General features: G+C 71.2%; 43 protein-coding genes, 1 tRNA gene and 1 pseudogene (1 of these 45 only partly in view). 19 read left to right on the forward strand and 26 right to left on the reverse strand.

Going from position 1 to position 57,671, the window contains the following annotated elements; all coding sequences use genetic code 11:
* Window positions 1–220 precede the first annotated feature (220 nt).
* From ACZ6KY_RS03655 to ACZ6KY_RS03670, 4 genes are all read left to right on the forward strand, one after another.
* Complete coding sequence (locus ACZ6KY_RS03655; protein ID WP_469308663.1) at window positions 221–652, forward strand: hypothetical protein; 432 nt, start codon at window positions 221–223, stop codon at window positions 650–652.
* A 194-nt stretch (window positions 653–846) separates the two neighbouring features.
* A tRNA-Met gene (locus ACZ6KY_RS03660) sits at window positions 847–920 on the forward strand.
* A gap of 146 nt (window positions 921–1,066) precedes the next feature.
* Window positions 1,067–1,273: a hypothetical protein gene (locus ACZ6KY_RS03665; RefSeq protein ID WP_469308664.1), complete on the forward strand. Its 207-nt coding sequence runs from the start codon at window positions 1,067–1,069 to the stop codon at window positions 1,271–1,273.
* Entirely contained in the window at window positions 1,219–1,659 is a 441-nt protein-coding gene (locus ACZ6KY_RS03670; RefSeq protein ID WP_469308665.1) for a uridine kinase family protein, read from the forward strand. The genes ACZ6KY_RS03665 and ACZ6KY_RS03670 overlap by 55 nt, the downstream gene beginning before the upstream one ends.
* 71 nt (window positions 1,660–1,730) lie before the next feature.
* Here ACZ6KY_RS03670 and ACZ6KY_RS03675 read toward each other — a convergent pair whose 3' ends face one another.
* The gene (locus tag ACZ6KY_RS03675) at window positions 1,731–4,736 is read right to left on the reverse strand and encodes an AfsR/SARP family transcriptional regulator (RefSeq protein ID WP_469308666.1); all 3,006 of its coding nucleotides are present in this window, start codon (window positions 4,734–4,736) and stop codon (window positions 1,731–1,733) included.
* 327 nt (window positions 4,737–5,063) lie between these two features.
* Here ACZ6KY_RS03675 and ACZ6KY_RS03680 point away from each other — a divergent pair, with 327 nt between their 5' ends.
* Together ACZ6KY_RS03680 and ACZ6KY_RS03685 are read left to right on the forward strand one after the other, a co-directional pair.
* Window positions 5,064–5,867, forward strand: coding sequence for an IclR family transcriptional regulator (locus ACZ6KY_RS03680; RefSeq protein WP_469308667.1), 804 nt, complete (start codon window positions 5,064–5,066; stop codon window positions 5,865–5,867).
* A 364-nt stretch (window positions 5,868–6,231) separates the two neighbouring features.
* On the forward strand, window positions 6,232–6,684 hold the full coding sequence (locus ACZ6KY_RS03685) for a flavodoxin family protein (protein ID WP_469308668.1): 453 nt from the start codon (window positions 6,232–6,234) through the stop codon (window positions 6,682–6,684).
* Window positions 6,685–6,733: 49 nt separating this feature from the next.
* Here the strand turns inward: ACZ6KY_RS03685 and ACZ6KY_RS03690 are convergent, their stop codons facing one another.
* On the reverse strand, window positions 6,734–8,386 hold the full coding sequence (locus ACZ6KY_RS03690; protein ID WP_469308669.1) for an FAD-dependent monooxygenase: 1,653 nt from the start codon (window positions 8,384–8,386) through the stop codon (window positions 6,734–6,736).
* Between the two features lie 217 nt (window positions 8,387–8,603).
* Between ACZ6KY_RS03690 and ACZ6KY_RS03695 the strand changes: the two genes are divergently transcribed.
* Window positions 8,604–9,200: a DUF3159 domain-containing protein gene (locus ACZ6KY_RS03695; protein ID WP_469308670.1), complete on the forward strand. Its 597-nt coding sequence runs from the start codon at window positions 8,604–8,606 to the stop codon at window positions 9,198–9,200.
* Window positions 9,201–9,287: 87 nt separating this feature from the next.
* Here ACZ6KY_RS03695 and ACZ6KY_RS03700 read toward each other — a convergent pair whose 3' ends face one another.
* Window positions 9,288–10,466, reverse strand: coding sequence for a PP2C family protein-serine/threonine phosphatase (locus ACZ6KY_RS03700; RefSeq protein WP_469308671.1), 1,179 nt, complete (start codon window positions 10,464–10,466; stop codon window positions 9,288–9,290).
* A 167-nt stretch (window positions 10,467–10,633) separates the two neighbouring features.
* Window positions 10,634–11,089, reverse strand: coding sequence for a hypothetical protein (locus ACZ6KY_RS03705; protein WP_469308672.1), 456 nt, complete (start codon window positions 11,087–11,089; stop codon window positions 10,634–10,636).
* Window positions 11,090–11,298: 209 nt separating this feature from the next.
* Here ACZ6KY_RS03705 and ACZ6KY_RS03710 point away from each other — a divergent pair, with 209 nt between their 5' ends.
* Window positions 11,299–11,946: a TetR/AcrR family transcriptional regulator gene (locus tag ACZ6KY_RS03710; protein ID WP_469308967.1), complete on the forward strand. Its 648-nt coding sequence runs from the start codon at window positions 11,299–11,301 to the stop codon at window positions 11,944–11,946.
* 193 nt (window positions 11,947–12,139) lie between these two features.
* Here the strand turns inward: ACZ6KY_RS03710 and ACZ6KY_RS03715 are convergent, their stop codons facing one another.
* The 9 genes from ACZ6KY_RS03715 to ACZ6KY_RS03755 all read right to left on the reverse strand — a co-directional run bounded on the left by ACZ6KY_RS03715 (window position 12,140) and on the right by ACZ6KY_RS03755 (window position 26,506).
* Window positions 12,140–13,702, reverse strand: a complete 1,563-nt coding sequence (locus ACZ6KY_RS03715) for an MFS transporter (protein ID WP_469308673.1) — start codon at window positions 13,700–13,702, stop codon at window positions 12,140–12,142.
* A 348-nt stretch (window positions 13,703–14,050) separates the two neighbouring features.
* A complete protein-coding gene (locus ACZ6KY_RS03720) occupies window positions 14,051–14,773 on the reverse strand; it encodes an FAD binding domain-containing protein (protein ID WP_469308674.1) in 723 nt (240 codons plus the stop codon).
* Window positions 14,774–15,026: 253 nt separating this feature from the next.
* Window positions 15,027–15,860 carry an ABC transporter ATP-binding protein gene (locus tag ACZ6KY_RS03725; RefSeq protein ID WP_469308968.1) on the reverse strand — a complete coding sequence of 278 codons (834 nt, stop codon included), beginning with the start codon at window positions 15,858–15,860 and terminating at the stop codon, window positions 15,027–15,029.
* A gap of 268 nt (window positions 15,861–16,128) precedes the next feature.
* The gene (locus tag ACZ6KY_RS03730) at window positions 16,129–16,863 is read right to left on the reverse strand and encodes a hypothetical protein (protein ID WP_469308675.1); all 735 of its coding nucleotides are present in this window, start codon (window positions 16,861–16,863) and stop codon (window positions 16,129–16,131) included.
* 302 nt (window positions 16,864–17,165) lie between these two features.
* The gene (locus tag ACZ6KY_RS03735; RefSeq protein ID WP_469308676.1) at window positions 17,166–17,603 is read right to left on the reverse strand and encodes a hypothetical protein; all 438 of its coding nucleotides are present in this window, start codon (window positions 17,601–17,603) and stop codon (window positions 17,166–17,168) included.
* A gap of 174 nt (window positions 17,604–17,777) precedes the next feature.
* Window positions 17,778–19,103: a crotonyl-CoA carboxylase/reductase gene (gene ccrA, locus ACZ6KY_RS03740; protein ID WP_469308677.1), complete on the reverse strand. Its 1,326-nt coding sequence runs from the start codon at window positions 19,101–19,103 to the stop codon at window positions 17,778–17,780.
* 434 nt (window positions 19,104–19,537) lie between these two features.
* Window positions 19,538–20,587: an alpha/beta hydrolase gene (locus tag ACZ6KY_RS03745; protein ID WP_469308678.1), complete on the reverse strand. Its 1,050-nt coding sequence runs from the start codon at window positions 20,585–20,587 to the stop codon at window positions 19,538–19,540.
* A gap of 130 nt (window positions 20,588–20,717) precedes the next feature.
* Complete coding sequence (locus tag ACZ6KY_RS03750; protein ID WP_469308679.1) at window positions 20,718–24,743, reverse strand: beta-ketoacyl synthase N-terminal-like domain-containing protein; 4,026 nt, start codon at window positions 24,741–24,743, stop codon at window positions 20,718–20,720.
* Complete coding sequence (locus ACZ6KY_RS03755; protein WP_469308680.1) at window positions 24,740–26,506, reverse strand: fatty acyl-AMP ligase; 1,767 nt, start codon at window positions 26,504–26,506, stop codon at window positions 24,740–24,742. Before ACZ6KY_RS03755 ends, ACZ6KY_RS03750 begins: the two co-directional genes overlap by 4 nt.
* A 256-nt stretch (window positions 26,507–26,762) precedes the next feature.
* Here ACZ6KY_RS03755 and ACZ6KY_RS03760 point away from each other — a divergent pair, with 256 nt between their 5' ends.
* The 4 genes from ACZ6KY_RS03760 to ACZ6KY_RS03775 all read left to right on the forward strand — a co-directional run bounded on the left by ACZ6KY_RS03760 (window position 26,763) and on the right by ACZ6KY_RS03775 (window position 31,968).
* Window positions 26,763–28,250: an MFS transporter gene (locus ACZ6KY_RS03760; protein ID WP_469308681.1), complete on the forward strand. Its 1,488-nt coding sequence runs from the start codon at window positions 26,763–26,765 to the stop codon at window positions 28,248–28,250.
* A gap of 276 nt (window positions 28,251–28,526) precedes the next feature.
* Window positions 28,527–29,792: a lipase family protein gene (locus ACZ6KY_RS03765; RefSeq protein WP_469308969.1), complete on the forward strand. Its 1,266-nt coding sequence runs from the start codon at window positions 28,527–28,529 to the stop codon at window positions 29,790–29,792.
* Window positions 29,793–29,969: 177 nt separating this feature from the next.
* Window positions 29,970–31,220 (forward strand): PucR family transcriptional regulator, encoded by a 1,251-nt coding sequence (locus ACZ6KY_RS03770; protein ID WP_469308682.1) that lies wholly within the window; start codon window positions 29,970–29,972, stop codon window positions 31,218–31,220.
* Window positions 31,221–31,539: 319 nt separating this feature from the next.
* Window positions 31,540–31,968 (forward strand): lipocalin-like domain-containing protein, encoded by a 429-nt coding sequence (locus ACZ6KY_RS03775; protein ID WP_469308683.1) that lies wholly within the window; start codon window positions 31,540–31,542, stop codon window positions 31,966–31,968.
* Between the two features lie 422 nt (window positions 31,969–32,390).
* Here the strand turns inward: ACZ6KY_RS03775 and ACZ6KY_RS03780 are convergent.
* Window positions 32,391–32,616: pseudogene (locus ACZ6KY_RS03780) on the reverse strand (pyridoxamine 5'-phosphate oxidase family protein); the annotation flags it as partial.
* Window positions 32,617–32,816: 200 nt separating this feature from the next.
* Here ACZ6KY_RS03780 and gcvH point away from each other — a divergent pair.
* The gene (gene gcvH / locus ACZ6KY_RS03785) at window positions 32,817–33,200 is read left to right on the forward strand and encodes a glycine cleavage system protein GcvH (RefSeq protein WP_469308684.1); all 384 of its coding nucleotides are present in this window, start codon (window positions 32,817–32,819) and stop codon (window positions 33,198–33,200) included.
* Between the two features lie 239 nt (window positions 33,201–33,439).
* Here the strand turns inward: gcvH and lpdA are convergent, their stop codons facing one another.
* Both lpdA and katG read right to left on the reverse strand, forming a co-directional pair.
* Window positions 33,440–34,840 carry a dihydrolipoyl dehydrogenase gene (lpdA, locus tag ACZ6KY_RS03790; protein ID WP_469308685.1) on the reverse strand — a complete coding sequence of 467 codons (1,401 nt, stop codon included), beginning with the start codon at window positions 34,838–34,840 and terminating at the stop codon, window positions 33,440–33,442.
* A 137-nt stretch (window positions 34,841–34,977) separates the two neighbouring features.
* On the reverse strand, window positions 34,978–37,200 hold the full coding sequence (katG, locus tag ACZ6KY_RS03795) for a catalase/peroxidase HPI (protein ID WP_469308686.1): 2,223 nt from the start codon (window positions 37,198–37,200) through the stop codon (window positions 34,978–34,980).
* Window positions 37,201–37,795: 595 nt separating this feature from the next.
* Between katG and ACZ6KY_RS03800 the strand changes: the two genes are divergently transcribed.
* Window positions 37,796–38,206 (forward strand): Fur family transcriptional regulator, encoded by a 411-nt coding sequence (locus tag ACZ6KY_RS03800; RefSeq protein ID WP_469308687.1) that lies wholly within the window; start codon window positions 37,796–37,798, stop codon window positions 38,204–38,206.
* A gap of 207 nt (window positions 38,207–38,413) precedes the next feature.
* Window positions 38,414–38,905 carry a GNAT family N-acetyltransferase gene (locus ACZ6KY_RS03805; protein ID WP_469308970.1) on the forward strand — a complete coding sequence of 164 codons (492 nt, stop codon included), beginning with the start codon at window positions 38,414–38,416 and terminating at the stop codon, window positions 38,903–38,905.
* Here ACZ6KY_RS03805 and ligA read toward each other — a convergent pair.
* A complete protein-coding gene (gene ligA, locus ACZ6KY_RS03810) occupies window positions 38,893–40,977 on the reverse strand; it encodes an NAD-dependent DNA ligase LigA (RefSeq protein WP_469308688.1) in 2,085 nt (694 codons plus the stop codon). The genes ACZ6KY_RS03805 and ligA overlap by 13 nt on opposite strands.
* Window positions 40,978–41,125: 148 nt before the next feature.
* Between ligA and ACZ6KY_RS03815 the strand changes: the two genes are divergently transcribed.
* Together ACZ6KY_RS03815 and ACZ6KY_RS03820 are read left to right on the forward strand one after the other, a co-directional pair.
* Complete coding sequence (locus ACZ6KY_RS03815) at window positions 41,126–44,881, forward strand: S8 family peptidase (RefSeq protein ID WP_469308689.1); 3,756 nt, start codon at window positions 41,126–41,128, stop codon at window positions 44,879–44,881.
* A gap of 88 nt (window positions 44,882–44,969) precedes the next feature.
* Complete coding sequence (locus tag ACZ6KY_RS03820) at window positions 44,970–45,944, forward strand: helix-turn-helix domain-containing protein (RefSeq protein WP_469308690.1); 975 nt, start codon at window positions 44,970–44,972, stop codon at window positions 45,942–45,944.
* A 27-nt stretch (window positions 45,945–45,971) separates the two neighbouring features.
* Here ACZ6KY_RS03820 and ACZ6KY_RS03825 read toward each other — a convergent pair whose 3' ends face one another.
* From ACZ6KY_RS03825 to ACZ6KY_RS03835, 3 genes are all read right to left on the reverse strand, one after another.
* A complete protein-coding gene (locus ACZ6KY_RS03825; RefSeq protein ID WP_469308971.1) occupies window positions 45,972–46,346 on the reverse strand; it encodes an ArsR/SmtB family transcription factor in 375 nt (124 codons plus the stop codon).
* A 250-nt stretch (window positions 46,347–46,596) separates the two neighbouring features.
* On the reverse strand, window positions 46,597–46,971 hold the full coding sequence (locus ACZ6KY_RS03830; RefSeq protein ID WP_365877111.1) for a hypothetical protein: 375 nt from the start codon (window positions 46,969–46,971) through the stop codon (window positions 46,597–46,599).
* 226 nt (window positions 46,972–47,197) lie between these two features.
* A complete protein-coding gene (locus tag ACZ6KY_RS03835; RefSeq protein ID WP_469308691.1) occupies window positions 47,198–49,201 on the reverse strand; it encodes an acetoacetate--CoA ligase in 2,004 nt (667 codons plus the stop codon).
* Window positions 49,202–49,380: 179 nt separating this feature from the next.
* Between ACZ6KY_RS03835 and ACZ6KY_RS03840 the strand changes: the two genes are divergently transcribed.
* The gene (locus ACZ6KY_RS03840) at window positions 49,381–50,592 is read left to right on the forward strand and encodes an RNA-guided endonuclease InsQ/TnpB family protein (RefSeq protein ID WP_469308692.1); all 1,212 of its coding nucleotides are present in this window, start codon (window positions 49,381–49,383) and stop codon (window positions 50,590–50,592) included.
* A 47-nt stretch (window positions 50,593–50,639) separates the two neighbouring features.
* On the opposite strand, the gene ACZ6KY_RS03845 is transcribed toward ACZ6KY_RS03840, so the two are convergent.
* The 6 genes from ACZ6KY_RS03845 to ACZ6KY_RS03870 all read right to left on the reverse strand — a co-directional run bounded on the left by ACZ6KY_RS03845 (window position 50,640) and on the right by ACZ6KY_RS03870 (window position 57,469).
* A complete protein-coding gene (locus tag ACZ6KY_RS03845; RefSeq protein WP_469308693.1) occupies window positions 50,640–51,221 on the reverse strand; it encodes an RBBP9/YdeN family alpha/beta hydrolase in 582 nt (193 codons plus the stop codon).
* On the reverse strand, window positions 51,218–52,504 hold the full coding sequence (locus ACZ6KY_RS03850; protein WP_469308694.1) for an MFS transporter: 1,287 nt from the start codon (window positions 52,502–52,504) through the stop codon (window positions 51,218–51,220). Before ACZ6KY_RS03850 ends, ACZ6KY_RS03845 begins: the two co-directional genes overlap by 4 nt.
* Window positions 52,505–52,602: 98 nt before the next feature.
* On the reverse strand, window positions 52,603–53,511 hold the full coding sequence (locus ACZ6KY_RS03855) for a TauD/TfdA dioxygenase family protein (RefSeq protein WP_469308695.1): 909 nt from the start codon (window positions 53,509–53,511) through the stop codon (window positions 52,603–52,605).
* Between the two features lie 50 nt (window positions 53,512–53,561).
* Entirely contained in the window at window positions 53,562–54,536 is a 975-nt protein-coding gene (locus tag ACZ6KY_RS03860; RefSeq protein ID WP_469308696.1) for a quinone oxidoreductase family protein, read from the reverse strand.
* Between the two features lie 500 nt (window positions 54,537–55,036).
* A complete protein-coding gene (locus ACZ6KY_RS03865; protein ID WP_469308697.1) occupies window positions 55,037–56,089 on the reverse strand; it encodes a beta-keto acid cleavage family enzyme in 1,053 nt (350 codons plus the stop codon).
* Between the two features lie 378 nt (window positions 56,090–56,467).
* The gene (locus tag ACZ6KY_RS03870; RefSeq protein WP_469308698.1) at window positions 56,468–57,469 is read right to left on the reverse strand and encodes an AraC family transcriptional regulator; all 1,002 of its coding nucleotides are present in this window, start codon (window positions 57,467–57,469) and stop codon (window positions 56,468–56,470) included.
* A 158-nt stretch (window positions 57,470–57,627) separates the two neighbouring features.
* On the opposite strand from ACZ6KY_RS03870, the gene ACZ6KY_RS03875 reads away from it, so the two are divergent.
* A protein-coding gene (locus tag ACZ6KY_RS03875) for a TauD/TfdA family dioxygenase (protein WP_469308699.1) crosses the window boundary here: on the forward strand, window positions 57,628–57,671 show its start. The gene runs 1,036 nt beyond the window's last position; the window shows 44 of its 1,080 coding nt (coding positions 1–44); the start codon lies at window positions 57,628–57,630; the stop codon falls past the right edge of the window.

A 57,671-nucleotide genomic window follows, 5' to 3' on the forward strand; every position in this document is an offset into this window, starting at 1 on the left:
GCGTGGAGAGGGGCGGAAAGGGGGAAAGGGGAGGGCGGCGAGGGTGCACGGACCCCGGGGTCCACCGGGCCCCCCCCCCCTCCCCCCCCCCCCCCCCCCCCCCCCCCCCCCCCCCTCGGCCGTCTCACGGGCGGCAATCTCGACCGGCGGTGTGCGCCGATTCACAGCATGCTGGTGGGAGACGCGATCATGTCGTCCACATTGGGGAAGGCGAAGCTCCATGGACGCATCAGAGCAGGCACCGGATGACCGGCCCCTCGACCTGTACCTCGAAATGCTCCGCCTGCGTATGGCTCCGGCGGACTACGCGCTCTTGCTGCGCATGGTCGAGCCCGTACTCGAAGCGATCAGGGAGGAGAGGGCGGGAGCGATCGAACTGTGCCTGGACGGCGCGGAACCCGACAGCGTCCCGCAGGAGGTCCGTGACGAGGCGTCCCTCGTGGTCGCCGTAGCCGTCACGGGACGACTGGACAACCGGATCGTCGAGCTGGAGACCGAGGAGATCGGTGTCGTCCGGGTCGTCACGGATTCGGGCACCGCCGAAGATCCCGAGCGGTGCAAGGAGATCGCCGAGTTCATCGGGGAGCGCCACCGTCAGGACGAGGAACTGCGCGGAATCGCCGAGGTCAGCGGTCTGCCCACCGACGTGTGACACCCCTCGGAGCGCTCCGGTCTGCCCCGCACAGCCGGGGACCGGCCGGGCCGGAGCGTCGTGGACGCGAGCCCCCGCGAGCTGCCGTGCCCCGCCGCGGGCCGGCCGCACCCGGCGTACCCCTCTCGTTCGCCCGTCTGTGGGCGATCATGGTCATGGGACCGGAAAACATGACGTAGAGTTGAGTTCAACGACGCGGGGTGGAGCAGCTCGGTAGCTCGCTGGGCTCATAACCCAGAGGTCGCAGGTTCAAATCCTGTCCCCGCTACTCGAAGATCGAGGGGCCGACATCACGATGTCGGCCCCTCGGTCGTTTTTGTGCGGTGAGTGCCTGTCGGGCCCCGTGAGCCGAGTGAGCGTCCCGGTCCGCCCACCGGGCAGCGGCTGAGCGCACGGTGCCGACACAATCATCCGATGACGAAGATCCACAGTGCCGCCGAGCGTGTTCTGGCCGCCGCCCGCTCCCGCGTTCGCCAAGGGTTCGTACTGATCGCCGTCGACGGCATGGGCGGTTCGGGCAAGTCGACCCTGGCGTCGTCCGTGGCCGGCTCGGGGAGGCCGCGGTCGTGCACGGCGACGACTTCTACCGTCCGATGGACGTGGACGAACGCGCCGGACTGACGCCCGCCGAGGGCTACGACCGCTACTTCGACTGGCAACGGCTGCGCGACGACGTCCTCACCCCGCTCACCTGCGGCCGCGACGCGCTGTACCGGCGCTACGACTGGTCGACCGGGGCTCTGGCGGTGGACGGGGTATGTGCCGTGGCCCGAGACCGCATCGTCCTCGTCGAGGGTGTCTACACCGCTCGGCCCGAACTCGCCGGCCACTACGACCTGGTCGTCTACGTCGACACCCCGCCCGACGAATCCATGCGCCGGCTCCGCGCCCGCGGTGACGACCACGGCCCCGTCGACCGGGAGGCCCGTTGGCGCCTGGCCGAGGAGCACTACCTGACCACGACCCGCCCCTGGGAAAGGGCAGATCTTGTGGTCCCCGGACACTGACACCGGCCGGGCTTCGAGCGATGCCCTCGTCAGGGGCCCGGCGTGCTGTCTGCCGGCTCCGGGTCCAGGCCTCAGGCGAGGGCCGAGCCCGGCCGGTGGTGTGACCAGGCGCTGCCGGGACGGGCCTGCCCGCCCGTGGCGCGGATGTGGGGGAGACGGAGCCGGGGGAGCAGGCCGGTCCGCAGCGGATCGGTGTCGGCGAGGCCGAGCCGGTCGGCGATGGTCAGAGCCCGCGCCCACGCTCCGTGGGCGGCGCGGGGAGCGGAGCAGGCGTGATGGATGTCGCCGAGGCAGACGAGGCTCGCGGCCTCGCTGTGGAACTCGCCGGTCCGGTGGAACAGGGCGACGGCCCGCTGGTAGCAGTCGACGGCCTGGGCGTACTGGGCGAGATGGTGGTGGATGTAGCCGAGGCTGTCCCAGGTGTGCGCCTGCCCGTTGAGATCACCCGTCTCCTCGGCCAGGACCAGTGCCTGCCGGCAGTGGACAAGTGCCTTCTGCTGATAGCCGAGTTGAGCGTGCAGCCACCCGATGTGGTTGAGGGCGGCGGACTGCCCGGCCCGGTCGTCGGCCGCCCGGTAGTGCGTGAGGCTGTGGTGGGCGTGCGCGAGGGCCTGCTGGTGGAGCTGCTGCGCGGCGCTCATCCGGGCCAGGTGCTGATGGGTACGGGCCTGTCCGGCGTGGTGGCCGAGCGCGCCGAACAGCTGGAGGGCGAGCAGGTAGTGGGTGCGGGCCTCGTCGCGCCGGGTCAGCCGGTCGTGCGCCAGGCCGAGTCCGCGGTGCGCGTCCGCCTGGCCCGCCGTGTCGCCCTGCCGTCGGGCGGCGTCCAGTGCGGCGGTCTGCACGTCGGCCAGCGTCCGCGAGTGTCCGTGCCGGTCGAGGAAGGTGGTGAGGGCCGAGGCGAGTCTCGAGGTGTGCGCGTCGAAGCCCTCTGCCGCGGCCCGGTGCACGACGGCCAGGAGTACCGGGAGCTCGCCGCTGAACCATTCCTGGGCCTGCTGATGATCCGTCAATTCCAGTGGCTGAGAACCTGGTTGGGGGTTCGGAAGCGGCACCGGGCGGGGCTGCGGGGTCAGCAGTACGTCCGCCCGGTGGGCCGTGTGCGCATAGTGGTCCAGCATCCGGAGCGTGGCGTCGTGCCGGACGGCCTCACTGTCGTGCGTGGCGACCAGTTCGGCGGCGTAGGCGCGCAGCAGGTCGTGGAAGGAGTACCGGCGTGCGGCGGTCTCGGTCAGCAGGTGCCCGCGCACCAGTTCCGTGAGCAGCGGACGTATCTCGGCCGGTCGCGCACCGGCCAGCGCGGCGGCCGCCGAGAGTCCCGTGTCGGGTCCGGGGTGCAGCCCGATGAGCCGGAACACCCGGGCGGCCTCGGGGCGCAGCGCGTGGTACGACCAGGAGAACACGGCCCGTATCTGGCTGGCCGGCTCCCCGCCGTCGAGGGCGTCGAGCCGGCTGTCGGCCAGCCGCAGTTCCTGGGCGAGCCGGGCGAGCGGCAGCCGGGGATCGGCGGCGGCCCGCGCGGCCACGACGGCGAGCGCGAGGGGCAGTCCGGCGCACCGGTCGACGATCTCCCGTACGGCCGACGGCTCGGCCTCGGTGCGGTCGGCGCCCAGCCGGGTGGTCAGCAGGTCCATTGCCTCGTCGGTGGTGAGCAGTCCCAGGGGGAGGAGGTGGGCGCCCTCGGCGGCGGCCAGTCCCGTGAGCAGGTTGCGGCTGGTCACGAGCGCCATGCAGCCGGGTGAGCCGGGCAGCAGGGGGCGGATCTGCTCGGCGTCCCGGGCGTTGTCGAGTACGACGAGGACGCGCCGCCCGGTGAGCAGGCTGCGGTAGAGGCCCGCCTGCGCGTCGAGGCCGACCGGAATGCGGCTCGGCGGCACGCCGAACGCGTCGAGGAAGCCGCGCACGGCTTCCGCCGGTCCCATGGCCGGTCCGCCCGGGGCGAATCCGCGCAGGTTCACGTACAACTGCCCGTCGGGGAAGGCGCCTTGTGCGGTGCGCGCCCAGTGCACGGCCAGCGCCGTCTTGCCCACGCCCGCGGTACCGGACACGGCGCAGATCACCACGGCCCTCGGTGGTCCGGCCGCCGCCGCGAGGAGTCCGTCGAGGTGTGCGAGTTCGTCCTGGCGGCCGGTGAAGCCTCGTACGCCCATGGGCAGTTGGGACGGCAACTCGCCCAGCCCGGCTGTCGCGGTGGGCGGTGACGGAGGTGCCGACGGCGCGGGGGGCGACGGGGTGAAGGACAGCGCGATGGTGGTGTCGTCCGCCGCGCTGGTGGCCGTCGGCCATGCCGGGGGAGGGGTGAGGCTGCCGCGCAGGATGGCCTGATGGACGTCCTGGAGGCCGGACGAGGGGTCGGACCCGAGCTCCTCGGTCAGCCGTCGGCGCAGAGCGGCGTAACAGTCGAGGGCCTCCGCGCCGCGTCCCGCCGCGTGCAGCGCGCGCATCAGGACCTCGCTGAGCGGTTCCACCAGCGGATACTCGCCGAGCAGATCGCCGAGCGGGCCGATCACGGTCACCGGGTCACCGGCCCGCAGCGTCAGCCGGGCCCATCCGACGGCGGCGTCCACATGCTGCCGTCGCCATGCCTCACGCACCCGTGCCGCCCACTGGCCGCTCAGCCCGGCGAGCGGTTCACCGTGCCAGAGCCCGAGGGCCTCCCGCAGCAGGGACGCCCGGCCGTGGTCGGACCGTCCCACCTCCCGGGCCCGGCCGACGAGATGCCGGAAGCGCAGGATGTCCACCTGGTCCGGGCCCGCCTCCAGAACGTATCCGCCGGAGCGCCGCACCAGCCTGAACCGTACGTCGTCCACCTCGCCGAGTTGCTCGCAGAGCCGGCGGATCCGGGCGATGTGCGCGTGCAGGGCCCGCCGCGCGCCGTCCGGGGGTTCCGTGCCCCAGACCCTTGTGATCAGTACGTCGGTGGCCACGGGCAGCGCGGTGTCGACGGCCAGTGCCGCCAGCACGGCACGTCGTTGCGGCGGACCCACTTCCCTCGCGTGTCCGTGCTCCGCGAATTCCACCGGGCCCAGCAGCCGTAATTCCACCACGATGTCCGCACCCCCGTGCAGATCGCCCTTCACCGTCGCGCATCCGCAAGTCTGGGCGACAAGCTATCGACAACGTTGCGACCCACGCTCGGAGGCCACGCTGGTGGCGCGGCGGAATCGCATATGCCCGCGACCGCCGCGGTGCGGGAAAGGCGCGTTCAGGAGCGAAGTGCCGCGCGGAAAGCGGGAGTTGGGCCCAGACCTATGGTGCACGGACCCCGATCCCACGGTACCGCGGGCTGGCACGTCGGACGGACCGCTCCGGGCATGACCGGCCCGGGGCGGCCGGGTGCGCGTGTCGCACGGATGGCTGCCGCCGGACCGCACACGGGGAAGTGATCGGGGGAGTGTGACGAGGCGATGGACACGCACGAGAGGCAACGCGCGGAGACAGCCGGCACGCGGGGTTCGGACAGGTATCCGGCACGGCATGCTGACCGGCCGGCGGAGCCGGTCGCCGTGCCGTCCGCGGACACCGGCGGCCGGAGCGTACTGGAGGGCGCCTTCGCGTTGCTGGGAGCGCTGGAGCGGGCTCAGGTCGCGGGTCTGACCCGGCTCGCGGCGGACTGCGGTCTGCCCAAGACCACCGCCTACCGGCTGCTGGAACAACTGGTGGACCTGGGAGCGGTGGAGCGGTGCGCAGGCGGATACCGGATGGGGCCGAGGCTGTTCCGGCTCGGCCAGCGGTGGCAGCCGCATCCCGGGCTCAGGGCGGCCACCTGGGAGTCGGCCCGCCGCCTGGCACGGGTGACCGGTGCGATGGTCGGGGTCAACGTGCTGCGGGAGGGGCAGACGCTGGTCCTGGACTGGACCGCGGGCGCCCCCGACGCCGTACGTGATCAGCTGCGCCTCGACGTGGTGTGGCCGTGGTTCACCGCGGCGGGCAAGGTTCTGGTCGCCGGGGCGCAGTCCCGGTTGCCGCTGGGCCCGCAGCCGGCCACCTGGCAGCGGGAGGCGGCCGTGATCCGGGAGGAGGGTGTCGCCTTCGACCGGGAGGAGTTGGTGACGGGTGTGTGCTGTGTGGCCGTGCCGCTGAAGGGACCGGGCGGAGCCACGGTGGCGGCGCTGTCCGTCGTCACCGATGCGGGACAGCGGCTGGACCGCCTCGCCGATGCGGTTCAGCGGGCGGGAAGGACGATCAGCGCGGGGCTGCGGGGCCGCTGAGGTGAAGGCCCGGGCTCTCGGGTCACACCGAAGAGGCACAAAAAAGCACCGCCTCCGGTAGACCGGAGGCGGTGCCTGTGGAGCGCCGGGCAGGCCTTGCACCTGCATTTCCCCGCAGGAAGCGGGGCGTCTTTCCTTGGACCACCAACGCCGGGCTCGGCACCGAGTGATCGGTGCGGGCTCAAGATCGAGCATATCAGCTTTCCAGGGGGTCCCGCGCCGGCCTCGCCGGGCCGAAACGCACAGGTGAAAGGGAGTGCCTCACGCGCGACACGGGGGATTCGAGGGAGCCTCCCCCAGCGGGCCGTGGGCGCGTCCCGGTGGTGCTTGCGGTGGTGGCGGGCGGCGCGGCAGGGTGCGGGGTGTGCCTACTCTGCTGATCGTGCATCACACGCCCTCGCCCAACTGCCAGGCCATGTTCGAAGCCGTGGTCTCCGGCGCGACGGCGCCCGAGATCGAGGGCGTCCGGGTGGTGAGGCGGGCCGCGCTGGAGGCGACCGCCTCGGATGTGCTCGCCGCCGACGGCTATGTGCTCGGCACCCCGGCGAACCTCGGCTACATGGCGGGCGCGCTGAAGCATTTCTTCGACCAGGTCTACTACCCGTGCCTGGACACGACGGCCGCGCGCCCCTTCGGCTACTACGTGCACGGCGGAAACGACGTCACCGGGGCGGTGCGCGGCGTCGAGGCGATCACGACGGGCCTCGGCTGGCGCCGCGCGGCCGAGGCCGTGAAGGTGACCGGCGAGCCGGGCAAGGCCGACATCGAGGCGTGCTGGGAGCTCGGAGCGACCCTCGCCGCCCAACTGATGGACTGATCCGGGTGTGTCGCGACAGCCGTGCCGCGGACGCCGTGACGCGGTCCCGCTAGCCGCCGGAGTTCGAGGCGTTCGGCGCGAACGTGCGGGCGAGGTGGGCCGTCAGTCGCGCCGCCGTCGGCGGGGAGAGCCGGGCGCCGATGTACCCGTCCGGGCGGACCAGGAAGGCCGTCACCCCGTCGGCGACCGCGTAGAGACGGGCGAACTCGCCGAGCGCGTCGACGTACGCCGGTGGGCCGGAGGTGTCCGTGGAGGTACCGGCGGGCCGGATCACACAGGTGTCGACGCGTCCCCCGGAGAACTCGTCGGCCGCGTCGGCGAGTTGCCCGTCATGCCCGCCGTCTCCGTACAGCAGCAGCACGTGCCCGCGGTCGCGCAGGAGGTCGTACAGGCGCAGGGGAAAGGCGGCGATGTGCGCGGAGAGTCCACCGCAGTCGGGTGCCCGGTCGCCCGGCTGGGGTCCCGGTCCCTCGGACGCGGGGTCCACGAGCGGGCTGCCGCGGTAGCCGACGAGGAGTTGGGCCTCGCGCAGCATCATGGTCCGCGGGTCGATCCGGTCGGCCTGAACGCCCTGGGCGGCGTGCCGGACCGTGCGCTCGACGACTTCCTCACCGACCGGCCGCCGCTCGGCGTCGTAACTCGCCGCCAGGTCGCGGTGCGCGCCGCCCCCGATGGACAGGGCGAGTTTCCAGGCCAGGTTCCAGGCGTCCTGGACACCGGTGTTCATGCCCTGGGCGCCGGTCGGGGGGTGGATGTGCGCGGCGTCCCCGGCGACGAACACGCGGCCGTCGCCGTACCGGTCGACGATCCGGTGGCTGATGCGGAACACCGAGGACCAGCGCAGGGCCGAGGCGGTCGTGGGCTGCGGGGACAGCCGGTCCAGCACGGCCTGGAGGTCGGAGAGCGCGGGCGCGTGTCCGCTCTCCAGGCCGTGGACGACACCGTCGGCCGGATCGGCCGGGCCGTCCCGCCGCCCCGCCGTGGAGAGTTCGGGCGGGACCATCATCGACATCCGGTACCGTCCCCGGCCCGGAAGCGGGATGCACACCAGCAGGTCGTCCACCTCACCGTCGGCGTCCCGGTGCATGGCGCGGACGCCGTACCCCGGAGGCAGGTCCCAGTCCACCTCGACGTCGCCGAGCATGTACTCCTCCGGGAACGCGCTGCCCTCGAAGGTGAGGCCCAACTGCTTGCGCACCACGCTGTGCGCACCGTCGCAGCCCACCAAGTAGCGTGCCCTGACCTCCTCCTGAGCCCCGGACGCCGACCGCAGCGCGACCGTCACGCCGTCGGAGTCCTGACTGAACGAGACCAGTTCCGTGCCCCGTTCGACGCCGGTGCCGAACCGCGCGAGGAACCCGTCGAGGATGCGCTCGGTCTCGTACTGAGGCAACGCGGCGAAGCCGTACGGCACTTCGGGCGGCAGGACGAGGTCGATCCGGGCCTGTTCGACGCCGTTGACGTAGGCCAGCTGCCCGTACATCGGTACCGCCGCCTCCAGGGCCGTGCGAGCGAGTCCCATGTGGTCCCAGATCTCCAGCGTGCGCGGCTGGATGCCCACCGCCTTCGCGTACGGGAGCCGTGCCGCGAGCCGGTCGACGATCCGGCAGCGCACCCCGCGTCTGCGCAGCTCCGCGGCGGCGGTGAGGCCCACCGGACCCGCGCCCGCGACCACCACGTCGGTTCCGAAGGTGCGCGCCACGGGAGCCTCCCTGCGTACGCCCCCTGCGCCGAGTCGATCTCCTCCCATCGTGGCCCCGTGCCGAGCGGCCCCGCTACTCGAGCACGGGCACGAGTGGCCCGCACGCGACCGGGCGCGACGGCACACCGGATGCGAACAGGGCAGGTGGAAGCCACGATGGTCGAGACGGGCGGGGCACCTGGTCTCACCCCTGTACCGCCCCCACGGGAGGCGCGCAGTGGCAGGCACCGAACCGGGCGGACGAACGGGCAGCATCTTCTTCGCGTTCGCGCCGTGGATCGTCTTCGATGTCGTGGCGAGCCCCAGCACCTGGAAGTACGCGGCGCTGGCCGCTCTGCTGGCGTCGGTCGTGCTGAACGTCGATGACATCCGCCACGGCCGGCCGAAGATCCTGGAGGTCACGGGCATCGTCTTCTTCGCCGTTCTCAGCGTGCTCGCGCTCGCCGTGGACCGGCACGAGCTCATCTGGCTGGAGACCTACGCGCAGGTCCTGGCGAACGGTGTGATCGCCGTCGTGGCCCTCGTCTCCCTCGCGTTCGATCCGTTCACGGCTCAGTACGCCCGTGAGTCGACGCCGCGCGAGTACTGGGACTCGCCCGCGTTCCGGCACGTCAACCGCGTCCTCACGGCGGTCTGGGGCGGCGTATTCGTGGTCATCGCCGTACTCGGCCTCGTCGCCGTCCACACCGAGGGTTCCTCGGACTGGCTGAACTGGGTGATCCCGGTGGCCCTCCTGGTCCTCGCCGTCCGGTTCACCGAGCGCTACCCGGACGAGTACACCGCACGGCACGGCACCGGGCGGGCCACTGTCTGAAGGCCACGGAGGCCCGGGCAGGCCACATCTCTCCTTGCCGGGTGTGAAGTTCCTTCAGCTGCGAAGTGCCTTCGGCGCCGCGCTGCTTCAGCGTTGGGCGGGAGGCGGCGATCCGTCGGCGTGGAGCCGGTGGTGGCCGTCCAGGGGACGGTGGGGGAGGTGGAGGTGGTGGGACGCGGTGCGCTCGATGACCAGGAAGGCCGCGTCGTCACCGGGTTGGTCGCCGACGTGACGTACGAGGTCGTCGTGGATCAGGCGCAGCAGGACCTCGGGGCTGGAGGCGGGAAAGGTGGCGACCCGCTCGGCCAGGGGGTAGAAGGTTCCTTCCGGGGAGCGTGCCTCGATCACGCCGTCGGTGTACAGCAGCAGGAAGTCGCCGGCCGCGAAGGTGAACGGGTCGGTGTGGTGGCTGGCGGCGGGCAGCTCGCACATGCCCAGCGGGAGCACGGAGTGCCGTGCGTGCAGGACGGTGACCTGGTGATCGCGCAGGAGCAGGGGCGGTGGGTGGCCGCAGTTGATCATCTCGACCTGCGTGCCGTCGTCCGGGATGTCGAGAACGAGCGCGGTGACGAAGTGCTCGCCCGGATCGTGTTCGGTGTCGGCCACCTCGTCCAGGTCCCGGCACACGCTCACCTCCAGGGCCGCGGTCAGTTCCGGCAGGGTGGCGTACCGGTGGGCGCCCTCACGGAAGGCGCCGAGCACCACCGAGGCCTCGCCGATGGCGGCCAGCCCCTTGCCCCGTACGTCGCCGATGATGACGCGGGTGGACGAGTCGGCGGCGCGGGTGACCGCGAACAGGTCGCCGCCGATCTGGGTGTCGTCCTCGGCGGCCAGATACAGCCAGGCCACGCGCAGCGGGCCGATCCGGCGCGGCGGGGGCCGCAGCAGAACCAGCTGCGCGGTCTCGGCGACCGAGCGCGCCCGCACCAGCTCCCGGGCCCGCCGCTCCCGTACATGGCACACGAACACCACCAGCGCGGAGAGCACCACCAGGGCGATCAGCTGCGCGATGTGATTGGTGGTGCCGAGTCCGCCGTGCAGGATGCCGATGACCACCTGGGCGGCCACGGCCAGCAATCCCACCAGGGCCGTCAGGGCGGGGCCCGCGAGCGAGGCGGTGAGGGTCGGCGCGATGACGAGCAGCGGGCCCAGGTGGACGTCGGTGGGGGAGCGGATGTCCACCACGGTGATCACGACGATCAGCGCGAGCGGGATCGCCACCAGACCGCGGCCCGACGGTTGCTCCACGAGACGGTCCACTGACATGCGCCGGTTACCCACACGCCCCATTTTGTACCTGTTTCTGTGGCGGTGGGCTTCCGCGCGACGTCCACCGTCGACGAGTCCGACGCCGGCGTTGGTCCCCGGGTGACCCCGAGCGGCTTCGGGCCAGGTCCGTCAGTCCGCGATGCCGGGCCCGCGACGGGCGGGCGTCAGTTCCACAGCGGGTAGCTGACCGTGTGCGCGTATCCCTCCGGCCGGTCGTGGGGGTACACCAGCGTCATCTGCGAGTAGTGCTGCAGTTGCGGCTTCTTCTTCCACTGCTGCGGGTGGTCCAGCAGGACGACGACCGGGTACGCGTGGAACTTGCCCGCCGCGCAGTACGGCTTGCAGTCGTTGACCATGTTGACGCCCTCGGCGACCGCGGAGTCCTGGTTCCAGTGCGACCAGTGGAGGGACACGAGACGGCTGTTGCCGTCGCCGCAGGCCAGGATGAAGTTGGCGGGGCGCACATCCGGGTGCCAGAGGCAGTCCACGAGTACGGGGGTCGCCTGCCGCTGCTTCGCGGCGTGCGAGGCCGCGGGGGCGGCGGACGCGGTCCCCATCACTGCTGCGAGCGACGCGGCCGCGCAGACGGTGATCGCGGTCCGGATTGGGTTTCTGCGCATATCAGCTCCGTGCGGGACGCTCTGTCATGTGGCCGTCAGCGTTGCGGCTCTGTCTCGACGCTACGGCTTTGATGTGTGATGTTCCACTCGTACGGATTAACGACACCATTTCGTGAGAAGTACCCAACATCGGAACGCGCCGGCACACGCAGGTCAGCCCGGTATTCCGCCCGGTCTCCCGCGTGCCACCGCTCTAGAATTCGTCCGTGATGCATAGATCCGGGCCGCAGCGTGGGCGCAGGCCGGGAAGCCAGGACACCCGGGCCGCGATCCTGGACGTCGCGCGGCGCCGCTTCCTGGAGCACGGCTATCACGCGGTGACCCTGCGGTCCGTCGCCGGTGAGGCCGGGGTCGATCTCGCGCTGATCAGCTACTACTTCGGGTCCAAGAAGGGGCTGTTCGGCGCCGCTCTGGCGCTGGGCGCGAACCCGGCCGAAGTCCTCGCGAGAGTCGTGGAGGAAGGGGACCCCAGCACGTTCCCCGAACGCGTCGTCCGCCAGGTCGTCGCGGTCTGGGACGATCCCGTGACGGGCCCGCCCCTGCTCGCGATGCTGAAGTCCGCGATCGACGACGACTCTCTCGGCGGACTGGTCAAAGAGGCGCTCGAGCGCGAGATCGTGGACCGGATCGCGACCCTCGTGCCGGGACGGGAGGCCCGGCAGCGGGCCGCCTCGTTCGCCACCGTGGTCGCCGGGCTGATCGCCACCCGCTATCTGCTGCGCCTGGAACCGATCGTTTCCATGACGACCGACGAATTGGTCCGCTTCGTGAGCCCGCAGCTGCGGCAGGCACTGCGCGGCCCCGGACACCCGACGCCGAACGCCCGACCCGCGGGGCGACCTGCGCCGCGCACCTGACCGGCAGGGCGACCAGCGTCGTACTCCTGACCGATGGGCGACCTGCGCCGCACCGCTGACCGGCGGAGCGCCCGGTGCCGCACTCCTTGCTCCGCTGCCAGGGTTCCGGCACGGGTTCCGGCACGCGTATCGCGGGGCCCTGGCACACCGAAGGCCGGCGCCTCGCTCAGTGCGAGGCGCCGGCCCGGAGATCTCAGAGGTACGAGGACTGCTCCTCCGCGTCGGCCGCACGCGGCACCTCGTCGGCGTCGGCGGGCACCTCCGGCCGCGGAGCCGAACGCAGCAGCACGGTGACGGCGACGGCGGCGAGTACGGCGGCCGCGGCGGCGCCCAGGAGAGCGAGGTGCATACCGTCGATGAAGGCGCTCGTCGCCCGGCCGGAGACCGGGCCGCCGATGGCGTGGGCGGCGGCCAGCGAGGAGCGCGCGGCGTCCGCCACGTGGGTCGGCAGACCGGGCAGACTCAGGTGGTCGCGGTACGCGGCACTGAGCAGGCTGCCGAGGACGGCGATCCCCAGAGCGCCGCCGAGCTCACGCGCCAGGTCGTTCACGGCGGAACCGACGTTCTGCAGCGAGCGCGGCAGGGCGTCCGTGATGGACGTCGTGGCCGGTGTCATGGCCAGGCCCATCCCCGCGCCCAGCGGCACGAGACCGGTCGCGACGATCCAGTACGGGCTGGACGCGTCGAGCCGTGAGAGGACCCCCATGCCCGCCGCGACACCGGCCAGGCCCGCGACCCAGGGCCCCCGGAAGCCGAACCGGCTGACCAGCAGAGGGGCGGCACGGGAGACCGGCACCATGGTCGCGGCCATGGGCAGCATGGAGGTGGCCGCCATCAGGGCGCTGTCGCCCCGCACCAGTTGCAGGTACTGCATCATCACGAAGATGAACCCGAAGAACACGAAGAACTGAAGCATGATCGACAGGGAGCCCGCGGCGAAGTGGCGGTTGCGGAACAGCCGGGGGTCAAGCAGCGGGTTCTCGCGGCGCAGCTCGAAGAGGACGAATCCCGTCAGCACCGCCAGGCCCAGCCCGATCCCCGCGAGCGTGACCGGGTCGGCCCACCCGCGCGTCGGCGCCTCGATGACCGAGTAGACGAGCGCGACCAGGCCGACCACGGCGAGGAGGGCGCCTCCGACGTCGAGCCGCGGCTGCTTCGGTTCCGCGGACTCGGGCACGAACAGCAGCGTCCCGATCAGGGCGATCAGGGCCAGAGCGACGTTCAGCAGGAACACCGAGCGCCACGACCAGCCCTCCAGCAGGGCTCCGGTGGCGAACAGGCCCACCAGGGCGCTGGCTCCGGCGACCGCGGCCCAGACGCTGACCGCCCGCGCCCGCTGAGCACGCGGGAACGTGCTGGTGATCGTCGACAGGGTGGCCGGCATGACCAGCGCCGCGCCCACGCCGAGGACGCCCCGCAGGGCGATGAGCGTCGAGGGTTCGGTCGTCAGCGCGGCGGCGGCCGACCCGGCGCCGAAGATCGCCAGTCCCGCCAGCAGGGCCCGCCTGCGGCCGAAACGGTCACCCAGGGCGCCGGCCGGCAGCAGCAGGGACGCGAAGACGAGGCTGTAGGAGTCGATGATCCAGGACAGCTGCGTCTGCGTCGCGTGCGTCTCGCGGGCGAGATCGGGCAGCGCCACATTGAGCGAGGCCATCGCGGCGACCACCGTGCCGAGGGCGACGCAGGTGACCACCAGGATCAGATTGTGACGTGCGGCCGGTGCGGAACCGGCGGCAGGGGCGCGCGTGGAGGCCATGGTGCTCTGTCCTTCGTCCGAGCGGTCCGGGGGGATCCCGGTGCCTGGTCCCAGAGTCGGGAGTCCGCCGTACGATTTCCACGTTGATGAATTAGCAGTACGGTCCGCCGGCCGGCTCCGAGGATTGGTGTTCGTACGCCGCCCCCCGGGACCCAGCCATGCGAAGGTGCCGGTCAGCGGACCGGAGGGCCTGATACGGCGGCCCACCGGGGACGAGCGCGCCGACGCCCCCGCCCCCGGATCGGTACAACTGACCGGCACGTGTTGAATTCCTGGTCCCCCTGCTCGAAGAGTTCGGGGGAGCGCGGGCCGGACCTCGCGTTCACGGCGCGGTCCGGACGAGGGCGCCTAAGCGCCGGCGGGGCGCGCCATGAGGTCGGTGACCTGTCGGCCGACGAACTCCCATGCCGCGGCCGGAAGGCGGCCGAATGAAGCGCTCCGCAGGGTGCGCAGATCCTCTTCGACATCGCTGTGGCACACGGTGCTCTCGCTGAACACCTCGTCGTCGGCGCGGACGGCGACACGAAGACGGGTCCGCCCGCCGTCGGCGGAGTGCAGGGCGGCGGCGATGACGAGAGGCGATGGACCGCCCGGCTCGCCCGCGGCCTTGTGGTAACTGCTGGCGATCGGTGCGCGCCAGCGCAGACTCAGCAGCAGACGGCGCTTGGCCAGCACCTCGGCCAGGTCGGTCTCGGAGACGCCTTCGGGTTCCAGGATCACCGCTCGGGCGTCCAGGACGAGTGCCGCGGGCAGCAGACAACGCAGCGTGCTGCCGACGATGTTGCCGCCCACCGTGGCCGTCCGGCGTACCGCTCCGGTCCCCACGGTGGCGGCCGCCCGGCGCAGCACCTCGGGCACGCGGTCGTCGATACGGTTCAACACCACGGCCGCGCCCAGGGTTTCGTGCCCGATCGCGTTGGCCTCCGGGAGGTCGCGCAGCGACATGGCGTGGTCGGGGAAGCCGTCCCGTTGCCAGGTGGCCCACACCAGCGTGGCGCCGCCTATCGGCACCGCCCCGTCGGTCATGCACTCCTGCGCTTCGGACACGGACGTGGGCAGACGCAACAGCACGGCAGCCGACCTGCTTTCCTGGTGACTTGGCGGCGGGGTACTCGGTGTCTGGGCCAAATGACCGTCGACAGGCGCATTTTCGCCGTTGAGGCGGGGGCGCGTACAGGGCACACTTCTTCAACTGGTGCGCCCCGCTGGCCGGATGCGTTCACGATGAGGGCTTTGCCGGGGCCCGTGCCTGCTGTCGGCAGTCACCGAGCGACAGTCGCCCGCCACCTCCCCTTCCCGCGCGACGCCTTGCTTCGTGCCGCTGTCAACTGCCTTGGTGGCGGCCGGAGTAGGCCGCCCATCGCCCCTCGTGCCGGACCACGGTGATACGGCGTCCGAAGCAGTCCGTCATCCAGGAATCGGTCAGCGTGTCCTCGACCGGACCGCGTGCGAGGACGCGTCCCTCGCGGAGGAGCAGGGTGTGGCTGACGGCCGGGGACAGCTCCTCCAGGTGGTGGGTGACCGTCACGGTGGCCAGTTCCGGGCGGCTCTCGGCCAGCCGCTGCATGGCCTCGACCAGGTCCTCGCGGGAGGGCAGGTCCAGGGCGTTGAACGGCTCGTCGAGCAGCAGCAGGGCCGGCTCGGCCATCAGCGCCCTGGCGATCAGGACGCGGGCCCGCTGCCCGCCCGAACAGACCCCGTACGGCCGGTCGGCCAGCTCCTTGATATCCAGTTCGGCGAGCAGTTCGTGACCGCGCCGGCGCACCTCGTCGTCGTACTTCCGCCACAGCGGTTGCACGGTGCCGGTATGGCCCGTCAGGACGACGGTGTGGGCGTCGATGTCCCGCGGCACGCGCAGGGCCGTGCTCACATGGCCGATGCGGGCACGCAGTTCGCGCACGTCGACCCGGCCGAGCCGGGCTCCGAGCACCTCGACGCTCCCGGTCGTGGGGTGCATCAGCGCGCCCAGCAGGCGCAGGAGGGTCGTCTTGCCCCCGCCGTTGGCTCCGAGCAGGGCCCAGTGCTCACCGGCCCGGACCGTCCAGTCGATCTCCGAGAGGATCGCCTGGCCGCTCGTGTGGCGGTGGACGTGCACATCGCGGAGCGCGACGACCGCCTCCCGGTCACGCATGTCCTCCTCGGCCCGCACCTCGGCCATGTCAGGGCTCCCCTCGATCGTCGGCACACCCAGCACGTCAGGTGTGGCAGGCATCTTGCTGCCCGTGCGTCCGCTTCGTGGACGGCGGCACGGGCTCTTGAGCGGTGGGCGGAGCGGCCCGCTTTCAGGCGGCGCCGGGTGGCCGTGTCCGCAAGGCGCTGATGGGTGAACGGCGCCGCATGACGGCTCTGCGTGAGGACGGCGATGGGCGAGCGGCACCGCATGACAGCGATGGGTGACGGTCGCGGCGGGATGCTGGTGGTGACGGTCACTGGAGGATATTGACGGCGCGGGCCACCACCAGCACCACGGTCACCAGAGAGACCGTGGACTGGAGCATCATCAGCATCTTGGCCCAGCGGGACAGCGGCATCACGTCGGTCGGGCTGAACGCGGTGGAGTTGGTGAAGGAGAGGTACAGGTAGTCCAGGAACGCCGGTTCCCAGTCCGGGGGCGCGGATTCGGGGCTCTGCATCTGCACGAAGAGGAAGTCGGGGAACTGGTGATGGCCCATCATCCGGTCCGCCGGTCCGCCCCGGTCCCACTCCCAGTACCACAGGGCGAACACGATGACGTTCGTCAGCCAGATGTTGCCGCCGGTCAGCAGCAACGTAGCGGCGTCCGACCCTTCGGTGCCGTGCACCAGGCCCGTCACCAGCTGGGCCGCCGCCCAGCCGTTGGCCAGGCTGATCAAGCAGATCAGCGCCAGGCCCAACCACCGCAACCGCTTGTTCCGGGGCTCGACCCGCCGGGGGTTCGCGGCGATCAGACCGATCAGCAGGACCAGTTCCAGGACCGGCAGCGCCCAGGAGGGCAGCAAGGTCAGCCGTTCCGGCAGTCTCAGCTGGAGGGTGACCGCCACCAGGATCGCGGCGGTCACCGCCCAGCGCGGCTCGCCGTGCGTCACCCTCCGCCAGGCGGGTGCCACTTCACGCTCGCCGGACTCCAGGAGCCGCTCGATCCTGACGAGCCGGCCCTCGGTGTCGTTCGATCTGTCGTTCATGGAGGTGATTGTCGCGCGTCACATGTTGATCAAGAAACGAGTCGGTGCGGTGACTTGTCGCGATGAGTGGCCAACGGCTGCTGACCTGCGCGAATGACCTTTCTGCTGTTTCGTGCTCGTGGCTGGTCAGGCCGACCGGCCGGCGGCAACCTGGCGGGTGACACGGCGGGACGGGAAGCGGGGGATGACCGGGCCGGCCATCCCCCGGATCGCCGCACGGCCGACCGGAGCGTGCGCCGGTCGGCCGTGCGGTCCTGTCCGGCTGAAAGCCTCAAGAGGTGGTGGGCGTCGCCCACGCTTCCTCAGGTGCGGGCGGCCGCGGCGGCGACGATCCAGTTCCGGAACTCGACGGCGTAGTGCCGCAGGTGGTGGTCCAGGACCTCGTCCGGGCAGGTGACGGGGAAGTAGACCGTCAGGTTCGCGGTGAAGCCGTCGGCGGTGTCGCCGAACTGGATCAGCGCCCGCCCGACGACGGTGCCGTCGGCCAGGAAGAGGTTCGAGGACATCTTGCGCGGGAACTCCGACTCCGGGAGGAGCTCGTCAGCGTCCTCGGCCCAGGCCGGCTCGGCCGTTCCCCAGCCGCCCATGTAGAAGTCGGCGACGTGCGGGCCGATGTTCTCCACCACGCGCGATCCGCCGTCCTCGGCACCCATCGCATAGTGCTCAGGGCGCGCCGCGAGGAGCACGCTCTCGTCGTCGCCCGCGAACGCCTCGTCCATCCAGTGGTTTTCCAGCGCCACCGCGTTGTGGGTCGGACCCTGTCCGTACGGTGCCTCGTGAACGGCGGCATCACCGCGGACGAGAGCCGCGTCAGCCCGTTTTTCGGGAGCTGTGCCCCGCGACGACCCGGACGCCACCATGCCCCAGGACCCGGGCCTCCGCGGCCGTCGGTGAACCGCCGCTGCTTCGCCTGGTCAGGAGCGGGTGAGCAAGGGGGCGACGGCGTCGCCGCCGAGTTGTTCGCGCCGCTGGGGATCGCTGACCCCAAGACCGGTGGTGGGTGCCAACGCGAGGACGCCGACCTTCCCCGCGTGGCGGTTGCGCTGGACCAGCCGTGCCGCCTCCGCGGTCTCCGTCAGCGGATACGTTACGGAAAGAGCCGACCGTAGCTTTCCGAGCGTCAACAGCCGGTTGACCTCGGCCTGTTCCTCCAGGTTGGCGCCGTGGCTGCCGATGATCCGCTTGAGGCGCATCCACAGGTATCGGTTGTCGAACTCGTGCACATAGCCCGTGCTCGACCCGCAGGTGACCACCGTTCCGCCGCGTCTGACCACGAACACCGACACCCCGAACGTGGCACGTCCCACGTGTTCGAAGACGATGTGGGGGTCCTCGCCGACAGCGCTCCTGATGAGTCGGCCCAGGCGTTTGCCCACCGTGGTGGGGTCCGCCGGCTCGTTGCCGGTCAGGCCGATCTCCTCGCGGTTGATGACGACGTGACACCCCAGGGCGCGGGCCCGCTCCGCCTTCTCCTCGCTGCTGACCACGCCGACCGCGATGCCGCCGCCTCCCCGCACCAACTGCGAGGCGTACGCGCCCAGGCCACCGGCGGCGCCCCAGATGAGCACGACATCGCCCTGTTTCATACGGGCGCCGCGGTCGCTGACCAGCATGCGGTACGCCGTGCCCGCGCACAGCGGGTTGGCGGCGGCCTCCTCCCAGGTCAGATGCGCCGGCTTGGGCAGCACCTGACTCGCACGGGCGACACAGTAGTGCCCGAGGCCGCCGAAGTTCGTCTCGAAACCCCAGGCCAGCTGCCCCGCGCCGAGCATGCCGTCGGCGTGAGTCGCCGGGTCCTCGTCGTCCACGTACGCCGTGGTGATCACGACCTCGTCGCCGGCCTTCCACCGGCGCACCCCGGACCCCGCGCGGACGACGACCCCGGCCGCGTCCGAGCCGAGGACGTGGAACGGCTGGTCGTGCCGTGCCGCCCAGCGGTCGCTCGTCGCGTAGTGCTTGAGGAACGTGAATGTCGGGATCGGCTCGAACATGGCGGACCACACCGTGTTGTAGTTGATGCCGCTGGCCAGCACTGCCACCAGAACCTCGTTCGGCGCCAGTTCGGGCATCGGGACGCTGCCGACGTGGATCGACTTGCGGACGTCCTTGTCGGCGACGCCGTTGAAGCCCGCGATCTCCTCGACCCGCAGGTGCGCCGCGGTGTATTCCGCGGGCACGGGTAACCGCTCCAGCTCCTGGGGGGTGGCACCTGCCACGACTGCCTGGGCGAGCGGGTCCATGAGTTGCTCCCTTGTCTCTGGCTTCTTCGGTGTCTCCGCGCGGGCACGGCCGCGGATCGCGAGGGCGTGGCCGGCGGATCACGCCTCTGGGGGCGCAGGGGGTGAGAGAGGTTCTAAGGGTGCGGCGCAATTCCTGCCGCCTACAAGGGAATTGCGTGCTATTCCCCTCGACCGCCCATCGCGGGCTGACGTCTCATCACTTACGGACAGCGTCGTGGGTCGGTGCCGTCGGGTTGTCAGCCGGGTGAGGACCGATCGTTCCGGGCTGCGTGGCCGCCGCGCGGAACCGGAGGTGGCCGGCTCCGTGGTGTCCCGCTCACTCGCGGCGAGGGCCGTCGACGGACGGCCTCTCGCGCGGGTGGGCGGGCGGAGGCCGGTCCGCTGAGCGCGTGGACCGGCTTCACGTCGCCCCCTCGGCCCTCCGGCCGGCGGCGTCAGCCGGGCAGCCCCAGCCCTGCCGCCAGCGTCGGCCAGGAGGCGGTGAACTCCTGCTGCCAGGACGACCACGCGTGCGAGCCGCCGGTGTAGAAGTGGACCTGCGCCGGTATGCCGAGGTCGGCGAGGTGGTCGGTGAACCGGTGGGCCTGGTTCCACAAGGTGCCCTCCAGGATCGCGCCCTGCAGATTGCCGAAGTCGGTGCTCGGCACCCCGGAGCCCTGGGAGATGTACAGACGGGTTCCCGCCAGCCCCGCCGCCTGCGCGTAGGGGTTGTGTTCGTTCCAGATGTTCCGGTTGAGCAGGTAACTGCCCCACAGGGCGAGCGGTACTTCCAGTTCCCGGGCGACGATCGCGTTCACCACCGTCGGCATCCCGATCGACGTCGTGTCGAGCACGCCGCTGTACGAGGCGGCGGCCCCGAACGTGCCGGGGTGGCGGGCGGCGAACGCCAGCGCTCCGTAGCCGCCGGTCGAGACGCCCGCGACGGCCCGGGTGGAACCGGCCCGGTAGTTCGCCTGCAGGAGCTGCATGACCTCCTCCACCTGGAACGTCTCGTAGTCCCTGGTGGAACCGATGCCGTAGTTCCACCAGTTGGTCGGGATGCCCGTGGGTCCCGACGACGGCATCACGGTGATGACGTCCTTGTCGGCGAGGAATCCCTCGACGTCGGTCTCCCGGGTCCAGGACGTGTAGTCGTCGTGCGCTCCCTGGAGCAGGTACAGGACGGGCCAGGTCCGGGTGGGTTGTGAGGCGAAGGCGGCGGGGAGGATGACGCGCACGGGGAGTTGGGCGCCGACCGCCGGTGAGTCCACGGTGAGGTCGACCGTCCGCGCGTCGATCCACTGCTCCGCGATGATCCTGGCGCCGTCGGCGGCAGCGTCGGACGCGCTCGCGGCGGGCGTGGCGCCCAGCGCGGCGTGTGCGCCGACCAAGCCGCTCGTGGTGAGGAGAGCTGCCGTGGCGAGCACGGCGAGGCCCGCCCGCGAAGTTCTGGAGAGACGCTCCGAGGCGTTGGGACGCGCGGCGGGCTGTGTCGGTCGGGGCATGGGATGGCTCCTCGTCTCGTGGTGTCGTGCGATGGCGCGAGGGGTGGCGTCGTATGGCTCCAGCCGTGCGGTGCCGGGGTGGCTGGGCACCCCCTACGCGGGGCGCCCGTACGCGGTGACGCCCCGGGGGTTATGCGTCGCGCAGGTCCCGCGTGAGCAGGTCCGCAAGCGTGTCGACCACGGGCGGGTCGAGCAGGGCCAGGTGATGACCCGGCAGCGGAGAGACGGTGAGATCGCCGCAGTGGGCGTTCCAGCCCAGCGACTCGTCGGTGCGCTCGTAGCGGGGATCGCGCACCGTGTGCGGGGCCGGCTCGCTCGCCCGGTACAGGAGGGTCCGGCCGCCGTACGCACCCGGCACATGGCGTTCGCCGCTGCACAGGTCGAGGTACGACGTGCGCTGGTGTTCCAGGACGGCGGGCGGCAGGGCCACGGTCTGCTGCAGGACCTTGAGGACGAGATCGACCTGGCCGGTGTCGTCCAGTCCGGCGAGTTCCGCGTAGGGGAGAGCCAGGGCCGACCCGTAGGTGCGCCGCACGTGGGCGGCGAAGCCCGTGAACCGGCGTCGGGCCGCCTCGGGCGGGGCGAGTCCGTGGGGCAGAGGCAGCGGCAGCACCGAGTCGACGAGGACGAGCGCGGACACGGGGCCCCGCTCCGACAGCAGCCGTGCCGTCTCCTGGGCGACCACACCGCCGTACGACCAGCCGCCCACCAACCACGGTCCTTCGGGGGCCACTTCGGTGATCCGGCGCGCGAACTCCCGCGCGCGGGCGGTCACGTCGGGGAGTTCCGGCAGCCTGTCGAGGCCATGGACGCGTCGCTGCCCCGCCAGCCGCCGGGCGAGCCGCCCGTACACCTCCGACGATCCGCCCGCCGCATGCGCGAGGAAGAGCGGTGTGCCGGGCCCCTCACCGTCGAAGGCACGGAGCCTTCCCGGGACGCCCCTGTCCCCGTCCCGCCGCGGCGGGACGAGCGGGGTGGTGCCGGGCGGCGCGTTCGGCGTGTCCGGAAGCAGCGCGGCGACGCCCCGTAGGGTGCCCTGCCGCAGGAACGCGCCCGGTTCGACCACGGTGGCGAACTCCTGCTCAAGGGCTGTCCTGATCCGTACCGCGGTCAGTGAGTCGAGGCCCAGGTCGGTCAGGGGCGTGTCCGGGTCCATGCGCTCCGGGCTGTAGCCCATCACGCCGGCCACACAGGCACGGAGCCGGTCCAGCACGCCGTTGGCGGAGCGCTCGACGGCCGCCGCGGGCCCGGGCGGCGCCGACTCCTCTCCGGCCCAGAACCGCCGGTGGCGCCAGCGCGGAGACGGGACGTCGACGACGCGGCCACCCGGTGGCGGCCCGCCCGCCGCCCGCACCCCGTGGACGAGGAGCGACGCCCGGGAGGTGTGGAAGGTGAGAGCGTCGTCCGTGTCGCGGCGCAGCGTCTCCAGCACGAGCGCGTCACCCGCCCCCGCGTGCCGCAGCGTCTCCAGGAGCGGATGCAACTGGGTGGGATGCGGGGCGACTTCGACGAAGACGCGGTGACCGTCCTCCGCGGCCGCCGTCACCGCTTGGGCGAACCGCACCGGCCTGCGGAGATTGGCCGCCCAGTAGGCGGTGTCGTGCTCAGCCGGTGCGCGTGGGTCCTCCAGCACCGTGGTGTAGTGAGTACAGCGGGGCGGGGCGTGCCCCACGGCCCCCAGCTCGTCCGCGAACCGGTCGAGCAGCGGATCGACGGCAGGTGAGTGCCCGGCGGCCGTGACCCGCATCGACCGCGCGAAACCGCCTTCCTCGCGGACGCGGGCGATCAGCCCCTCCACGTCGTGCGCGCTGCCGGTCACCACGCTCTGGGCGGGCGAGGAGTGCACCGCCACCCGGAGGCTGGGGAACTCCCCGCCCAACTCGGCGACGGCCTCGCCCGAGCGGTCCACCACAGCCATCGCGCCGCCCGCGAGCGAGGCCAGCAGCCGCGAGCGGACCGCGACGATGCGGGCGCCGTCCGCCGCGTCCAGGGCCCCCGACACGACCGCGGCGGCGATCTCGCCCAGGGAGTGCCCGATCACCGCGGCCGGCTCGAAACCGTACGAGCGCCACAGGCCGGCGAGCGCCACCTGGAGCCCGTACAGGACGGGCATGACGACCACGGGGGACGAGAGGTCCGCGCCGGGCTCCAGACTCGCCCGGAGCGAGATGCGCGCCTGGTCCAGCAGGAGCGGCTCCATCCTGTCGACGGCGGCGGCGAACTCCGGTTCGGCGTCCAGGAGCGCGCGGCCCATGCCGGGCCACTGCGATCCGTAGCCGGAGAACACCCACACCGGCCCGTGCCCGCCGAGGTCCCGGTCGGTGGTGATCAGCCGCGGATGCGGATCCCCGGCGGCGAACCGGGCTAGCGTCGCAGCCATGTCCCGCGAGGAGCCGTCGACCACGGCGGCTCTGCGCCGGCCGCGGCCAGTGCGTCCCGCGAGGGTGCGGGCCACGTCGGCGGGACGGGCCGGGACGCCCGGTCCCGTCAGCCACCGCGCCAGCTCGCTCCCGTACGCCCTCAGCCGATCGTCCGTGTGCGCGTCCCACAGGACGACGGACGGTGATCGCCCGATCCGCTCCGTGCGTCGGCTCCGCGCCTTCGGCCGGTGCTCGGTGAGGGCGACGTGGGCGTTGGTCCCGCCGAACCCGAACGCCGAGACGCCGGCGGTCGCGGTGCCCGAGTAACGCGGCCACGGCTGAGGCTCTGTCACCACGCGCAGGCCGAGCCCTTCGAGGTCGGCGTGCGGCCCCGGCGCGGTGAAGTGCAGCTGCGCCGGGATCTCACCGTGATGCAGCGCGAGTACGGTCTTGATGAAACCGGCGATGCCCGCCGCGGCCTCCAGATGCCCGAGGTTCGTCTTGGCCGAGCCGATGAGCAGGGGCCGGTCGGCCGGGCGTCCCTGGCCCGAACCGAGCGCCGCGCCCAGTGCGGCCGCCTCGACGGGGTCGCCCAGCGCGGTGCCCGTGCCGTGCGCCTCGACGTAGTCGACCGTGGGCGGATCGGCGTGTGCCTGGGCCAGTACGGCGCGCTGCGCCTGATAGTTGGGCGCGGTCAGGCCGTTGGAGCGGCCGTCGGAGTTCACCGCCGACGCCGTGACGACAGCGAGGATCCGGTCGCCGTCGCGCTCGGCATCGGCGAGCCGCTTCAGCACGACGACGCCGCAGCCCTCACCCCGTACGATCCCGTCGGCCGATGTGTCGAAGGCCTTGCACCGGCCGTCCGGGGCGAGCGCCCCGGCCCGCTGGAACCCGTAGGTGATGGACGGGGACAGCAGCAGGTTGACGCCCGCGGCCAGCACGGCGTCGCTCTCACCCGTGGCGAGACTGCGAACCCCGTGGTGAACCGCGACCAGCGACGAGGAACAGGCCGTGTCGAGCGCCATGCTGGGACCGCGCAGATCCATGACGTAGGAGAGGCGGCCCGCCGCGACGCTCAGGGCAGCCCCCGGTGCAGTCCAGGCGTCGACGGAACGCGGGTCGGCGGTCGTGAGATGGGCGTACTCGTTACCGCTGATGCCGACGAACACCCCGGTGCGGGTCCCCGCGAGCGAGGCGGCGGGGATCGCCGCGTGGTCCAGGGCCTCCCGCGCCACTTCGAGAAGCAGCCGCTGCTGCGGGTCCATGGCGGTGGCCTCGTGGGCCCCGATACCGAAGAACTCGGCGTCGAACCCGGCCACGTCGTCCAGGAACGCGCCGTGCCGGCTGATGTCCTCGGGCAGGTCGGCCTCGGCCGCGAAGCCGGCCCACCGATCCTTGGGCACCGTCCCCACGGCGTCGCGCCCCGCGTCGAGCAGCTCCCAGTAGTCGGCCGCCGACGTCACCCCGCCCGGCAGCCGGCAGCCGATCCCGACGACCGCGACCGGTACGGGACTCGCCGCCGGTACGGCCGGTGGCGGCGGTGGCGGCGGTGTCTCCTCCTCGCGCAGCACACGTTCTACCAGAGCGCCGATGGTGGGTGTCTCCCAGAGCAGGGTGGCGGGCAGCGGTCTGCCCACCAGGTCTCCGAGGACAGCGGTGAGTGCGACGGCGTCGCGGGAGGTCAGGCCGAGTTCGGCGAGTGGCCGGTCTTCGCGCACATCGTCCTCGGCCAGCCCGTACCAGGACCGCAGCCGCTCGACGACGGCCGTCCGCACCTCCTGTGCGCCGGGGCTCACCGGTGGTCCGCCGGTTCGAAGCCGCCTTCGGTGAAGTGCCGGTGGGCCGCGGTGCGGGAGACCTTGCCGCTGGAGGTGCGTGGCAGCGCGCCCGGTGCCACGAGCACGAGTCGGGACAGGCGCAGCCCGTGGCGCGTGAAGACGGCGGCCCGCGCCGCGCGCACCGTGTCGACGCCGGCGGGGTCGTCGTCGGCGGCCTCGGAGCCGCGGCGGAGCTCCGCGACCACCACGAGCTCCTCCTCGCCGGAGCCGTCCGCTCGCGGTACGCAGAACGCGGCAAGCCGGTCGCGCCGCAGCGCGTCGACGGTGGACTGCACGGTCTCCTCGACGTCCTGTGGGTAGTGGTTCCGGCCGTCCACGATGATCAGGTCCTTGAGGCGGCCGGTGACGATCAGCCGCCCCTCGTGCAGCGTGCCGAGATCGCCGGTGCGCAGCCAGCCGGTCTCCTCGTCCGGGGCCCCGGGGGCGCGCACGTTGAAGACCTCGGCGGACAGGCCCTCTCGCTTCCAGTAGCCGAGGCCGATGTTGGGTCCGCGCAACTGGATCTCGCCGACCTCGCCCGCGGGAAGCGTCCGGCCGGTGGTGCGGTCCGCGATGCGCAGCTCCTGGCCGGCGGGTCCGCCACAGGTGCTGAGGCGGACCGCCGCCGGATCGGCGGGGTGGCACGGCGTCACGCGGCCCGTGCTGAGGGCGTCCGCGCTGCATGACACGGTGGCCGGGACCGAGGTGTACGCGTCGTTGGTCACGAAGACGGTGGCCTCGGCCAGCCCGTACGACGGGCAGTGCGCCACCCGCGCCAGCCCGGCTCTCCCGAAGGTCTCGTGGAAACGGTCCACGGTCGCGGGGCGCACCGGCTCACTGCCGTTGATCAGTACCTTGACGCGGTCCAGGCGCAGTTCGTCGATCGCGCCGTCGTCGGCGCGCGAAGCGCAGTAGTCGTACGCGAAGTTGGGCGCGGCGCTGATCGTCCCCGGGTACGAGCCGAGCAGCCGCAGCCAGCGCAGCGGGTCCGCCAGGAAGGCGACGGGGTCCATCAGCACGGACGGGAAACCGCCCACGACAGGCGCCGCGACGCTGAGGACGAGCCCCATGTCGTGGAAGAGCGGCAGCCAGCCGACGGTGGTGCTGGCAGCCGTCCGCGCCCCGAAGGCGTCGATGGCCTGATGGGCGTTGGCGACCACGTTGGCGTGACTGATCATCACCCCGGCCGGACTGCGGGTGGAGCCCGAGGTGTACTGAAGGTAGGCGACGTCCTGCGGGTCGGGGCGCGGCACGACAGGGGCCGGGGCGGGCGGCGTCCCGGCCGGTGCGTCGACCACGATGACCGGCACGGTGGGGAGACCGTGCCGGGCGGTGAACGCCTGGACGTCGGGGGCGGTCGCCGTGTCGGTCAGCAGACACGCGGGTTCGCAGTCGTTGAGCACCCCCGCGAGCCGGCCCTCGTGGCCGGGCAGTTGCGGTCCGAACAGCGGCACGGCGATCACCCCGGCGTACAGGCAGCCGAGGAACGCCGCCGCGTAGTCGAGGCCCTGCGGCAGCAGCAGGGCGGCGCGATCGCCCGCGCTCGCCGCTCCCGCCAGGCGCGCGGCGACGGCCAGGGCCCGCTGGTCGAGCCCGCGCCAGCCGAGCGTGAGATGCAGCCCGGGCGAGCCGGCCTCGGGGAAGTCCACGTACGTGAAGGCGCGTTGCTGCGGGCGTTCGGCGGCCCAGTGCCGCAGGTGGTCGGTCAGCAACAGGCTTTCGGATGGCTGAGCGGAAGTCATGGGAACTCCAGCTGGTCAGGCCTCGGGGTCGAGGGTGCGCGCCGGGGCGTGGGAGGAGGGACTGCCGACGGGCTATCAGGTTCCGTTGCGATGTGACTCACGAGTAAGACGGGGTGCTGACAGTTCGAACCGCGCGAACTGTCAGTCAAGTGACAAGCGGGGCGCTGGGATTCGGCGCTCAGGCAGCAGCGGTGGCCCCCGGCCGCCCGGAGAATCGGATCCCGCCGTACGGACGGCGGGGGAGGGGGCCGGGCCGGTGAGTCGCGGAAGGCTGCTGGCGCTACTGGCGCTGCTCGCCCTGGCGGGCTTCATCACGACCCTCGACAACACCGTCATCAATGTCGCCCTGCCGACGGTTCAGCGCGAACTCGGCCTGGATGTAGCCGACTTGGAGTGGGTCGCCACCAGTTACGTGCTGACGTTCGGGGCGCTCCTGCTGCCGGGCGGCCGGCTCACGGACCTGGTGGGCCGCCGTCCCGTCCTCGCGGGGGGACTCGTCGTCTTCGTCCTCGCCTCCGCTGCCGCCGCCTTCGCCGACAACGGGGCCACGCTGATCGCCGCACGCGCGGTGCAGGGCGTGGGGGCCGCCCTGGTGATCCCCGCCTCCCTCGCTGTCGTCGCGGCTGATCTCCCCGCCCGCAGACAGGCGACGGCCGTCGGCCTGTGGACGGCTGCGCTGGCTGTCGCGCTCGCGCTCGGCCCCGTGGTCGGCGGGTTCGTCACCGAACACGGGAGCTGGAACTGGGTGTTCCTGCTCAACGTCCCCTTCGGTCTGCTCGCCCTGCTGCTCGTGCCCGCAGTCCCCGGAGCGCCGGGACGTACGCGGCGCCCACCGGTGTTCCTGCTCGACGTCCCCGGCACCCTGCTGTCAGCCCTCGCGCTCTTCCTGCTCACCTACGGCCTGGTGCGAGGCGGTGAACACAGCTTCGGCGCCGCGCCCGTTCCCCTCTGTCTGGGGCTGGCCGCCGTCGCCGGGGTCGCCTTCCTCGTCGTCGAGACCCGGTCCCGGCTGCCGCTGCTGGAGTTGAGGCTGCTGCGCGACAGGTCGCTGAGCGGCGGCACGGTGGCTCAGATGCTGTGGGGCATCGGCGTCAACGGAGTCTTCTTCTTCACCGCGCTCTACCTCCAGCGCGTCATCGGCTTCCCGCCCACGAAGGCGGGCCTGGCCTTCCTGCCGCTCGCCGGTGCCCTCCTGGCGGTCACGCCGTTCGCCGAGCGCGCCGGGCGGGCCGTGGGCGTCCACCGCTCGATCGCGGCGGGCCTCGCCCTGGTGGCGGGAGGCCTCGTGTGCCTGTCGGGGGCGGGCCTTCACGCCGGGTACTGGGACATCCAGCCCGCTCTGCTCCTGATCGGTGTCGGCTCCGCGCTGACCACCCCTCTGACGGTGCGCTCCCTCGCCGGCGTGCCGCCCGGGCGCACCGGGATGGCCTCCGGCCTCGTCAGCGCGGCCCGCGAGGTGTCCGGGGTGTTCGGCGTCGTCCTGGTCGGCGTGGTCCTCACCCGCACCGAACGTGCCGCATTGCGGGACGGCGTCCTGCCGCACCGCGCCTTCCTGGACGGTTACGACAGCGGGCTGCGCCTGGCTGCCGCATGTGTGCTGGCCGGCGCCGTGGTCACCTGGGCGGCCCTGCGCAGCCCGGGGCGTCGCCGCGGGCCAGGGCGTCATCGGCGGTCCGCCGATGGCGGGCGAGAGGCGCGCGAAACGGCCGCCGAGCGGATCGGTTCGGCTCCGCCGCACAGCTGAACTCCGCTGCGACCAAAGCCTCGTGGGTCATGCACCCGTTTCCGGACATCTCGTTGTGCCATCCACACAGTTCGAGACAGGACGGCTGTGGGTCCGCTGACTATCGAGCTTCTGTTACCGCTGCGTAACTTCACGGCTACCGCAACGTCCACCGATCTCAGGGGGTACAGGATGCGCAGACCAGGAGTCAGAGTCAGCAGATCGGGAGTGAGGCGATCAGAGGCGCGCAGCGCAGGAGCGATACCGGGTGGGAGGGCGATCGGTGTGCTTCTCGCCATGGTGGTGGCAGGCGGCGCGCTGGGCATGCCCGCCACAACGGCCGGCGCGGCGCCCCAGGCCGCGGCGCCCCGTGCCGCGCCCTGCGTCGCCGGCGACGCGGACATCTACCGCCCGCCCGCCTCCGTGGCCGGGGCCCCGGGCAGCGTCATCGCCTGTCGGGAGACCGACCTGCCGCACGTGCCCGGCTCCGTCCCCCTGCACGCGTGGAAGGTGCAGTACAGCTCCCGGGACAATGCGGGCGCTCCGGTCGCCGTGTCGGGCACGGTCGCGGTACCGGACGCGGCCTGGACGGGCCCCGGCGACAGGCCGGTCGTCGCCTTCGCCCCGGGCACGCTGGGGCTCGGACCGCAGTGCGCCTTCTCCAAGCAGCTGTCCGGGGCCTTCCAGGACGAGTACGAAGGCGACAGCGTCGCCGCACTGCTCAAGGCCGGTTACGCAGTGGCGGCGACGGACGGCGCCGGATATCTGGTCGGCCAGACCCACCCGTACGTCTCCGGAGGCGACGCGGGGCACGCGCTGCTCGATGTCGCCCGCGCCGCGTCGGCGGTGCCGGGCGGCGGCGTGGCCGAGGCCGCCCCGGTCGGCCTCTGGGGCTACTCCGAAGGCGGTGCTGCCAGCCTCTGGGCCGCGCAGCTCGCGAGCACGTACGCCCCGGAGCTCAACATCGTGGGCGACGCGTCGGGCGGTGTGCCGGGGGATCTCCGGGTGGTCGCCGCGGGCCTCGACGGGGGCGCCTTCGCCGGGTTCCTCGCCGACGCGGTGATCGGTCTGGCGGCCGCCCACCCCGCCATGCCCTTCGACGAACTGCTCGACGGAGCGGGGCGTGATGCCGTCGCCAAGGCCAAGTCGCTCTGCCTGACCGGCACCGTCGCCGGACTCGCGGGACAGAAGCTGGAGAACTACACCGAGAATCGGCTGTCGCTCGAACAGATCTATGCGCTGACCGGCACCGACGGCAAGACCTGGGGTCAGGTCATCGACGAGCAGAAGCTCGGGACCGGGGTCGGCAGGAAGGGATCGGGTGCCCGCTACGAGGTCGGATTCCCCCTCCTTCAGTACCGCGGTCTTCTCGAAGAGGTCATCCCCACCTCGACCGAGGACGCGACCCGCAGGGCGTACTGCGATGCCCGGATCACCACGCGGTGGACGCTCTACCCGGGCGACCACCTGCTGACGGACCAGCAGGCCAAGGACGACGTGGTGAAGTGGCTCGGCGACCGCTTCGCCGGACGGCCCGAACTGGGCAACTGCCTGCTGTCCTGAGAGATCGTGCCCGGGCGGGGAAGGGCCGTCGCGGCTCGGCCCGTTGTCCGCAGGAGTCGTTCGTTGTCACAGAAGTGACAGCGAGCGGCTCCTGCGCTGTCCGCCGGCGATGGGCCCCTCACCCGACGCAGCGGTATCGTCACCAAGCCCCTGTCCCCCCGCGCAGAGGGAAACCCCATGGTGATCGGATTACATCCGCCGACCGGTGACTTGTCGGTCAACGGGTCCGCCGAGGCGACCTACGCCGCTTTCAAGGCGTTGCCCTCCGAATTGTCCACCCATTTCGAGCCGTTCGTCGCCGACATGATCGAGGAAGTGGTGCAGGCCATCCGCACCACGATCGCCGAGTACGCCCGGCCCATGGACGACACGTACATGCACGTCGTGCACCGCGGAGTGAGGCAGGCGCTCGTAGGCTTCCTGGACCGGATGGCCAGGCCCGACGCCGACTGGGAGCCCGTGAAGTCGACCTTCCAGAGCATCGGCAGGGGCGAGGCCACCGAAGGCCGCAACCTCGACTCGTTCCAGTCGGCTCTGCGTCTGGGCGCCCGGGTGACGTGGCACCGTGTCAGCGAGCTCGTCGAGACGGGACAGCTGCCGAGCAAGATCCTGGCGACCTTCGGCGAGGCGATGCTGCTGCACCTCGACGAGATGGCCGCGGCGACGACCGCCGGGTACGCCAAGGCCCGGCTGCACGCGGCGGGCGAACTGAAGCAATGCAGGGACCGGTTGATCGACCTGCTCACCGCCAGCCCCCCGGTCTCAGCCGAGGCCATCAGCGACCTCGCTCACATCGCACAGTGGCCCGTGCCGAGAGAGCTCGCCGTCGCGGTCACCGATCACAGCGGCGAGCCCGGCGCCGGTCGTCCGATCGTGCCGCCGGAGTTCCTGGCCCGCTTCGACGTGCATCCCGGCATCGTCGTCATCCCGGACCCCGGGGGGCCCGGTCGCGCCCGCACGGTCGCCGCCGTGCTCCACGGGCTGCGCACGGCTGTCGGGCCGACCGTGACCCTGGACAGCGGCGCACGCTCCCTGCGCTGGGCGACCGACACGCTGGAGCTGTCACGGCGCGGAATCGTGCCGGGGACGGGGCTCATCCGCTGCGCGGACCACCTGGCGACTCTGCTCCTCTTCCGGGACGAGTCGCTGGTCGACGCGATCGCGGAACGGCACCTGCTGCCGCTGGAGCAAGTACGCTCCCCGCAGCGGGAACGGCTGGCCGAGACCCTGCTCTGCTGGCTGCGCTGCGGCCACAACGCCAGTGAGGTCGCCAACCGCCTGGCCGTCCACCCGCAGACGGTCCGCTACCGCCTGCGTCAGCTCGACGAGGTCTTCGGGGACCAGCTGCACGACCCGCCGACCCAGTTCGAAATGCAGCTCGCCCTGCACGCAAGAGAGCTGCGACGTGCCGCAGCCGCCGGAACTTGACCGCGCCCTCTCGGCCGTCGTCGCCGCGCAGGGCGCCCCGCTGACGGCCGAGCAGCTCCACGGCCCCTGCTGCCGAGGCGCGGACCTCTCCGTGCCGCTCGACCACACCGAACCAGCGCACGTACGACGTCACCAGTGGCCATCCGAGCACTCTGGACCGGAAGGACCTGGTGAGTTCCGGCCGAGGTGGGCGCACGGGGTCCGCAGTACGCGCGGCCTCAAGGCATCTCAGCCACCGGGCCCGGATCGGCCGTCATGTTCCGCCTACAAGCACCGGCACGCGAACTTCCCCTTCATTGCGCATCCATGAGGAGCGGACATGGCAGATTCGCCGGCGGCGTCACTGACCGGAGCCTGGGACCTGGTGAGTTTCGAGGTCCAGACACCTGACGGGCAGGTGGAGCGCCCTTTCGGGGAGCATCCGACCGGCCTCGGCATCTACACCCCGCAGGGCCTCGTCTCCGCCCAGCTCATGGCGGAGCCGGCTTCCGCAGCGGCCGATCCCGGACCGAGCGCACCAGCGCCGCTCCCGAGCTTCATCGCGTACACGGGCCGCTACCTGCTCGATCCGGAATCCCGCACCGTCGAACACCACGTCGAGTGCAGCTTCGATCCCACCTGGCTGGGCATGGTCCTTCGCCGCAGTTATGACCTGGACGGTGATCTGCTCACCCTTCGCACGCCCGCCCAGGCCGAGGGCCAGCCCGTTTTCGTCCTCGTATGGCGCAAGCGCGAACCCCTCCCGTAGACAGGGGCCCGAAAGCTTACCGTCGGCCGGACAGGCCACGAGATGGACTGAACGGGACTGAACGCTCGGCACTTCCAAGATTTTCGTAGGCGTTGATGTCGCTGGAGCAGCCGGTGTCCTCGGGCGTGTTCCAGTTGGCCAGCAGGTCGGCCGCCGGCGGTGGAGCGGTGACGGCGTTGGACTCGTCGTGGCCGGAGCCGCGCAAGAAGCTGCCGCCGCGGGCGACCGGGCTGGACCGCTACATGCCGGTGATCGACGAGACCCTGCGGGCGGACCTGGACGCGCCGCGAAAGCAGCGGCACCATCATCGGGACCGGCACCGACTCGTACTGCTCGCCAGCACCCGAGCCCGAGCCCGAGCCCGAGCCGAGGAACCTGCCAAGGCCGGCCGACCGCCCCGACAGCCGGCCGAAGGATCCTGGTCATGTGTCCGCTCGGGTCCAGAACTGACGCGGCGCGAACCCCTCGCGCCGCGTCAGTGCCTGGTACGGACGATCCGCTCGGCCTCGATCACGACGAGCGGCCCGACGGTGGCTCGTCGAGAGAACGCGACCGCTCGACATGGCCGGACTGACAGCGGAAAGCCGGCCAGCAGCGCTCGAAATCCGTGTCGGCCTCGGACAGCACGGGCGTCTGGCCGAAGAGCTGAGGGCTTGGACACCGGACTGACCGGCCGTCATCTGCCGTATCGCCATGAGAGTCGAGCTGTAGCCCATCCAGCCAGCTCAACAGTGGGCCGGAGCTGGGTCAATCGGCCGGATCGCGTCGCCCTCGTTCGAGTTAGCGTCCCGCCCGGAGCCGAGGGAACGGGGAAGGCTGTGTCCTCAGCGACAGCCAAGGAGACAGGCATGTACCCCACTGAGTACAAGTACAGCAAGGACCACGAGTGGCTCCGGGTCGACGGCAAAACGGCCTCTATCGGTCTGACGGACTTTGCGCAGAAGCAACTCGGCGACATTGTTTTCGTGGAGGTGATGCCGAAGGCGGGCGAACTGCTCCAGGCCGAGGACGCCTTCGGCACTGTGGAGTCGGTCAAGGCGGTATCCGAGTTGTTCCTGCCGGTCACCGGCACGTTCGTCGAGTTCAACCCCCTGCTCCACGAAGAACCGGAGGCTCTCAACACCGAGCCCCACGACACCTGGATCATCAAGATCGAGATGTCCGACGTCAAGGAGCTGGACGGGCTGTTCACCGCCGCCCGGTACGAGAAGTACCTCGCCGACGACGCGTAGCGCCGGGTGACCCGCTCCCGCTGCGGAAGTACTCCCACTTCCTGCCCTGCGCGGGCGCACGGGGCAGCGCCGCCATCGACGCGGTCTTCGCGTGACCGAGGCCGGTCGGCCGGGCCCGTGGAGCGTGACCTGTAGCCCACCGCAGGCCCAAAGTCCCCAGAGAAGTCCCGGAGACGCCGCCGTACCTCTTCCTGACTCGCTGCGCCGCAGGTCGGAAGGGGTGCGGCGGCATTCACCCGTTACATGTTGATCATGTGACCGGCCAGCCCGTGAATGGCCTCCTTGACAGCCTCGCCGAGAGTCGGGTGCCCGTGCACATTGCGCGCGACCTCGTGGACCGTCAGGTCCCACTGCTGGGCGAGCGTCAACTCCGGCAGCAGCTCGGTGACTTCGGGGCCGATCAGATGGGCGCCGAGGAGTTCGCCGTGGCGCGCGTCGCTGAGGATCTTGACGAAGCCCGCGGTCTCACCGAGGCCGTGCGCCTTGCCGTTGGCGGTGAACGGGAACTTCGCCACCTGGACGTCGAAGCCCTGGTCGCGGGCCTGCGCCTCGGTCCAGCCGAAGCTGGCGATCTGCGGCTGGCAGTAGGTCGCCCGCGGGATCATGACGTAGTCGAGTTCCATCGTCTCCGCGTCGGCGATCGTCTCGGCCGCCACGACGCCCATCGACTCGGCCGCGTGGGCCAGCATCAGCTTCGCCGTCACATCACCGATGGCGTAGATGTGCGGCACGCTCGTACGGCAGCGGCCGTCGATGTCGATGGCCCCGCGGTCGGTGAGCTTCACACCGGTGTTCTCCAGGCCGTAGCCCCGCACCCGCGGCTGGAAGCCGATCGCCTGGAGCACCTTGCCGGCCTCCAGCGTCTGCCGCTGGCCGCCCGTGGTCACCATGACCTTGACCGCGTCCCCGGAGTCGTCGATCGCCTCGACACGGGTCGACGTCAGCACGTTGACGCCGAGTCGCTTGTAGCGGCGGGCCAGTTCCGCGGAGACCTCCTCGTCCTCCAACGGGACGATCCGGTCGAGGAATTCGACGAGGGTGACCTGCACGCCGTAGTTGTGGAGCACATAGGCGAACTCGACGCCGATGGCACCGGCGCCCGCGATGATGATGCTGTCCGGGAGCGTGTCCGACAGGATCTGCTCCTCGTACGTCACCACGCGCTCGCTCAGTGAGGTTCCGGGGAGCAGCTTGGTGGTGGCCCCGGCGGCGATGACGCAGTGGCCGAAGGTGACCGTTTCCGCGCCGCCGTCGGACAGGGCGACCTGGAGGGTGTGGTCGTCGCTGAAGGTGCCGTGGCCGGTGTACTGGGTGATCTTGTTCTTCTTCATCAGGTAGTGGACGCCCTTGACCCGTCCGTCCGCCACCTTGCGACTGCGGGTGAAGGCGGCGCCGTAGTCGAAGCTCACCTCACCGTTCACCTGGATGCCGAAGGTCTTGGCCTCCTGGGTGAAGATGTGGGCGAGCTCCGCGTTGCGCAGCAGCGCCTTCGACGGGATGCACCCGACGTTCAGGCACACACCGCCCCAGTACTTCTCCTCGACGATCGCCGTGCTGAGTCCGAGCTGCGCGGCTCGGATCGCCGCGACATATCCTCCCGGGCCGGCGCCCAGGACCACCACGTCAAAGTGTGTGCTCATGGCGGCCAGCCTAGAACGCCCCGTGCCTGGATCGCCGGTCCTGCTGGTCCGCCGGGCCGTGGCCCCGGGATGCCGAGGGCCCGTGCGCGCCGGGACGTCCGGGCCGGCCCATTCAGGGCCGGCCCGGACGCCGGATGTCAGACGAGGTCGAACCGGTCCAGGTTCATGACCTTGTCCCAGGCGGCGACGAAGTGCGACACGAACTTCGCGTGCGCGTCGTCGCTCGCGTAGACCTCCGCGAGCGCGCGCAGCTCGGAGTTCGAGCCGAAGACGAGGTCGGCGCGCGTGCCGGTCCACTTGATCTCGCCGGTGGCGTCGTCGCGGCCCTCGAAGGTGGTCGCGTCCTCGGACGTCGGCGTCCACGTCGTGCCCAGGTCGAGCAGATTGACGAAGAAGTCGTTCGTCAGCGTCCCGGGCGTTTCGGTGAGGACACCGTGCGAGGAACCCTGGTGGGTCGCGCCCAGGGCGCGCAGACCGCCGACGAGGACCGTCAGCTCCGGCGCGCTCAGGGTCAGCAGGTTCGCCCGGTCGAGCAGCAGGTACTCGGCCGGAAGCCGGTTGCCCTTGCCGAGGTAGTTGCGGAAGCCGTCCGCGCGCGGCTCCAGGGCGGCGAAGGACTCCGCGTCGGTGTGCTCGTCCGTCGCGTCGACGCGGCCCGGGGTGAAGGGCACCTGGACGTCGTGACCGGCGTCCTTGGCGGCCTTCTCGACGGCGGCGACGCCGCCGAGGACGATCAGGTCGGCCAGCGAGACGTTCTTGGCACCGGCGTTGAAGTCACGCTGGATGCCCTCCAGCGTGCGCAGCACCGACGCGAGCTGGTCGGGGTCGTTGGCCTCCCAGCCGCGCTGCGGCTCCAGACGGACGCGCGCGCCGTTGGCGCCGCCGCGCTTGTCGCTGCCGCGGAACGTCGAGGCCGACGCCCACGCGGTGGAGACCAGCTCCGAGACCGTCAGGTCCGAGGCGAGGATCTTCGCCTTGAGGGCGGTGACGTCCTCGGCGCCGATGACCTCGCCCTCCGCCTGGGGCAGCGGGTCCTGCCACAGCAGGGTCTCCTCGGGGACCTCCGGGCCGAGGTAGAGGGACTTCGGGCCCATGTCGCGGTGGGTCAGCTTGTACCAGGCCCGCGCGAAGGCGTCCGCGAACTCGGCGGGGTCCTCGTGGAAGCGGCGGGAGATCGGCTCGTAGATCGGGTCGAGGCGCAGCGACAGGTCGGTCGTGAGCATCGAGGGAGCGATCTTCTTCGAGGCGTCGTGGGCGTCCGGGACGGTGCCCTCGCCCGCGCCGTCCTTCGGCTTCCACTGGTTGGCGCCCGCGGGGCTCTGGGTCAGCTCCCACTCGTAACCGAAGAGGTTGTCGAAGAAGCCGTTGCTCCACTGGGTGGGCGTGTTGCTCCAGGTGACCTCCAGGCCGGAGGTGATGGCGTCCGCGCCCTTGCCCGTGCCGTACGTGCTCTTCCAGCCCAGGCCCTGCGCCTCGATCGGGGCGGCCTCGGGGTCGTCGCCGACGCTCTCCGCCGGGCCCGCGCCGTGGGTCTTGCCGAAGGTGTGGCCGCCCGCGATCAGGGCGACCGTCTCCTCGTCGTTCATGGCCATCCGGCGGAAGGTCTCACGGATGTCGCGGGCCGCGGCGAGCGGGTCCGGGTTGCCGTTCGGGCCCTCCGGGTTGACGTAGATGAGGCCCATCTGGACGGCGCCGAGCGGGTTCTCCAGCTCACGGTCGCCGGTGTAGCGCTGGTCGTCGAGCCAGGTTGTCTCGGGACCCCAGTACACGTCCTCCTCGGACTCCCACACGTCCTCGCGGCCGCCGGCGAAGCCGAAGGTGTCGAAGCCCATCTGCTCCAGGGCGACGTTGCCGGTGAGGATCATGAGGTCGGCCCAGGAGAGGTTCTGGCCGTACTTCTTCTTGACGGGCCACAGCAGTCGGCGGGCCTTGTCCAGGTTGACGTTGTCCGGCCAGCTGTTGAGGGGGGCGAAGCGCTGCTGCCCGGCACCGGCGCCGCCGCGGCCGTCGCTGATGCGGTAGGTGCCCGCGCTGTGCCACGCCATGCGGATCATGAAGGGGCCGTAGTTGCCGAAGTCGGCGGGCCACCAGTCCTGCGAGGTCGTGAGCACCTCGGCGATGTCCTGCTTCACGGCCGCGAGGTCGAGGGACCCGAAGGCCGCGGCGTAGTCGAAGTCCGCGCCGAGGGGATTGGCCACGGCGGGGTTCTTGGCAAGGATCTTCAGGTTGAGCCGCTCCGGCCACCACTGGCGGTTTCCACCGCCCTGGGTCGGGTGCGGGGCGCGCCCGTGCGCGACGGGGCAGCCGCCTCCGGCCTCCGTTTTCGCGTCGGTGACGATCGCATCATGGTTCTCAGACATGGGAATCCTTCCGGACGGGGCGGATCTCGGTGCTCAGAGACTGCTGGTGGGGGAACAGCCGGGGCGGGGACCCCGGCGGCCGGCCCCGCAACCATCGACGGAGTCGAAGGGGAGGCCGTGGTCTTCGGACGGGAACAGGCAGGGCGCGCGGCGGGCCGCACAGCCGGAGGCGGGGACGCGGTACACCGCTCACGGCCGGCCGGCTGGACCGGTCCGACACGGGGTACGAGTCCTGCCACGGCGAGCGGACGGAGGGCCGTGCGCGACGTGAAGGGGAATACGGCTCCGGGTCGGCACACCCCGGCACTGAACGCGCCGTCGCCGGGGTGGCCCAGGGTTCCGGGAGGGTCCCGGGCAGCGTGTCATGGGCGGCCGTCACGTGCAGGCCGGCGCCGCGTGGTTCCACGGCGGTGGTCCCGACATCTCTGTCTCTCCTGCCCGTACTGGAGTCTTCCTGTCCCTTGGCCAGTGCCAAAACCGATCCTACAATGGACAGAGTCCAAGTCAAGAAGGACGCCAAACGCGTATCCGATCGGACCCAGGATGCACACCGATAAACTGCGGGTTCCCACTGATCCTGAAAAGGTGAACCGATATGAGTGACCTGCTGGAGCGACTGCGAGGGCGTGGCTGGCGGATGACCTCCCAGCGGCGTGTCGTTGCGGAGGTCCTCGACGGCGAGCACGTGCACCTCACGGCCGACGAGGTGCACGCCCGCGCCGCGGAGCGACTGCCCGAGATCTCCCGGGCGACCGTCTACAACGCCCTGGGGGAGCTGGTCTCCCTCGGCGAGGTCATCGAGGTCTCCACCGACGGCCGCGCCAAGCGCTACGACCCCAACGCCCACCACCCGCACCAGCATCTGGTGTGCTCCAGCTGCGGCACCGTGCGTGACGTCCACCCGACCGGAAACCCGCTGGCCGACCTTCCGGCGACGGAACGATTCGGATTCACGGTGGCCGCCGTCGAGGTCACCTACCGGGGGCTGTGCCCTTCGTGCGCCTAGGCTCCGGACGGACCCCGTCCGGCGGCCGGCGGGCGCGTCCGTGATCCGTCCGGCGGCGCGCGGCCCTGTGGCGGCTCGCCCCGTGATGCCTAAGCTTCCGCCGTGAACGACACCACACAGGGCACGACACAGGACAGCACGCAGGACGTCGCCCAGGAGATACGGATCAGGCCGGGCGGCCCGGCCGACGCGCAGGCCATTCTGGACATGCTCGACGCGGCGGTGGTCTGGATGAACGGCCGCGGCAACACCGAGCAGTGGGGCACCACCCCGTACTCGCGGACGTCGGGCGGGGCGGAGCGGGTCCATCGGTACACGACCGAGTGCGCCCCCTACATCGCGGAGTCGGACGGAACACCCGTCGGAGCCATGGTGCTGGACTCCGGGCCCAGCCCGCAGATGCCGATCGAGCCCGCCGGGGAACCCGAGCGGTACGTCCGGCTCTTGGTGTCCGACCGGCGCTGCGCCGGCCGGGGCATCGGGGCGGCGCTGCTGGCCCACGCCGCCGAGGAGACCCGGCGGGCCGGCGTCGCGTTGCTGCGGGTCGACTGCTGGGCGGGCGGCGGGGGCGAACTGGTCGCGTTCTACGAGCGCGAGGGATTCACCCCCACCGACCCCTTCCTGTCCGGGACCTGGCCGGGCCAGGTGCTGGCCCGGCGGATCGGCCCACCGCTCGGACAGGGCGATCAGGCGAGGTAGTCGGCGACCAGCGTGGCGAACTCCTCCGGTGCGGCGAGTCTGATTCCGAGGGTCTCGGCCTTGGCGCGCTTGGATCCCGCGCCCTCTCCGGCGACGACCAGGGTGGTCTTCTTCGACACGCTGGAGGAGGAACGCCCGCCCGCCCGCTCGATGAGCTCGTTCATCTGGTTGCGGCTGAGCTGCTCCAGGACCCCGGTCATCGCGCCGGTGACCACCACCGTCATCCCGGCCAGCGGCCCGCCCGCGGCTTCGTCGCCCTCCGCGCTCGGGTCGTCCTCGCCTGCCGGAGCGGGCGGGGTGGCGCCGGGCTCGGTCATGTTGACCCCGGCGGCGACGAGTTTGTCGATGAGCGGGGCGAGTTCGGCCAGTTCGGCGACGATCGAGGGGGCCTTCTCGGTGCCGATGCCCTCGACCCGCTGCATCGTTTCCGCATCCGCCGCGCGCACCAGCTCCATGGTCGCGAAGTACCGGGCGATACGCCGGGACATGGAACGGCCGGTGCCGCGCACACCCAGCGCGCACAGCACCCGCGACAGCGGCTGGCCCTTGGCCGCCTCGATCGCCGCGAGGAGGTTGTCGGTGCTGGTCTCGCCCATGCGCTCCAGACCGAGTAGCTGATCGCGGGTCAGACCGAACAGATCGGCGAGATCGGCGGCCAGACCGGCCTCGACGAGCTGGACGACCCGCGTATGGCCGAGGCCCTCGATGTCGAGCTGGTCGCGGCCGGCGGCGTACGAGAGCGCGGCGACCAGATGGCAGTTGCGGCCCTGCTCGCAGCGCCAGCGCTGCTCGCTGGTGTCGATGGCGGATCCGCAGTTCGGGCAGGCCTCGGGGAAGACGATGGGCTGTTCCTCGCCGGTGCGCAGATGGGCCACGGGCGCTTCGACGCGGGGGATCACGTCTCCGGCGCGGTGGACCATCACATGGTCGCCCAGCCGCAGATCGCGACGCGTGATGTCCGCCGGGTTGTGGAGGGTGGCGTACGTGATGGTCGAGCCGTCGATCTCGACCGGTTCCAGCACCGCGCGCGGGGCGATGATGCCCGTACGGCCGACGTTCCACTCCACGGCCAGCAGCCGGGTGATCTTCTCGACGGCGGGGAGCTTGTAGGCGATCGCCCAGCGCGGTGCGCGGGTACCGGATCCGGCGGCCCGCTGGTCGGCGGCGAGGTCGGCCTTGATGACGATGCCGTCGATGCCGAACGGCAGCTCGGCGCGCAGCGCCCCGATCTCCTGGACGCGGGCGAGGACCTGCCCGGCGGTCGCCGCCGTGATGCCGGGGACGGCGGTGCCCGCGGTGGTGTTCACGCCCAACTCGGCTGCCCGTGCCATGAGTTCGCTGTGCGCGAGCTCGTCCAGCCGGGCGGCCGTATCGGCATCGGTGCCGGGCACCGGCAGAAGGCCGTAGCCGAAGAAGGTCATCGGAACGGTGTAGGCACGCTCCTTGGCGCGCAGGGTGCCCGCCGCGGCGTTGCGCGGGTTCGCGAACGGCTGCCCGCCGTGCGCGGTGCGCACCTCGTTGGCGTGCTCGAACTGCGCTGTCGTCATGAGGACTTCGCCGCGCGCCTCCAGCGTGAGGGGCTCGGCCAGCTCACCGGGGAGGCCCTCGATCGTTCCGATCGCGTGCGACACGTCCTCACCGGCCGTCCCGTCCCCGCGGGTGACCAGTTGCGTCAGCCGGCCCTGGCTGTAGCGCGCGGCGATGGCCAGGCCGTCGAGCTTCGGCTCGACACTGAACTGCTCCACCTCGTGGCCGGTCCGGCGGGTCAGCGACACCGTCCAGGCGGTGAACTCCTCGGGCGAGAACACATTGTCCAGGCTCAGCATCGCCACCGTGTGCGGGACGTCTCCCTCGACGGCGCCGCCCGCGACCTTCCCGGTCGGCGAGTCGGGCAGCACCTGATCGGGATGTCCGGCCTCCCACACGGCGATGCCGCGCACGAGCCGGTCGTACGCGTCGTCGTCCAGCACGGACGTGCCGCCCTCGTAATAGGCGGCCGACGCCTTCAACGCGTCCTCGACGGCCTGCGCGTAGGCGACGGCATCCACGATCACTGCGACTGGTGTTGTCATACCCGTCATCCTGCCTGCCACCACTGACAATGCCCTCCCGCCGACCCGCCCGCCCCGGCAAGGTCCCGCTGGCACATGTGAGACGTGGCGCTTTGGTGCCAGCCGCCGGGCGTTCCCCCGGGCCGGCGGGCACCGGTAAGACCTAGCCATGATCTCCCTCATACCGCACCGCCCACGAGGCAGACGGGCCATCGCGGCAGCGGCGGCCGTCGCCGCCGTTCTCACCACCCTCACCGGTCAGGCGGGCGCCGCGAACAGTGCGCCCAAGGCTCCCGCCGCCCCGTCCCGCACCGGCGCCGACCGCACCGTCACGCTGATCACCGGCGACGTGGTCAAGGTGATGGACCTCGGCGGAGGCAAGCACTCCGTCGACGTACGACGCCCGCGCGGCGCCACCGGCGGCGTCCGCACCGAGACGGTCGGCAAGGACCTCTACGTCTACCCGGACGAGGCGTTGCCCTATCTCGCCGCGAACCGGCTCGACCGGCGCCTCTTCGACGTCACCTCGCTCATCGAGCAGGGCTACGACGATCAGCACAGCTCCGGACTTCCGCTGATCCTCGGATACCGCGACAAGGTGGAGGCGACGCCCACCGGCACCACCAAGGTGCGGTCGCTGAAGAGCGTCAACGGCACCTCCGTCAGGGCCTCCAAGAAGCAGGCCGGGAAGCTCTGGAGATCGGTCGCCACCGACACCCCCGCGCAGCGGCCCTCGCTGAAGGACGGCCTGTCCAAGATCTGGCTGGACGGCAGGGTCAAGGCCACCTTGAAGGACAGCACCGCGCAGATCGGCGCGCCGGCCGCCTGGAAGGCCGGTCTCGACGGCAAGGGCGTCAAGGTCGCGGTGCTCGACACCGGTGCCGACAGCCATCACCCGGACCTGGCCGGCCGGATCAGCGAATCGGCCAGCTTCGTACCCGGTGAGTCCGCCGAGGACGGGCACGGACACGGGACCCACACCGCTTCCACCGTGGCCGGCAGCGGAGCCGCCTCCGACGGGGCCGAGAAGGGCGTGGCGCCCGGCGCCGACCTGCTGATCGGCAAGGTGCTCGCCAACGAGGGGTACGGAGACGACTCCTGGGTCATCGCGGGCATGGAATGGGCGGTGGACCAGGGCGCCAAGGTCGTGAGCATGAGCCTCGGCGGCGACCAGCCCACGGACGGCACCGACCCGATGAGCGAGGCACTGGACCAGCTCAGCGAGAAGAGCGGCGCGCTGTTCGTCGTGGCCGCGGGCAACACCGGCACGGAAGCGTCCATGAGTGCCCCGGGCGCCGCCGACGACGCGCTGACCGTGGCCGCGGTGGACTCCGACGACCAGCTCGCGTACTTCTCGTCCACGGGCCCGCGCTACGGCGACTACGCCCTCAAGCCGGACATCGCCGCACCCGGCGTCGACATCCTCGCCGCTAAGGCCGGGGGCAGCGCCGAGACCGGCTGGTACCAGACGATGAGCGGCACCTCGATGGCCACCCCGCACGTCGCCGGCGCGGCCGCGATCCTCGCCCAGGAACACCCGGAATGGAAAGCGCCCCAGCTCAAGGACGCGCTGATGAGCACCGCCAAGGAGCTCCCCGATCTGACCGCCTATCAGGTCGGCGCGGGCCGGGTGGACGTGGCGGCTTCCGCCGACGCCACCGTGACCGCCACCGGCTCGGCGTACTTCGGCTTCGACGCCTGGCCGCACAACGGCCCGGCGACCGTCGACCGCACGCTCACCTACCGCAACACCGGTGACAGCGCCGTCACCCTGAACCTCGCCCTCACCGCGTCCGTGGCCGGCGGCCCCTACGACGTCGACCCGGGCGCGGACGCCGGAACCCCGGCGCCCGCCGGGATGTTCTCCCTCTCCGCCGACTCCGTGACCGTCCCCGCGCACGGCACCGCCTCCGTCACCGCCACCGCGCGGCCGAACCTCGGCGCGAACGGCCGCCGTTACCTCGGACGGGTGTCCGCGAGCGACGCGTCGGGCACTGTGCGCGCCCGCACCCAGGTCGGGCTGTACCGGGAGGAGGAGCGCTACTCGCTCGACATCACACTCAAGGACCGCTCCGGCGAACCCGCCTCCGGATACGTCCAGTTGCAGCGCTTCGGCACCGACGCCGAACCGCAGTACATCTCGGTGGACGCGACCGGCAGCGCGACCGTGCGGCTACAGGCCGGCACGTACAGCGCCCTGAGCTATCTCGACGTCGCCGGCAGCCACGGCCCGGACTCGCTCGGCATGGCGCTGCTCGGTGATCCGCAGATCGTCCTCGACCACGACCGGAAGCTGGACCTCGACGGCAGCAGGACCCGCGAGGTCACGGCGGTGGTGCCGCGCAGGTCCGAGGACCGGATGCTCTACATGAACTGGTACCGCTCTGACGGCGGACTCAGCACCGTGGACTCCGAGTACCTTCTGCCGCCCACGTACGACAGCATGTTCGTGCTGCCCACGCGGAAGGTGACCCAGGGCACCTTCGAGTACGAGACCCGCTGGCGCAAGGCCTACCCGCTGCTCTCACTGAACCACGACGGCAAGGCCGTCACCGTCCTCGGCCAGAGCGGATCCGCCTTCTACGACGGCCGGAAGCGGCTGGACGTGGTCTACGCCGGGGCCGGCGCCCCCGCCGACTACGCGGGGCTGCGCGTCAAGGGCAAGGTGGTCCTCGTGACCCGTTCCGACGCGGTCACCGGTACCCAGCGCGCCCAGGCGGCGGCCGACGCCGGGGCCGGACTCCTGCTCGTCGTCAACGACGGGCCCGGCAAGCTCCTGGAATGGGTGGGCACCGACGAGGGCGCCTACAGCGCCGTCCCGGTCGCCTCGCTGACCGCGAACGAAGGCGCTCCGCTGATCGCGCAGGCCCAGCGCGGCTCCCTGCGCCTGAACGTCGAGGGAGCGCCCAACTCGCCGTACGTGTACGACCTCGTAGCCCCGCACCCGGGCCGGATTCCCGACACGGGTCTGACCTACCGGCCGAAGGCCTCCGAACTGGCCGTCGTGGACATGCGTTTCCACGGCACCACCAAGTACCCCAGCGGCGAATACCGTTGGGACTACCGGCCCTACCGCACCTACGCCCTCGGGTTCCCGCTGCGTACGGACATGCCCGCGACGCGTACGGACTACCTGTCGGCGCAGCCGGGCACCTCGTGGGCCGAGGACTCGATCACGGGGCCGAACCTGGCTCTGGAGTCACGCGGCGGAATGATCACCTACAAGGCCGGCAAACGGGTCACCAGTGACTGGTTCGCCCCGATCGCGCATCCGCGCAACGGCAGCGGCTTCTGGTGGTCGGAGCGGCAGCAGGGCTTCGTGTCCTTCAACGTCCAGCCCTGGACGGACAACGGGCCCGACCACGGCGGTTACATGCAGGACGGCGACGACAGCCTGGACTTCAAGGTGTACCAGGACGGTGAGCTGGTGGCGACCTCGGCCTGGGCGTCGGCGACGCTGTATCCGGTCCCGACCGTGCCCTCCACGTACACCCTCGACCTGCACGCCGAACGCGACGCGAGCGCCTACCCGTTGTCGCCCCGCACGCACACCGTGTGGAAGGTGCGATCGGCGCCGGTGACCGATCCGACGGAGATCGACCGGATGGCGCTGATGCAGTTGGACTACAGCGTCGCCACCGACCTCGCGGGCGACGCGCGCGGCGGCCGGCAGACCCTCGGCCTGACGGGGTCGAACCTGCCGGACGCGGCGGGCGCCGGACGGGTCGCCGGCGCCACACTCTCTGTCTCCTACGACGACGGCCGCCACTGGAAGCCGGTCCGCCTGGACCGTACGGCCACGGGCCACTGGACCGCCCGATTCGACGCCCCGCACAGCGGATTCGTCTCTCTTGAGGCCCGTACTTGGGACGATGCGGGCAACAGCGTCACGCAGGAGGTGACACGAGCCTACGGCTTGAAGTAGACCTTGGCGCATACGTGCGATCGGCCGGGCCCGGGCTTCCACAGCCCCGGGCCCGACCGGCGTCACCTGCGACGTCAAGGAGTGGCCCATGCTCGCCGCGCTCGGTCTCGGCCCGGCCGAGGAGGAGGTCTACCGCCTCCTGGTGGCCCGTGGCCGGGCCGCCGTCCATGAACTGGCCGCCGACGGCGGTCGCCCCGAGTCCGAGACGCGTGAGATCCTCACCGCTCTGGCCGGGCGCGGCCTGGTCGTCCTCCAGGCGGTCGAGGGCGCGGCCACCCTGTTCGTGGCAGCGCCGCCCGCGGTCGCGCTGGGCGGGGAACTGCGGCGGCGCCGCGACGAGTTGAGCACGGCGGAGCACGCGGTGCTCGCCCTCGCGGAGCAGCACCGCACGGCTGCCGAGGGCGGCGCGGTGGAGGTGATCAGCGACATCGACGCGGTACGGCACCGGTTCCGGCAGCTCCAGGAGTCCGCCCGGCACGAGGTACGGTCGATGATGGTGCCTGAACTCGCCGTCGTGCCGCCCAGCGCCAACGCCGCCGAGCGGGCCGGAGTACGTCGTGGCGTGCAGTACCGGACGATCGTGCACCGGGAGGCGCTGACCGAGCCCGGAATGGTCGCCCAGGCCCTCGCCGACCTGGCGGCCGGACAGCGGATCGGGGTCGCCGACGACGTCCCGGTCAAACTCATCATCGCGGACCGTGAATTGGCGATGCTTCCCCTGCTCAGCGGCCGCAACACCGCGGCCGCCTCGGTGCTGGTGCACGCCGGAGGGCTGCTGGACGCGCTGGTCGCCTATTTCGAACTGGCCTGGGGGCAGGCGTATTCGCTGTCGCCCCACACGACGGGCGACGGCTTCGCCGAGCAACGCCCCGACGCCATAGACGAGTTCGACTCCCGGATGCTCGCCCTGGTCCTCGCGGGACTCACCGACCAGGCGGTCGGTGCGCGGCTCGGCGTCTCCCGCCGCACTGTTCAGCGGCGCATCGGTGAACTCATGGCGCGCGCGGGTGCGGAGAGCCGCATCCAGCTCGGCTGGCACGCCGCGCGCAAGGGCTGGGCCTGACGGGCCACCCGGTGGCCGTTCCGGGCGTCAGTGTCCCCGGACGGCGGGCGAGGGGCGCGCGGACCGGGTGATGACGAGGTCCGGTTCGCGCGGACCGGGAGGCAGGCCCGTGTCGAGGTCGGCCTGGCGCAGTTCGGCCAGCAACTCGGTCTGGCCGGAGAGCAGTTCGGTGAGGATGCGGCGGGCGGCGCGCAGGAGTTCGGCTACATCGCCGCCGGCGAGCGCGTAACTGACGGTGGAACCCTCGCGGATGGACACCACGATGCCCGAGCGGCGCAGTACGGCCAGTTGCTGCGAGAGGTTGGAGGGTTCGATCTCGATCTCGCTGAGCAGGTCGCGCACCGAGACGGGGCCGCTCTGCAGCAGTTCCAGAACCCGGATGCGCACAGGGTGTCCGAGCATGCGGAAGAACTCGGCCTTGGCCTGGTAGAGGGGGACCTGCCTGGTCAAAACGTTCGCTCCCTGCCGCCTGGGACGGGCTGATTCTCCGGCTGGTGCGGTGGCGGTCTGCGCGCCCTCCGCGAGCGGTGCCGTAAGGACCGATCCTCGCGGCTCCACCTCCGCACACCCACGGGATTGACTCGATCTGGATGTACCTAATTGAAGAAGTCTTCAAGTCATGGGCATGCGGAGGCGCGGAGAAGGTGGCTGCCTACACCTCTAGTTCGGCCTCGATGCGGGCCAGCTGATGACGGGCCATGGCCAGGTTGGACGTCGCCTTGTTGAGCACCAGGTACAGGAACAGCCCGTTGCCGTCACGGCTCTTGAGCGGCCGGAGGAGGTGGTACTGGTCCGCGAGCGTGATCAGTACGTCTTCGATCTTGCTCTTGAGACCGAGGTGCTCCATGGTGCGCACCTTGGCCCGGATCACGTCGGTGTTGCCCGCTGCCGCGACCGACAGGTTGAGTTCCTTGCCGCCCCCCAGCGTGCCCAGTGCCATGCCGCTCGTGTAGTCGACGAGAGCGGCGCCCATCGCACCCTCGATGGACGTCATCGTCTCCTTGAGGGAGATCTCCACATTTGCCATACCGATGTCTCCTCCTGGTCACTGCGCGGGCGGAGGAGTTCCCGCCCGGTCAGTGACCAGGACACTACGTACCGTCCGCGGCGGGCAGCCGAGTTGTTTCGGGACTGGCGGAAGGAGCATCGAAATGTACGTCGGCACAGGCTCTATTGATCACTGTTGTGCGGTCGATGACCATGGATCACGGGCGCGGAGGAAGGTCCGGTGGCGTGCGGTCGGCGGACGGGGCTCACCCGGCGGCCGAAGCCCGTGAGGCCGCCGTACGCGTCGCGAAGTCCGCGAACCAGGCCAGCATCTCGGGGTGGGTGATGGATCCCTCGCTGCTGACCTCGGAGCTGCGGGCGCCCTGGAGGATGCGCTTGACCGGGACTTCGAGCTTCTTGCCGGTGAGGGTGCGGGGCACGGCGGGGACCGGCACGATCGCGTCGGGCACATGGCGCGGGGAGAGCCGGCTCCTGATGGCTGTGGCGATCCGCCGGCGCAGGCCGTCGTCGAGCGCGGTGCCCTCGGCCGGCACGACGAACAGCGGCATGAAGTAGTCGCCGTCGGACTGTTCCACACCGATGACGAGACTGTCGGCGATCTCCGGGAGCTGGTCGACGACGGCGTAGATGTCGGCGGAGCCCATGCGGACGCCCGAGCGGTTCAGGGTGGAGTCGGAGCGGCCCGCGACGACGACGGACAGATCGGTGTCGATCGTGACCCAGTCGCCGTGCCGCCACACTCCGGGGTAGGTGTCGAAGTAACTGGCCCGGTAGCGGGCGCCGTCGGGGTCGCCGACGAAGCGGAGCGGCATGGACGGCAGCGGCGCGGTCACCACCAACTCACCCTGCTCGCCCGTCAGAGGGTGCCCCTGAGCGTCCCACGAGGCCATGGCGACCCCCAGTGCGGGGGCCTGGATACGGCCCACGCGGACGGGCAGCAGCGGGGTGCTTCCCGCGAGGACCGAGCAGACGTCCGTACCGCCGCAGATGGACTGGAGCCGCACACCGGGTGTCAGCCGGTCGTGGACCCAGCGCCAGGTGCTGGGCGGCAGCGTCGACCCGGTCTGGAGGACGGTGCGCAGGCTGTCGAGTCCGAACATGTCCGCGGGACGCGAGTCCGCCTTCTCCCCGGCGGTGAGATACGCGGCACCCAGGCCGACCACGGTCGCGCCGGTCCACTCGGCGATCCGCCAGGCGCCGTCGATGTCGGGAAAGGTCGGGCTGCCGTCGTACAGGATGACGGTGCTGCCGTGCAGCAGCCCGCCGACCAGGAAGTTCCACACCATCCAACTGGTGGAGGTGATGAAGAGATAGCGGTCGTCGGCGCGCAGATCGACTCCCAGGCCCAGAGCCTTGAGGAGTTCGACCACGATGCCGCCGTGCCCCTGGACGATCCCCTTCGGTATCCCCGTCGTTCCCGACGACCACAGGATCCACAACGGGTGGTCGAAGGGAACGTCGGCGAACTCCAGCTCCTCGTCTGCCACCGGCAGCGCGGACCAGGCGTGCTGTTCGACGTCGGACCGTCCCGACCACGGCTCGGCCGGGACCGCGAAGAGGCTGTCGACGGCGAGGAGGTGGCGGACGGTGGGCAGACCGTCAGCGAGCTCGGCGACGTCCGGGCGCTTGTCGTAGTCCTTGCCGCCGTAGCGGTATCCGTCCGCGGCCACGAGGACCGTCGGCCGTGCCTGGCGGAGCCGCGCGAGCACGCTGGGCGTGCCGAAGTCGGGGGAGCAGGCCGTCCATACGGCGCCGACGGCGGCCGTGGCCAGCAGCGCCACCACGGTCTGGCGGAGGTTGGGGAGGTATCCGGCCACGCAGTCGCCGGGCTCCACACCCATGCGGCGCAGGGCCGCCGCGACATCGGTGACCTGCCGGCGCAGCTCGTGCCAGGAGATGTCCTCGGGAGTGCCGCCCTCGGTCAGGCAGACGAGCGCGGGGCGGGCGTCCGTGGCCTGGGCGAAGCAGCGTTCGGCGAAGTTGAGCCGGGCGCCGGGAAACCAGTCGGCTCCCGGCATCGACGCCTCGCCGAGCACCTTGTCGTAATCGGTGACCGCGTCCAGCCCGTAGAACTCCCACACCGCCGACCAGAATCCAGCGAGGTCGGTGGAACTCCACCGCCACAACTCGGCGTAGTCGGAGAAGTGGAGTCCCCGTACCTCGCTCACCCAGTCCATGAAGCACGCGACGTTGGAGTCCTCCAACTCACGGCGACCGGGGGACCACAGCAGGTCGGTGTCGGTGTTCATCGGTTTTCCTTCGTGGATGCCCCGGCCTTCGGGCCGGGGTGGGGGTACCTCCCGCTTGCGGGGGAGAAACGGACTCCTGCGGAGCAGGGAAGCGAAAGACGATTCGCCGCCAGGGCGGATCGCCGCTCACCACCTGTAGTCAGCAGGCGGTCACAATGTGTTGTAGTAGTTTGTGAGTCATGACCACTCAGGTGAAGCGGGCGTTCAAATACCGCTTCTATCCGACGGACGCGCAGGCGGCCGAGCTGTCGCGCACCTTCGGATGTGTGCGCAAGGTCTACAACCTGGCTCTCGAGGCCCGTACCGTCGCGTGGTACCAGCGCCGGGAGAGGGTCAACTACAACGCGACCTCGGCGATGCTCACCGCGTGGAAGAAGACCGAGGAACTCACCTACCTCTCCGAGGTGTCCTCGGTGCCGTTGCAGCAGTGCCTGCGGCACCTGCAAGGAGCGTTCGCCGGTTTCTTCGAGGGACGGGCGAAGTACCCGCGCTTCAAGTCGCGCAAGAAGTCCCGCCGTTCGGCGGAGTACACCAGCTCGGCTTTTCGCTACCTCGACGGCAGGCTCACGCTCGCCAAGATGCGTAAGCCGCTGGACATCGTGTGGTCCCGGCCGCTGCCCGAAGGTGCGCAGCCGTCGACTGTGACCGTGTCCCAGGACGCGGCTGGGCGCTGGTTCGTGTCGCTGCTCTGCGACGACACGATCACCCCCGGCCCGGCCACCACGGCCGCGGTCGGGATCGACGCGGGGATCACCTCACTGGTGACCCTGTCCACCGGGGAGAAGATCACCAACCCCCGGCACGAACGCCGCGACCGCGCCCGCCTGGGGAAGGCCCAGCGGGAACTGTCCCGCAAGGCCAAGGGCGACGGCAAGAACCGGGCCAAGGCGCGCCGCAAGGTCGCCAAGGTCCATGCCCGGATCGCCGACCGACGGCGCGACTTCCTGCACAAGCTGACCACGCGTCTCGTCCGTGAGAACCAAACGGTCGTGATCGAGGACCTCGCCGTCCGCACCATGGTCAAGAACGCCAAACTCGCCCGCGCCATCTCGGACGCGGCCTGGCGTGAGCTGCGGACGATGCTGGAGTACAAGTGCGCCTGGTACGGGCGCGAACTCGTCGTGATCGACCGCTGGTTCCCCAGCTCGAAACTGTGCGGGGCCTGCGGCACGGTCCGGGCGAAACTGCCGCTGAACGTCCGCGAGTGGACGTGCGACTGCGGCACAGTGCACGACCGCGACGCGAACGCGGCGCAGAACGTTCTCGCGGCCGGGCCGGCCGTGTCTGCCTGTGGAGACGGTGTAAGACCTCAACGGGAGTCCTCCCGGACGGGGCGGTCGTCGGTGAAGCAGGAACCCCAGCGGGCGACCGCTGGAACCCCCCGCCCTTAGGCGGGGGAGGAAGCCAACGGTTGCCTTTCTGGGCTGGGACGCGGCGTTCAGCCGGTTTCTTCTATTTCACGGAGCAGTTCCTCCGCGCGCGGCCAAGGGCCGTAGCCGGACGCGGGGTTGAGATGGCCGGCCTCGCCGAGGTCCACCAGCCGGCCGCCCCAGTCACGGGCCAGTTCGGTGACCCGCTCGACTGTGCCGAGGGGGTCGTTCGAACTGACCGCGACGACGCTGGGGAAGGGCAGCCGCGTCCGGGGCACCGGCGTCCAGCCGTTCTCCGCGAGCGCCTCGGGCCTCGGATAGCCGTCGGGCAACGGGGTCTCGAAGTCCGGCGGTGTCGCGAGCAGCGCTCCGCGCACCTCCGCCGTGCTTCCCAACGCCCAGTGGACCGTGGTGATCACTCCGGCGCTGTGCGCGACGAGGACGACGGGGCCCTCGATCTCCGAGACCACCTTGTCGAGCGCCGCCACGCGGGCCTCGCGGCTCAGGGCGTCCTCGGTGAGCGGCGGGACCGTACGGACGGTGCGTCCGGCCTCGGCCAGCCGGTCCGCCAGCAGGGTCTGCCAGTGCTCCGCGACGTGATCGCGCAGTCCGGGGACGATCACGATCACCGGGTCGGTGGTGGCGCTCACGCGGACACCACCGCGTCCTCCGGCTCCGCCGCCGGGACGGGCTCGGTCGTCAGACGGCGCAGATCACGCTCGTAGAAGTGGCGGCCGATCAGGAAGGCGACGGTGGCGGCGAGCGCCGTGAACGGGATGACCCGCAGGGCGCCGAGCAGTCCCATGTGGTCGGCGAGCGCGCCGGTCACGGCGGGCCCGGGAGCCAGCCCGAGCAGGCTGTTGGCGAGTGTCAGGGTGGCGAAGGCCGTGGCGGAGATGGACGCGGGGGTCAGGTTGGCCACCATGGCGCTCGCGGGACCGGCTGTTCCGGCCGCCAGAAGGGCTCCGGCCGCCAGCGCCGCGAGCTGGAGCGGTCCGGTCGGCAGCCGGAACGCGGCCAGGAGCAGGACGAGGGAGCCGAGGCTGCACGCGATGGCGACCGCCCACTTGCGGATGGGGAAGGCCCGGCTGATGCGGTCCGAGGCGATGCCGCCGGCGATCATGCCGATGCCGATGACGAGGATGAAGACTCCGGCGGTCGCACCCGCCTTGGCGGTGGGCATGTGGTAGTAGCGGTTGAAGAAGCTGGGCAGCCAGGCCATCAGGGAGGCGGCGATGAAGAGCTGGAGACCGCTGCCGACGTAGGCGCTGATCACCGAGACGGAGGAGAACAGCCGGGGCAGCAGGACGCGCAGCCGGCCGCGTGGCCCGGGATCGGTCTCGGCGTCGGTGGAACCGCCCTCCGGCGTCAGCTTCTTCTCGGTGACGACGAGCCCGTAGACCCCCGCCAGCACCAGGCCGAGGATGCCCATGACGCCGAACGCCCACCGCCAGCCGAGGTGTTGGGCGACGGCGCCGCCGATCGACACGCCCAGGACCGATCCGAAGGCGCCGCCCGCGATGAAGGCGCCGGACAGGGTGGCGCGCAGACCGATCGGGAAGATGCTCAGGACGACGGCTATGCCGACACTTCCGTACGCCGCCTCGCCGATGCCGACGAAGAGCCGGCCGACGAACATCTGGTCGTAGCTCGCGGACACCGCGCAGCCGAGGGTCGCCACGCTCCACATCGCCGCGGCGAGCAGCAGGCTCTTCACCCGGCCCCAGCGGTCGGCCATCAGCGACATGGGGAAGGTGAGCAGCCCGACCATGAGGGCGACGACGCCGCTGAGCGAACCGAGCTTGGCGTCCGTGAGCAGCCATTCGCTCTTGAGCAGGGGGAAGACGGCGTTGAGGACCTGCCGGGACATGTAGTCGGACAGCAGCAGGCCGAAACTGAGGGCGAAGACCACCCAGGCATAACGTCGGGTCACGGGCCATCCGGACGAGGCGGTCGTGTCCGTCTCGGGAATGGATCCAGCAGTGGTGTGCAACTCCATTGTCATCACCTCACGCGCTTGGAGGAACGGGGTCAGAACGGTCTGTCGCCGATGATTCCGGCGCGCTCCATCCGGCGGACGGCGGGCCAGTAGTCCTGTACGGCGTAGTGCTGGGTGGAGCGGTTGTCCCAGATGGCGACACTGTTCGGGGTCCAGCGCCAGCGCACCTGGTACTCCGGGATCGCGGCCTGGCTGATCAGGTAGTTGAGCAGGAGGCTCGCGCCGGGGGCGAAGTCCTGCCCGAACCGGATGTTCTCGGGCGTGTGGTAGTTGACGAAGTGGGTGGTGAACGCGTTGACGAAGAGGACCTCCTCGCCGGTCTCCGGGTGGACGCGCACCACCGGGTGCTCCGCGTCCGGGAACCGCTCCTTGAGGGCGTGCCGCTTCTCCTGCGGCATGGCGGCGCCGAACGTGGCCTCGATGCTGTGCCGGGCCCGCAGCCCCCGGATCGTCGTCCGGATGTTCTCCGGCAGCCGGCGGTAGGCCTCGGCCATGTTGACCCAGATCGTGTCCCCGCCGACGGGGGGCCCTTCGATGCAGCGCAGTACGGCGCCCATGGGCGGGCGCTCGCGCCACGTGGCATCGGTGTGCAGGGCTCCCTCGTACGACTCCGCCGGGCTGTCCAGGTCCTTGTAGATCCGCACCAGGCCCGGGTTCTCGGGGTCGCTGCCGGCCACCGGGTGGTCCTCCAGGGCGCCGAAACGCTCGGCGAAGGCGACGTGTTCGGCGCGCGTCATGTCCTGGTCCCGCAGGAACAGCACCTTGTACTGGAGCAGCAGGGCCCTGATCTCTTCGAACAGATCCTCGTCGCGTGAGGCGTCGCCGAGGTTCACTCCGGACAGTTCCGCGCCGATGGTACAGGTCAGCGGTTCGACCCTGATCGAGCCGCGGTTGTGGGCGCGGACCGGCGCGCCCTCACGGGGAGCGAGCGTGTGTTCCATGGTGCTTCCTCCTGGAGAGAGTGGAGTTGAACCGCGGGGAGTGGTGGGGCTCAGAGGACGAAGACGGACGATCCGGTGGTCTGCCCGGCCTCCAGTTCGCGGTGCGCCTGGGCCGCGTCCTCGAGGGCGAAGCGCTGGTTGACCTCGATGGTGATGCGGCCCGAGGTGACGTGGTCGAAGAGTTCGCCCGCGAGGTCCGCCCGCTCCGCGGGGTCCGCGATGTAGTCGGCGAGGGCGGGCCGGGTGACGAACAGGGAGCCCTGGACGGCGAGTTGCATGGCGTCGATGGGCGGGACGGGACCGGAGGCGGTGCCGAAGCAGACCAGCAGGCCGCGGCGGCGCAGTGAGGCGAGCGAGGAGGCGTACGTGCTCTTGCCGACGCTGTCGAAGGCCACCGGGACCCCTGCGCCGTCGGTGAGTTCGCGTACCCGCTCGGCCACGTTCTCGGACCGGTAGTGGATGACGTGGTCGCAGCCGTGCGCGCGGGCCAGTTCGGCCTTCTCCTCGGTGGAGACCGTGCCGATGACGTTCAGACCGAGCAGCTTGGCCCACTGGCAGACGATGAGGCCGACGCCGCCCGCCGCCGCGGTCAGCAGGATCGTGTCACCCGCCTTGAGGGGGTGGATCCTGCGGAGCAGGTACGCGGAGGTCAGACCGCGCATGGTCATCGCCGCGGCGGTCTCGAAGGCGATGCCGTCCGGCAGCTTGATCAGCGAGTCGACGGGCATGACCCGCTCGGTGCTGTAGGCGCCGAGCGGACTTCCGGTGTACGTGACCCGGTCGCCCTCGGTGAACTGAGTGACGCCCTCGCCCACCGCCTCGACGACGCCCGCCGCCTCGACGCCCAGCCCGGCGGGCAGCGCCGCGGGGTAGAGCCCGGTGCGGAAGTAGGTGTCGGCGAAGTTGAGTCCGACGGCGTGGTGGCGGATCCGGACCTCACCGGGGCCGGGGCCGCCGACGACGACCTCCTCCCAGCGCAGGACCTCGGGACCGCCGGTCTCCTTGAATCGAATGGCGTGGGCCACGGGAGCGCTCCGTATTTCGTGTCAGGTGGAAGGGGAGAGGAAGTGGCCGCCGGAGCCGGGGGGCCTGACCCCGGCGGCCGCGTGGCATGACGCGTAGAGCGGTACCGCGGTGGCCCCGGCCGCGCCCGGCGGCCGGTCGGGTCGGCACACCTGCCGGTACCCGACCGAGCGACCGAGCGGGCCCGCGCCACGATCACCCCGGCGCATGCGCCTGTGCCGTGGCCGGGGGCCAGGACGGTGGACCTGGTCCTGGCCCTGGCCGGTTGACCGGGACTGTGGCCCTTGCCGTGTCCGGACGGGCCGGGACCGTGGTCCTGACCCTGACCCTGACCCTGGCGCGGTGACTGGGACGGTGGCCCCTGCCACGGTCCGGCGGGCCCGGACGGTGGTCCTGGCCCAGGCCGGTCGGGCCGCGGCGCTGGGCCGTGCGGCAAGTCGGGCCCACCGCGCGGGTGTTCTGCGCCCGCGGGGCGGACCGGCACCGCGGCCCGACCGGCGGGTCAGGCGTCGCGGAGCATGAAGCCGCGCCGGCCGGGAACGCGGTTCGGCACCATGCCGAGGCGGGCCAGCGTCTCGTCGGCGTCCGCGTAGGTCTCGCCGAGCTTGTAGATCTTCCTGGCCTCGGCACCGGTCGCGATGTCACGGCCGAGCGCCTCGGAGATCTGCACCATCTGCTCGACCTGCTCGACGCTGGACATGCGCTCGCCCTTGCGCCGCCACAGGTTGTCCTCGTTGCCCACCCGGACGTGTACGCCGAGCGCGATGCCGATCGCGTTCATGGGTGCCACGGCGCGCATGGAGCTCTCGATCGTGAGGACGGCGCCGTCAGGGGCGCGACGGACGAACTCGATGAGGTCGGCCGGGTGACGGCCCGCGAAACCGCCGCCGATCGCGACGTAGTTGAGGATGAGCGGGCCCGTGTGGATTCCGGCCCGGATGAGCCGCTCCACGGTTTCGAGCTGGGCCAGCGTGGCGAGCTGGAAGTGCGGCTGGATACCGTTCGCGGCCAGACGCTTGAGGTGCTCCAGGTAGAAGTCCGGACCGGCCTCCAGGTACATGTCCCGGTACGCCTTGTAGTAGTCCGGCTTGGCGATCGAGGTGCCTTCCAGATCGTCGTCGGTCATGATCTCGACGATGTTCATCTGGCTGGTGTTGATCGCGATGGTGACCTGGTCCGGCTTCGGGTCCAGGTCGGCGAGCATGTGGCGGCTGTCGAAGTCGAGCCACTTGGCGTCCGCGCCCTCGCCCTCCGGGGCGAACGAGATGGACCCACCGATCTGCAGGACCATGTCCGGCACGGTCTCGCGCAGGCGTCCGATCAGCTCGTTGAACATGGAGAGCCGCTTGGAGCCCTTGCCGTCGAGCTCACGTACGTGGATGTGGAGGACGGTGGCGCCGGCGTTGTAGCAGTCGACGGCCGCCTGCACGTGCTCGTCCATCGTCAGGGGAAGGTCGTCGGCGTCTCCGGGAAGCCATTCGGGCCCGTAGGGAGCGGCCTGGATGACGAGCTTTTCCTGGTTCTCGGGGAACAGTGAGTCGTCGTGGAAGTGCACGGTCCGTCTCCTTCGTCGGATCGGTGATCACTCGCCGGGGGCATCGCCGCGAACTGCGCGGGCCTGGGATGTCCGGCGGGGATCGATGCGGGTCACCGGGTGACAGCGGGCGCGAGATGGCCCGCCGCGGCCGGCCGTTCCGGAGGGAGTGCCGGGGGAGTGGCACGGCTCCCTCCGGTGGCCAACCGCGTCTTCTGTGCGGTGGTGCAAAGGTAGGGCGGAGTCCATGGGTGTGCTTGCCGTCAGGGGACAGATGATTTGTCAATTGGGGACATCGGTGGTGCGACGCGCGGCGCGGGGCGGCGCGGGACCCGGACGCCCGTCCCACCCGTCACGGCAGCCTGCGTAAGGGAGTTGGAGTGCGGAGAGCCGGAGTCGCTAGGGAGCGTTGCTTCCGCGCCACGCTCTGGGGCTGCACCCGAACTGCTCGCGGAACCAGCGCGAGAAGCCGCTCAGCGACGAGAACCCCAGCAGGTCGGAGATCTCCGTCAGCGAGCGCCGCGGATTCGCGACGAACTGCTCCGCGAGATGGCGGCGGGTGACGTTGAGCAGCGAGGAGAACGTCTCGCCCGACATGGCCAGATGGCGGTGCACGGTGCGCCGGTCGACGCCTAGGCTGCGCGCGACCTGCTCGATCGAGCAGCGTCCGGTCGGCAGCAGGACCTCGATCAGTTCGCGCACCCGGTCCGCGGCGGTGGTGTCCTTGGGGACGGCGATCGCGTCGAAGTACTGGCGGGCGTACGCGCGCAGCAGCGGGTCGGCCATGGCGTTGGGCGCGTCGAGGTCGTCGGCGTAGAAGACGATGCCGTCGATCTCGCGGTCGAACTCCACGATGGGCCCGAACGTGCGCCAGTGTTCCGTGCTGTCCGTCGGCGCCGGATGCCGGAACCACACGGAGAGCGGCTGCCAGCCGGTGTGCAGGAAGTCGCTCAGGATGCGGTGGAAGGCGGCGACGGCCAGCTCCGTCGCCTGCCGGGACTCCATCGCCTCACCGAGCCGCAGATCCACCTTCAGTGTGGCCAGTCCGTCCCCCTCGGACAGCCGGGTGTGCAGCACCTCGTTGTACATGTACTGGTGGCGGATCAGCAGTTCCAGCGCGCTGCGTACGTCGGGTTCCTCGCGGACGACCAGACTGATGGGGCCGAGATTGGAGAAGCGCCGGAACTCCGCGAGCAGCACCCCGAAGTCCTCGTGACCGGACTCGGCAGCCGACAGTTCCAGCACCTCGACGGCGGCCGTACCGGAGATCCACCGGTCCTGGACGGTGAGCGCGGCGGTGTCCAGACCCACCCGCTTCAGCAGCGCCTGCGGATCGATGCCGAGGGAGCGGCACAGCTCGACATAGCCGCTCAGGGCGGCGGTGCGGACCAGAGGTCTCATGGGCACGCTCCAGGGATGTCCCGAAAAGCCTAGTCTCCTGTCCCGCCACGACAAGCGCGGCGGTGGTCGAGGAACCTAGCATGACGCCACTCACCGGCCGGGCCCGCTCAGGGGGACCACTCGCGGGCAGGTGAACACGCGACGGATCGGAGGCGAACATGACAGGTACGACGGACGCGGACCGGACACCGCCCACGCCCAC

The sequence above is a fragment of the Streptomyces sp. NPDC042002 genome (assembly GCF_055588305.1).

Coding starts and splice junctions, on each gene's coding strand:
- ACZ6KY_RS03705 (WP_469308672.1), bottom strand. CDS start 11,089: ATGCGCAGAAACCCAATCCGGACCGCGATCACCGTCTGCGCGGCCGCG.
- ACZ6KY_RS03655 (WP_469308663.1), top strand. CDS start 221: ATGGACGCATCAGAGCAGGCACCGGATGACCGGCCCCTCGACCTGTAC.
- ACZ6KY_RS03755 (WP_469308680.1), bottom strand. CDS start 26,506: ATGACTTCCGCTCAGCCATCCGAAAGCCTGTTGCTGACCGACCACCTG.
- ACZ6KY_RS03805 (WP_469308970.1), top strand. CDS start 38,414: ATGCTCGACGCGGCGGTGGTCTGGATGAACGGCCGCGGCAACACCGAG.
- ACZ6KY_RS03830 (WP_365877111.1), bottom strand. CDS start 46,971: ATGGCAAATGTGGAGATCTCCCTCAAGGAGACGATGACGTCCATCGAG.
- ACZ6KY_RS03835 (WP_469308691.1), bottom strand. CDS start 49,201: ATGAACACCGACACCGACCTGCTGTGGTCCCCCGGTCGCCGTGAGTTG.
- katG (WP_469308686.1), bottom strand. CDS start 37,200: ATGTCTGAGAACCATGATGCGATCGTCACCGACGCGAAAACGGAGGCC.
- ACZ6KY_RS03840 (WP_469308692.1), top strand. CDS start 49,381: ATGACCACTCAGGTGAAGCGGGCGTTCAAATACCGCTTCTATCCGACG.
- lpdA (WP_469308685.1), bottom strand. CDS start 34,840: ATGAGCACACACTTTGACGTGGTGGTCCTGGGCGCCGGCCCGGGAGGA.
- ACZ6KY_RS03770 (WP_469308682.1), top strand. CDS start 29,970: ATGGTGATCGGATTACATCCGCCGACCGGTGACTTGTCGGTCAACGGG.
- ccrA (WP_469308677.1), bottom strand. CDS start 19,103: ATGGACCCGCTCGCCCAGGCAGTCGTGGCAGGTGCCACCCCCCAGGAG.
- ACZ6KY_RS03870 (WP_469308698.1), bottom strand. CDS start 57,469: ATGAGACCTCTGGTCCGCACCGCCGCCCTGAGCGGCTATGTCGAGCTG.
- ACZ6KY_RS03825 (WP_469308971.1), bottom strand. CDS start 46,346: ATGCTCGGACACCCTGTGCGCATCCGGGTTCTGGAACTGCTGCAGAGC.
- ACZ6KY_RS03775 (WP_469308683.1), top strand. CDS start 31,540: ATGGCAGATTCGCCGGCGGCGTCACTGACCGGAGCCTGGGACCTGGTG.
- ligA (WP_469308688.1), bottom strand. CDS start 40,977: ATGACAACACCAGTCGCAGTGATCGTGGATGCCGTCGCCTACGCGCAG.
- ACZ6KY_RS03800 (WP_469308687.1), top strand. CDS start 37,796: ATGAGTGACCTGCTGGAGCGACTGCGAGGGCGTGGCTGGCGGATGACC.
- ACZ6KY_RS03745 (WP_469308678.1), bottom strand. CDS start 20,587: ATGCCCCGACCGACACAGCCCGCCGCGCGTCCCAACGCCTCGGAGCGT.
- ACZ6KY_RS03855 (WP_469308695.1), bottom strand. CDS start 53,511: ATGGAACACACGCTCGCTCCCCGTGAGGGCGCGCCGGTCCGCGCCCAC.
- ACZ6KY_RS03765 (WP_469308969.1), top strand. CDS start 28,527: ATGGTGGTGGCAGGCGGCGCGCTGGGCATGCCCGCCACAACGGCCGGC.
- ACZ6KY_RS03665 (WP_469308664.1), top strand. CDS start 1,067: ATGACGAAGATCCACAGTGCCGCCGAGCGTGTTCTGGCCGCCGCCCGC.
- ACZ6KY_RS03820 (WP_469308690.1), top strand. CDS start 44,970: ATGCTCGCCGCGCTCGGTCTCGGCCCGGCCGAGGAGGAGGTCTACCGC.
- ACZ6KY_RS03725 (WP_469308968.1), bottom strand. CDS start 15,860: ATGGCCGAGGTGCGGGCCGAGGAGGACATGCGTGACCGGGAGGCGGTC.
- ACZ6KY_RS03715 (WP_469308673.1), bottom strand. CDS start 13,702: ATGGCCTCCACGCGCGCCCCTGCCGCCGGTTCCGCACCGGCCGCACGT.
- ACZ6KY_RS03700 (WP_469308671.1), bottom strand. CDS start 10,466: ATGTCAGTGGACCGTCTCGTGGAGCAACCGTCGGGCCGCGGTCTGGTG.
- ACZ6KY_RS03680 (WP_469308667.1), top strand. CDS start 5,064: ATGGACACGCACGAGAGGCAACGCGCGGAGACAGCCGGCACGCGGGGT.
- ACZ6KY_RS03710 (WP_469308967.1), top strand. CDS start 11,299: ATGCATAGATCCGGGCCGCAGCGTGGGCGCAGGCCGGGAAGCCAGGAC.
- ACZ6KY_RS03815 (WP_469308689.1), top strand. CDS start 41,126: ATGATCTCCCTCATACCGCACCGCCCACGAGGCAGACGGGCCATCGCG.
- gcvH (WP_469308684.1), top strand. CDS start 32,817: ATGTACCCCACTGAGTACAAGTACAGCAAGGACCACGAGTGGCTCCGG.
- ACZ6KY_RS03730 (WP_469308675.1), bottom strand. CDS start 16,863: ATGAACGACAGATCGAACGACACCGAGGGCCGGCTCGTCAGGATCGAG.